Below are 57671 nucleotides of genomic sequence, written 5' to 3'. Positions count from 1 at the left end.
GTGGCGCTGTCGGGTCGCGTGTTCTTCGACGCCGACAACGACGGCGTGCAGTCGGGCGCGGCCGAAACCGGCATCGACGGCGTGACCATCACGCTGACCGGCACCGACGACACCGGCGCGAGCGTGTCGCTCACCACCACCACCGATGCCAACGGCGACTACGCGTTCGACGGCCTGCGCCCGGGCACCTACACGGTGACCGAGCCGACCCAGCCGACCGGCACCAGCAACGGCCAGACCGTCGCGGGCACCATCGGCGGCACACCGTCGGGCACCGCCACGCCGATCACCACCGTACCCAGCGCGATCAGCGCGATCGACCTGACCACGCCGGGTGCGAACTCGGTGGGCAACAACTTCGGCGAGATCCCGCTCAACAGTTCGATCAGCGGCCGCGTGTGGCGCGACAGCGACAACGATGGCGTCGTCGATCCGTCGGAAGAAGGCATCGCCAATGTCGTCGTGCGCCTGACCGGCACCGACCTGGCCGGCAACCCGATCACGCGTGAAGTGACCACGCAGCCGGACGGCACCTATGCCTTCACCGAGCTGCCGCCGGGCACGTACACCATCACCGAACCCGAGCAGCCCGCGGGCACGCTCAACGGCATCACCAATGCCGGCACCGGTGGCGGCACCGCCACACCGCCGACCAGCACCCCGTCCGTCATCAGCGGCATCACGCTGGGCGTGGGCCAGGACGTCACCGGCAACGACTTCGGCGAAGTCCCGGCCGGCACGATCAGCGGCCGCGTCTACAACGACGGCAACAACAACGGCGTCATCGACGCGGGCGAGGGCGGTTACGCGAACGTGCAGGTGGTGCTGACCGGCACCGACGACCTGGGCCAGGCGGTGAACGTCACCGTCACCACCGATGCCGATGGCCGTTACCGCTTCGACGACCTGCGCCCGGGCACCTACACGGTGACCGAACCCACGCAGCCGGCGGAGACGCTCAACGGCATCACCAGCGCGGGCACCATCGACGGCACCACCGTCGGTACCGCGACGCCGGTAACGACCACGCCGTCGGCGATCAGCGGCATCGTGCTGCCGCCGGGTGGCGAGTCGATCGACAACAACTTCGGCGAGATCGGCGATTCGCCCGACCTGGTGGTCAGCAAGACCGCCACGCCGGCCGTCTTCACCGTCAACAACGCTGCCACCTACACGCTGCGCGTGCGCAACATCGGGCAGCAGCCCAGCGCGGGCGAGTACGTGGTGGAAGACCGCCTGCCTGCCGGCCTGACGCTGGCCGCGACGCCGGTGGGCACGGGCTGGACCTGCACCGGCGCACAGGGCGACAACCGTTTCCGCTGCGCGAGCAGCATGGTGATCGCCGCCGGTGCCACCTCGGCCGACAGCATCATCGCGTCGGTGCGCGTGGCCGCGAGCGCCGCCACCGGTTCGCCGGTGAACAACGCGGTGATCGTCGAAGGCGGTGGCGAGAACGAGTTCCGCACGCCGACGCCGGACGAACGCGCCGACTTCGAGGGCAATCCGGGCGACCTGCCGGTGTGCGACCCGGCGATCACGCAGAACGCGTGCCGCCTGCCGACGCCGGTGCAGTTGTCGGCCTCGGTGTCGGGCACGGTGTGGTTCGACCAGGGCAGCGACTTCGGCCATATCGACGGTGGCGACCGCCGCCTGTCGGGCTGGATCGTCGAGGTGGTCAACGGCAGCGGCCAGGTCGTCGGTACGACGACCACCGGCGCCGATGGCACGTACTCCATCGCCGACCAGGTGCCGGGCATTCCGCTGGGTATCCGCTTCCGCGATCCGGCGACGGGCGTGGTATGGGGTCTGCCGGTGAGCGGCGAGACCGTCGCCGGTCCGCCGGTGCCCTGCGACGCCACCAGCGCGATCGCCAACGGCACGGCCAGTTCCTGCCGCAGCAACGAGGGTGGCAACACGCACCTGTCGGTGGTGCTGGCGCCGGGCGCGAACCTGCCGCAGCAGAGCCTGCCGCTGAATCCGGGTGGCGTGGTCTATGACGCGACCACGCGTACGCCGGTCCCCGGCTCGCGCGTGACGCTGACGCCGGTCGGTACCTGTGCGGGCTATTCGCCCGAGCAGCACGTGCTGAACGTCGCACTGGGCGGTTACACCGTGCAGGGCACGTCGGTGTCGATGACGGTCGGTGCGGAAGGCTTCTACCAGTTCCTGCTGGGTTCGGACGCACCGGCGTCGTGCCGCTTCCAGCTGGCGGTGACGCCGCCGGCCGGCTACACGTTCGAGTCCGGCATGATCCCGGCCGAGACCTCGCCGCTGACGCCGCCGTCCACGCCGGGCGAAGGCTATCCGGTGCAGACGAACGCGACCGCGCCGACCGGTCCGGTCGGTACGTCGACGACGTACTACCTGGAGCTGACGCTGGGTTCGGGCGTGGCGGTGCCGGTGCACAACCACATCCCGCTGGATCCGCAGGTCGCGCCGGGCCTGGTCATCACCAAGACCGGCGACCGCAAGACGGTGGAAGTGGGCGACAGCCTGGTCTACACCATCACCATCCGCCAGACCGCGGGTGCGTCGATGGGCACGGTCAACGTGATCGACCGCCTGCCGCACGGCTTCACCTTCATCGATGGCACCGCGCGCGTCGACAACGCCGGCATCGCCAATCCGCTCGGCAAGCCGGGCCCGACGCTGGTGTTCGACGTCGGTCCGCTCGCGGTCGGCCAGCAGAAGGTGCTGACGTACCGCGTGCGCGTCGGCGTCGGCAGCCAGCAGGGCGACGGCATCAACCGTGCGCGTGCCTGGGGCTGTTCGATCGATGGCGGCTGCGTGGATCCGACCACGCTGACGCCGTATCCGAACGGTGGCGTGGTGCCGTCCAACCCGGCCGAGTACCGCGTGATCATCAGCGGCGGTGTGTTCGCCGACGAAGGCTGCGTGCTGGGCAAGATCTTCGTGGACTGCAACGTCAACCACGTGCAGGACAAGGAAGAGCTGGGCATCCCCGGCGTGCGCATGTACTTCGAGGACGGCACCTGGATGGTCAGCGACTCGGAAGGCAAGTACAGCTACTGCGGCCTGCCGCCGAAGAGCCACACGCTGAAGGTCGATCCGTCGACCCTGCCCGTGGGTTCGCGCCTGACCACCAGCAGCAACCGCAACCTGGGCGATGCGGACAGCCTGTTCATCGACCTCAAGAACGGCGAGCTGCACCGCGCCGACTTCATCGAGGGCAGCTGCTCCAACCCGGTGATCGAACAGGTGAAGGCACGCCGCACGCAGGGCGAGATCCGCGCGCCGGAAACCGAGCGCAACCAGCAACCGTTGCGCTTCGAGAGCAAGCCCGCACGCGCGCCGCAGCAGGGCACCGATTCGGCCAACCAGCGGCCGATCGTGGATCCGAGGCCGACGACGACGGATGGCGCACGCAACGGGGAGGTGCAGCCATGAGCCGCTTCGCCCCGCGTCCGTCGACTTCCCTGGAATCCCGTGCCATGCGTGCTTCGCGTCCTTCGTTCCATCCCCTCGCGCTGGCGCTGGCCCTGGCGGTGACGCCGGCGCTGGTGCAGGCGCAGGCCGTGTCCGGCGACCGGCGCTTCACGCCGGCGCTGGGCCAGGCCACGCCGCTGTACCCGCAATCGCCGGAATCGCAGCGCACCGCGCCGCAGCCGCTGTACGCGCAGCCCGGCAATGTCGACTACAGCGTCAACGCCGGCGTTGATCGCGTCGTGGTCGAGGTCGACCGCGATGGCGTGCCGGCCGATGGCCAGTCGCCGGTCAAGGTGGTCGTGCAGTTGTACGGCGCCGACGGCAAGCCGATGGCGGGCGACGCGTTCGCCACCATCGAACACAGCGGCGGTCGCATCAAGCTGGCCGATGGCCGCACGGACGAATTCGGTCCGGGTCGCCTGGACGCCGACGAAGTCACGCCCGGCATCCAGCTGGCCGTGCGCGACGGCCGTGCCGAGTTCGAGCTGCTGGCGCCGCACGATCCGCAGGACGTGCTGCTGCGCGTGACCTCGGGCAGCCACAGCGCGGAAGGCGTCATCGGCTTCGTGCCGGAAATGCGCGAGCTGATCGCCACCGGCCTGATCGAAGGCGTCATCAACTTCCGCCGCAAGGGCGACAACCTGGTCAACGGCACGCAGCGTGGCGATGGCTTCGAGCGCGAGATCCGCCGCTGGGAGAAGCAGTTCAACAGCGGCAAGGCGAATGGCGCGGCGCGCGCGGCGTTCTTCGTCAAGGGCACGATCAAGGGCGAGTACCTGCTGACCGCCGCCTACGACTCCGACAAGGAGGTGCGGGCACGCCTGCTGCGCGACATCCAGCCGGAAGAGTTCTACCCGGTGTACGGCGACGCGTCGCTGCGCGGCTTCGATGCGCGCTCGGCCGAACGCCTGTACGTGCGCGTGGACAAGGACCGCAGCTACCTGCTGTACGGCGATTTCCAGACCGGCGACAACATCGCCACGCAGACCGGCGTGGATTTCGGCGCACAGGCAGGTCAGCGCGTGCTGGGCACCTACAACCGCACCGCCACCGGCCTGGGCTGGCATTTCGAGAACGCGCGCGTGCGCGGCAACGTCTTCGCCATCGAAGACTCGCTGCGCCAGGTGATCGAGGAACTGCCGGCCGCCGGCAGTGGTCCGTACGGCCTGCGCAACAATGCGGTGCTGGAAGGCAGCGAGCGCGTGGAAGTGGTCGTGCGCGACCGCAACCAGCCGTCGCGGATCGTGTCGGTGCGTCCGCTGGGCCGGCTGGTCGACTACAGCTTCGAGCCGTTCTCCGGCCGCATCCTGCTCAACAGCTTCCTGCCTTCGTTCGACAGCGACCTCAATCCGGTGTCGCTGCGCATCACCTACGAACTGGACCAGGGCACCGAGAAGTTCCTGGTGGTGGGCGCGGATGCGCAGCTGCGCGTCGGCGAGAAGGGCGAGATCGGCGGTTCCTACGTCGATGACCGCAATCCCTTCGCCGCCTTCGAGATGGGCAGCGCCAACGTCGGCTACAGGTTCGGCGCCAACACCTGGCTGGTGGCCGAAGCCGCGCGCACGCGCAGCGAGGTCAACACCAACAGCGTCAACCAGTACGGCACGCCCGGCCTGCAAGGGTTGAGCGGCCTGGTGGAAGGCGATGCCTGGCGCGTCGAACTGGGCCACGCCGGCAAGGCCGTGGACCTGAAGCTGTTCGCCGGCCAGTCCGATCCCGCGTTCAACAACCCGGCATCGCCGTTGTACGGCGGCCGCGGCGAGTACAGCGTGACCACGCGCTGGCGCCTGACCGATCGTTTCGAGCTGTATGCCGAAGGCCTGCGCAGCGAGGACCGCAATCCCGACGGCGGCGAACGCGAAGCGGCCAGCGCGGGCACGCGCGTGAAGGTCACCGACAAGCTGACGCTGGACTTCGGTTATCGCGCGATCCGCGAAACCGTCGGCGCCTACTACACGTGGGCCACCAGCACCGGCTACGGCAACATCGGCGGACTGTCGGGTGGCTACGCCACCGGTGCCGGTGGTGGTGCGCTCGGCTACGGACAGCAACCGCTGGATCCGCTGACCGGCCTGCCGATCATCAGCAGCGGCAATCCCAACGACGTGGGCAGTGGCCTGCCGGTGGGCACCGAGCTGTCGTCGGACATGCTGCGTGTCGGCGTGGGCTACCGTGCCAGCGACCGTTTCAGCATCGGCGGTGAAGTCGAGCAGGACATCCACGGCGAAGACCGCAACCGCGTGGCGCTCGGCATGGACTACCAGCTGCGCGAGCGCAGCCGGATCTATGGCCGCTACGAGAAGCAGACCGGCATCAGCGGCGTGAACGGGCTGACCCAGGACGGGCGCGAGGCCGATACGGTCGCGCTGGGCGTGGACACCAGCTTCATCAAGGACACGCAGCTGTTCTCCGAGTACCGCCTGCGCGACGCCATCGCCGGCCGCGACATCCAGGCCGCGTCGGGCATGCGCAATCGCTGGGACGTGCGCGAAGGCCTGCGCCTGGACACGACGCTCGAACACACCAACGTCATCTCCGGCAACATCGGCGATTCCACCGGCATCGGCTTCGCGCTGGACTACAGCGCCAATCCGCTGTGGCGCGGCAACGTGCGGCTGGAACACCGCATCTCCGACGACGTCGCCGGCACGCCGACCAACGAGGGCTATAACACCACGCTGCTGCAGTTCCTGGCGGCGCGCAAGCTGAGCCGCGACTGGACGTTGCTGGCGCGCAACTACCTGCTGCGTACCGAGTACGACGCGCGTGGCGATGTGCTGCAGGACCGCTTCCAGATCGGTGCGGCGTACCGCGACACGGACACCAACCGCGTCAACGCGCTGGCCCGCTACGAGTACAAGCTGGAGAAGGACGAGAGCGGCATGGACGGCACCGGCTTCGGTTCCGACACCGGCCAGGACATCCGCAGCAGCGCCCACATCGTCTCGGCGCATGCCGACTGGCACCCGTCGCGGCCGTGGTGGCTGACCGGGCGCGTGGCGGCGAAGTGGCAGCAGGACAGCTTCTTCTACGCCGACACCGGTCGCGTCGATGACGACTTCAATGCGGTGCTGTTGTCCGGCCGCATCGTCTACGACATCACCGAGAACTGGGACATCGGCGTGCTGGGCTCGACCTTCCGCGGCCAGGACGGCGCCAACCAGTACGCGTTCGGCATGGAAGTCGGCCGCCTGCTGCGGCAGAACCTGTGGCTGTCGGTGGGCTACAACGCCACCGGCTTCCGCGGCGACGACGACCTGGCCGGTTACGAGTACACGCAGCAGGGCGCGTTCATCCGCCTGCGCTTCAAGTTCGACGAAGACCTCTTCCGCAGGGAAGACGCCCGCTACCGCGATCCGGTGCGCTGAGGATTACCGACATGACCACAACGAAGACCTCCCTCCTGTGCGCCGCCGTGCTGGCCGGCCTCGCCTTCACCGCCGGTGCGCAGCAGACGCAGCTGGTGCCGGCGCGCGACCGCATCACCGACGAGGCGATCCACGCCGACCTGTCCGGCTACGAGCGCACCCAGGGCCGCATCCAGGCGTTGAACGACGGCGGTCGCCCGATCCGCGACTACCACCTGTCGAAAGCGCAGTGCTGGCTCGACGTGTCCTTCCACGAGTACTCGCGCAACGACCGCAGCGCCTTCCCGCAGGAAGCGCTGACCGAGTCGGAGAAGCTGATCGTGGGGATGGAGCAGGGCGTCACGCCGCTGCCCACCGACACGCCGCTGGTGAACAACGCCGCGCGCGTGCGCGAAGATCTGTGGAAGCGCCTCGGCGCGATCCACGGCACCCCCGGTTTCGCCTGCGCGCAGCAGGCCGTCGCCTGCGGCGAAGTGGAGCTGGTGCATGCCGGCAACGAGTTCAACCAGCAGCAGTGGCGCCATGCCAAGCCGTACATCCAGATCGCCGAAGACTGGGTGAGCGACGCCGAAGCGCTGTCGCGCCAGTGCGGCGCCGCGCCGAACCTGCCTGCCGCCCTGCCGGTGGATACGGTGCTGACCGCGAACGTGCTGTTCGAATTCGACCGTTCGGGCCGCACCGACATCCGTGCCTATTCGCTGCAGAGCCTGGACCGTGAACTCGGCCGCCTGCGCGAGGAAGGCCTGACGTTGACCGGCGTGGAACTGGTGGGCCATGCCGACCGCCTGCAGGGCCGTGGCCACGACTACAACCAGGCGCTGTCGGAGCGCCGCGCACAGACCGTGCGCGCGCTGCTGGTCGAGCGTGGCGTCGACGCCGGCAAGGTGACCTACGGCTTCAAGGGCGATACCGAACAGGTCCAGCAATGCGCCGGCGTGAAGCCGCAGGCGGCGCTGCGGGAATGCCTGATTCCGAACCGGCGTGTCGAAGTCCGCCTGCACGTCGCACGCTGACATGCCTGCTGCACGATGCGCGCCACGGCCCTGATCCGTGGCGCGTGTCGCGCGGTGATGTCGATCCGCACCATGGCGTGCGGAGTGCGCTTCCCGAACGAAGCGACGGGAGTTCGATTCCATGGAAGGACGCGCCGGGCCAGTCCCGCCAGGACCTTGATGCGCATGGATCCGCACAGACGCGCAGTGCCGTCCGTAACGGCAGGGCGCCGGGAAATTGACTCCATGTCACATTCCGACCATGCTTGCCGCTCAGCCATCCCAGCCAGCCGATCGAGGCTTGATGCTGCGCCACGTGCGGGAGGCTGAAGGAATCGAATGGCTAGGTGACCAGTGGTCGAGAAGGCTTTGGGAGACGTCGCCGGTGAAGTGACGCAGTTGCTGGCCGCCGCTCGCTCGGGGCAGACCAGCGCGTGGGGTCAGATCTATCGCCTGCTTTACCGCGACCTGCGCAATCAGGCGCGCGCGCAACTGGGAAGGTCCGCCCAGCAGACGCTTTCTCCTACCGCACTGATCAATGAAGCCTGGATCAGGCTGTCCGGGATCGACGTGGGAGCAGAGAACAGGAGGCAGTTGATCGCCCTCTGCATCACGGCCATGCGTTCCGTCATCGTCGACCAGACCCGCCGCAAGTTGAGAGAGAAGCGCGGAGGTGGCATGCAGGTCCTGTCGCTGTCCGATGGGTGGGACAGTGGTGAGGACTCGGGGCTTGAGCAACTGGTCGAACTCGATGCGGCGCTCGCCAAGCTCTCGAAAAAGATGCCGCATCTGGCAACGGTGGTCGAGTGGCGCTACTTCGGCGGGCTGTCGGAAGAGGAGATAAGTCGATTGCTGGACGTCAATGTACGCAAGGTAAGAAGGGATTGGCTTACCGCCCGGGCATTTCTCCTGCGCGCGCTGGGCTAACGCCCGCTCTCTGCCATGGCCCGCTCTGATGCCGACGACCACCTCGAACCGTTCGCGCTGAAGTGGGCGAGCCGCCTGATGGGGTTTCCCTCTCCCGCCAGGAGGGCTGTTCTGTGGGTGCTCGCGGTTGGAAACCCCGCGGGGGCGGCCATCGTGAGGGAACTCGTCTCCGGGCGGACCGTTTCAGATTCGATCCTGGATCGCCCCCTCCAGTCCGCACTCGGTAGCGCGGGCAACGAAGGCCAGGAAGACGCCAGGGTCGACGCCGGCAAGCGCATCGGCTCCCGGCTGGGCGCCTGGCGGGTCGTGTCGCTGCTTGGCATGGGAGGCATGGGGGTCGTATATCTGGCCAGGCGGGACGACGGCTCGTACCAGCGCGACGTCGCACTCAAGTGCATGCAGGGCAAGCTCACGTCGGAAGAGGCCATCTCGGCATTCCAGACCGAGAGAAACGCGCTCGCGAAGTTGAATCATCGCGACATCGTGCCGATCATCGACGGCGGCATCCACGACGACGGCACGGCATGGTTTGCCATGCCGCTGCTGGAAGGCGACCGGATCGACGAGTGGTGCGACCAGCGGTCCCTCGATGTCCGTCGACGGGTCAAGCTGCTCATCGACGTCTGCGAAGCGCTGTCTCATGCGCATGAGCGGGCCGTACTCCATCTCGATATCAAGCCATCGGCCATTCTCGTCGACGTCGAAGGGCATCCCAAGCTGCTGGATTTCGGCGTGGCGGAGATTTCGGATGCGGGCCGAGTCGCCAGCGAAGGATCGTCATCGCGGTTGGCCGCCTTCAGTCCTGGATTCTCTGCGCCCGAGCTGATGGCGGCCGGAAGAGGCTCGGCGGCATCCGATGTGTACTCCGTCGGTGCGCTGATGTACGTCCTGCTTTGCGGGCAACCGCCTGTCAGTGCGAACGCGCTCCAGGCCCAGATCGCGATTGCCTCGAGAAGTGCCGCGGCCCCGCCCAGCGCGATGGCATCCCGGTGCGCACCGTCCGTTCATGCGGCCCGTTCGTGCGGTACGGCGCGGCAACTCGGCAAGCAACTGGAGGGAGATCTGGACGCTATCGCGATGCGATGCGTGGCGTTCGAACCCGACGCCAGGTACCGCTCGATGCTGGCCTTGCGCGATGATCTGGCATGCTGGAGTGCCGGGAAGCCGATTTCGCTGAGGAAGACGTTCGGCTATGCCGCGGCCCGCTTCGTTGCGCGCAATTCGCGGCTGGTATCGCTTGCGATCCTTTTCGCGCTGGTGACCCTGACGCTCGGTGCCGTCCTGGCGTGGCAACACCATGAAGCCGTGCGGGAAGTGGAGATATCCACGCGCGCAGAACAGATATTCAGTCAATCGTTGGCTTCGGCTGCCTTGAGGCAAGCCGGCGCGCCCGTGGGTTCCGCCGCATTTCTCGGTCGCACCGAGGTCAATTTCCGACGCTATGCCGACAAGGATCCGCCGGCCGTGCTGGCAAGGGGACTGTCTGCATTGGCGCGTAGCCAGACTGAGGCGGGCAACTATGATGCCGCCCATCGCCTGGCGGCGGAGTCGGCGACGCTCGCCAGTGGAGAAGGGCTTCAATTCGCCTTCAATCAGGTGACGCTGGCGCGCCTCTACAATCTCCGCGCGCAGCATGCGGCTGCAATCACCGCCGTCGAGGTAGGCCGCAAGCGGCTAGGCTTTGTGTTCACCGACCAGGAGAAGCTCGCACGCTTGCAACTCGATACGCAGCTTGCCGTGGCCCACTATGGAGCAGGGGCCGCCGCGAAGGCGCTCAGGATTCTCGGCGACTCGATTTCCGAGTGCGAAGCCCTGGATACCTCGGCAAGCAGGTTGGCGCTGGCTCAAATGCTCATCCTTCGCGGAAGCTGGTATCGGCAGCGGCTCCTCGTGGAGGCTTCCGAGCGCGATCTCGCGCGCGCGATGTCCCTGGCCAGCACCACCGATCCCCGCATCATGGACGATGCGCGAGAAGTGCTTGTCAGGACGATACGTTCATCAAGCTCGGAGAGTAGGGAGAAGCGCGCGCTGAAGGTGGCCACCGACCTTCTCGCGAGCCGGTCCAGTACCTTGGGTGCGCAACACCCTCAAACCGGCATCGCCTGGGTGGAACTGGCGTCGATGCAGATGCTGGCGCAAGACAATGCGCGAGCACAGGAATCCGTCGGGCGCGCGGAGCGCATATTGGCGTCGACGCTGGGCAAGCACCATCCTGCGTACGCGAAAGTCCTCGTGGCCCAATCGCATCTGCGGATATTCCAGTCGAAGCTGGGGGAGGCGGTCGCACTGACGGAGGCGGCCCGCGGGATACTTGCGCGACACCATGGGGAGGCGCATGAGCTGACGCTCGACGTGCGCTTCCTGCTCGCCAACGAGTACTGGTGGATGGCTCGCCAGGACGCGGGCTACATGGACAAGGCGATGAAAGAGATGCGCGAGACGATTGCGATCTATCAGCATCGCAACGGCGAGGTTCCTGCGCTTCATCGGATGGCTTTCGCGGACATGCTGCATCAAGCCGGCGAGAACGAAAGCGCGGAAAGGGAGATTGCGCAGGCCGAGCGTGATGCCGTGCGCCAGTACGGTCCGCAAAGCGAGGAGGTGCTGTCGGCGCAGCACAGTCGCTGGGAGATGGCCACCGAGAGGACGGGCTTCACCGCCGAACGTTCCAGCGCGCTGGATGCCTTGATTGACGGCGCAGCACGCATCGACTCGCTGTATGCCCGGTCCATCCTCTTCACGCTGCTCTTGTCCAAGGCCGAGTGGCATGCGAAGGCGGGCAACAGCGATGAGGCGCGAAGCGCGGTCATGGAGGCGGAGCGTCTTGCCGGAGAAGTGAAGATTCCGGCGTGGTTGGACAAGGCAAGGCAGGTCGCAGGAGAGATCGCGGTGCCGCAGGGTGAGCCGAGTCCGGTTGGCCATTGAGATGGTCGACGTGGATGCGGGAGATCCCGCCGACCTCCGTCGCCGGCATGGCCGGCGTGCTCGCTTCCGCATGGACGGCTGTCTTGCACGCGTCCCGGTGAGTGCATCGACCAAGGGCTTCGACAGGAAGAAAGCGCCGGATTCCTCATGGTCGCTTCGATGCGGATGCTTCATCTGGCACCATCCGGCTGCACCCACTGGCTCTACGGCTTTCCCGGGATCACCATCACGCTAGAGTCCAACTTGACGCGTACGGGGTGGATCTTGCTCAACCACGAGTGGATGGGACGGCGGAAGGCGAGCATCCCTCGCGGGGTCGGTACGGCCATGGGCATCTTCATCGATCGCGCGGAGAACGCCGAGGTGTGGGATGTGGAGGGCCGGCGCTTCATCGATTTCGCCTCCGGGATCGCGGTCCTCAACGTGGGCCATCGCCATCCGCGCGTGATGGAGGCGGTCGAGCAGCAGTTGCGCCGGTGCACGCATGCCGCGTTCCAGGTGGCCGGCTACGACGCATACGTCGCACTCGCGGAACGCCTGAACGACATCGCCCCCATCGAGGGTCCGGCGAAGACCATCCTGTTCTCGACGGGCGCGGAAGCCGTGGAGAATGCGGTCAAGATCGCCCGTGCGGCCACGCGACGCCACGCCGTGATCGCTTTTTCCGGCGGCTTCCATGGCCGCAGCTTCATGGCCATGTCGCTGACCGGCAAGACCGCCCCCTACAAGCGCGGCTTCGGTCCTTTGCCCGGCGGCGTCTACCACGTTCCGTTCCCGGCCGCGCACAAGGGCATAACGGTGGCGGACAGCCTGGACGCCATCGAAGGGCTGTTCAAGGCCGATGTCGCCGCCGAGGACGTGGCGGCCATCATTCTGGAGCCGGTGCAGGGCGAAGGCGGCTTCCTGCCCGCTCCAACGGAATTGCTGCAAGCGTTGCGCCGCCTGGCCGATGCGCACGGCATCGTGTTGATCGCCGACGAAGTGCAGACCGGCTTCGCGCGCACCGGGCGCGTGTTCGGCATCGAGCCTTCGGGCGTCAAGCCCGACCTGATTACCGTGGCCAAGTCCCTGGCGGGCGGATTTCCGCTCTCCGGCGTGATCGGCCGCGCGGAGCTCATGGATGCGGTCGAGCCGGGCGGACTGGGCGGCACCTATGCCGGCTCGCCGGTGGCATGCGCGGCAGCGCTCGCGGTGCTGGACGTCATCCAGGACGAGAAGCTGTGCGAGCGCGCGGATGTGCTGGGTGCGCGTGTGGCCGACCGCTTGCGCGCGCTGGCGCAGCGCGAGGATCTGCGCCCGATCGGGCATGTGCGTGGTCCGGGTTCGATGATTGCCTTCGACCTGCTGCAGGAGCGGGGCGGCACCACGCCAGACCCGGTCGCCGCGCGTGACGTGCTGCAGCGTGCGCATGCCGACGGACTGATGCTGCTGGGCTGCGGCAGTCTGGGCGAATCCGTGCGGCTCCTCTATCCGCTGACCATCCCGGATGAGGTGCTCGATGAAGGCCTGGACCTGCTGGAAAGCGCGCTACGCTTGCCCGGTGCATAGGGCGCGGAAATGAGGCGCAACCTCTCCCGCGCGCATCGTGGCCGGCGCTGGCGCTAAAGTGCGGCGATGAAACGCGAACCCCGCGCCGCCGACAGCCTTCATCTTGTCCTGGATCCTTCCGACCCGCTGAGCCTGCAGCTCCAACTGCGGCAGAAGCTGGTCGGTGCCATCCATCGCGGTGTACTGCGGGCGGGCCAGCGCTTGCCCTCCTCGCGCCAGTTGGCGATGCGCATCGGCGTGTCGCGCAACACCGTCAGCCTGGCCTACGACGCCCTGCTGGCGGAAGGGCACTTGGCGAGTCGCTCGCGCAGCGGCATCTACGTGGCGTCGGCGGTGCCGGGCGCGCGGCTCGGCAGGGTCCAGCGCACGCTGGATCCGGAGTCGCCGCTGGCGTCGCGCCTGGTCCCGCTGGTGGACGACGGCAGCTTCCGCTGCCCGCAACACTGGCATCGCTACCCGTTTCCGTTCATTGACGGCCGCGTGGATGCCGAACTCACGCCGGTATCGGAATGGACGGAGGCGATACGCCTGGCCGGGTCGCGCCATGAGGTCATGAAGTGGCCGCTGGAGAGCAGCGAAGCCGATGATCCGATGCTGATCGACGAGATGCGGGGCAAGGTGTTGCCGATGCGCGGCATCGACGCCGGTGCCGACGAACTGCTCATGACCCTGACCAGCCGCCATGCGTTGCAGATGGCCGGCGAACTGCTGGTGCGCCGCGGTACCCCGGTGGTGCTGGAGCAACCCACGGATCCTGAATTCGAACGGCGCCTGCGCGAACGCAATGCCGATGTCCATCTTCTGGACCCGGAGTTGCGCTCACCGTTGCCACCGGGCGCCGTGGTCGTGACCAGCGGTCGCCACGGCTTCGCCGCGGAATCGGGTTATCCGCGGCAACTGCTCGCCCAGGTGGTGGCCGCGGACGGCCTGGTGGTGGAGCACGATGTGCCGGCAGGCGTGCAGGACGGTGGCCGCGTCGCGCCTGCGCTGCGTGCGTTCGACCGCGACGGACGCGTGATCTATGTCGGCGGGCTGGCGCCGACGGCATCGTGCGGCGAGCCTCCCGGCGTGCTGGTCGCTCCCGCCGTCTTCATCGAGCGTGCCCGGCAGTTGCGCCGCAGCCAGGGCACGGTATTGCCACGCATCCTCCAGCGCGCATGGGCGTACTTCATCGGCCTGGGGCACTACTCGGCGTGCCTCGTGCGTGCCGGCCGCGTACTGGCCGAACGACGCATGGCCCTGCGCGATGCGCTCAACCACTACCTGCACGACCGCATCAGCATCGAGACGTCGGCCGGCGCGAGTGCCTATTGGGTGAGCATGCCGGGGGGCATGGATGCCCGCGATCTCGCGCAGCGGGCCGCCGTGCTCGGCATCCTGGTGGAACCCACGCGCTGTGCCGATGGCCGGGAAGCGCTCTGCATGGGAGTCACCGGCATCTCCGCTGCGCGAATCCGCGAAGGCATCCGCACGCTGGCGCGCCTGGTGCGCGACGACCCGTCGCCATCTTCGCGGCGTATCCAGGACGAACGGGAGCCGCCGCTGGGTGGGCGCGCACTGCGCCGCACGATGGCGGGGGCCACGCTGCTCTACCGCACGGTCTACGGCGAGCCTTGCACCCTGGAAATCCACGCCGACGGAAACCTGGTCGGTACCGCCGGCTACGCGGGCGAAGATTGCGACCAGGGCCATTGGTGGCTGCAGGGCGACCGCTGGTACCGGCAGTGGCGCCAGTGGGCCTATGGCGAAGCGGCGGGCTACGCGGTGGTCGTGGACGGCGACCAGATCCGTTTCTACGGCGAGGATGGCGTCATGGTCGATGCCGCGGTGCTGACGCGTCCGATACCGTCGCGTCGACGCGACTGAGGCCTCTGGCACCATCGATGGGGCTGGACTGGATCTAAGCGCGGCTGCGGACAGGCACTACCGTCGCAGCTACACCGCCTTGCGAGAATCCCCTTGGAATCATCCGGCTCCCCCCGAAGCTTTGGCATCGCCGGCCTCCAGTTGGCCTATGGCCCGGGCGACAACCTGCAGCGGATCGCGGCGGAGGTCGGGATGGTGGCCAAGCGCTTTCCCTGGGTGCGCATGGTGGTGGTGGGCGAACTGTGCGGCTTCGGCGCCCATCCCGAGCATGCCCAGTGCATGCCCGGTGATGCCGAGACCTTCCTGTGCGGCGTCGCCAGGAAGCACGGTCTGTGGCTGGTTCCCGGTTCGCTGTATGAGCGATGCGGCGACGCGATCTTCAACACCACGCCCGTCATCGATCCGGCGGGCCAGGTCGTCGCGCGCTACCGCAAGCTGTTTCCGTTCGCGCCCTACGAGCGCGACATAGCCGCCGGCGACGAATGCGTGGTCTTCGACGTGCCCGGCGCCGGCCGGTTCGGCATGTCCATCTGTTACGACATGTGGTTTCCCGAAACCACCCGCTCGCTGGTCAGCCTGGGCGCGGAGGTGATCCTGCATCCCACGATGACCAATACCATCGACCGGGAGGTGGAGATCGCCATCGCGCGCGCCAGCGCGGCGACCAACCAGTGCTATTTCGTCGACATCAACGTGGCGGGCGACCTGGGCGTCGGCCAGTCCGTGATCTGCGGACCCGGTGGAGAGGTGATCCACCAGGCCAGCATCGGGCGCGAAGTCATCGCGTTCGAGGTCGACTTCGCCTACCTGCGCCGGTGTCGTGAACGCGGCTGGCACGGCCTGGGACAGCCACTGAAGAGTTTCCGGGACCACCCCATGGTGTTCCCGGCCTATGGAGCCGCCCGCGCGCCTTCTGCAGCGCTGGATGCGCTCGGTCCTCTGCAACTGCCAGACGCCTGACTTTCGCATCCATGCACCGCCAATCCATCGCCATACGCCACGGGGAGAGCAACGCCATGATTCCGCACCACGGCCACACGACGCATCGTCAACACCCACTGCCACGCCGCTCCCTGCTTGCGGGCGCCGTCATCGCGGGCCTGCTGGCCCAGGCCATGCCGGCCCTGGCGCAACAGGCGGCCGACAGCGATGCCTCGCCCACCGAACTGGACACCGTGGTCGTCACCGCGCAAGGCCGTGAGCAGGACATCGTCGCGGTGCCTTACAACATCAGCGCCGTTTCCGGCGAAACGATAGAGCAGCAGAACATCCTCGATACGGCTGAACTGATGCGCGGCGTGGCGGGCGTGGCCGTGGTCGACCGTGGCGCGCGCAATTCCAGCGTCGTCAGCGGCCTGCGCATCCGCGGCCTCAACGTCGACAGCTCGGCCCTGGGGGACTACGCCGTTTCGGCGACGTCCACGGTCGCCACCTACGTGGACAAGACTCCGCTGTTCGCCAATTTCCTGCTGTCGGACATCGATCGCGTGGAGGTGTTGCGCGGTCCGCAGGGCACGCTGTACGGCTCCGGCGCGCTGGGCGGTGCGGTGCGCTTCCTGCTGCGTCAACCGGAACTGGGCGCCTGGGACGCACGCCTGAGCGGCAGCGCCTCCAGCGTTTCCGAGTCCGGCAGCATCGGCTGGTCGGGTTCTGCGATGCTCAACGCACCGGTGTCGGACACGGTCGCCATGCGCTTCAACGTCACGGTCAACGATTTCCCCGGGACGACCGACTACCGCAACGTCTACAGGCTGGACGCGGACGGGTTGCCGACTGCGCCCGGTGGCGTGCTGGACCCGGCGGCGGAGTACGAAAAGGTCCGCGACGCCGACTTCGTGCGCCAGAACTACGGCCGCGCCTCGTTGCTGTGGAAACCCAGCGACCGCCTCGATGTCACCCTGAGCTACATGGCCCAGGCCGACCGCTTTGGCGGCCGGCGCGCCACGACCCTGGGCAGCGATGGCTGGGGCGTGCCGTACCGCGACCTGGAGGTGGGCTCGGTGCAGCGCGAGCCGGCCGCACGCCACGTCAACCTCGCCAGCCTGGAGGCCAACATCGACCTGGGCTTCGCCACCCTGACCTCCAGCACGTCCAGCTACAACCACGAGGGCGACATCACCAGCGAGAACACCGGCTTCTACGCGCAGAACGGCTGGCTGGCGTTCTACTACAACTACCCGCGACCGCTGGCCTCGGCAGTGCGCGGGTACGGGGAGAAGGCGTTCACGCAGGAATTGCGCCTGACGTCCAAGTCGGTCGGCAGTTTCGACTACGTGATGGGCGCCTACTACCAGGACCAGGACCGGTTCGCCACGCAGGTCAGCTACCTGCGCGGATTCAAGCGCTGGTGGGACGCGGCGTTTCCCGGCTTCGAAGGCGCCGTCATCAGCGACGTCGACTTCGACTATCGCCAGGACGAACGATTCAAGGAAAAGGCGCTGTACGGCGAACTGACCTGGCATGCGACCGATCGCCTGCAGTTCACCGGTGGCTTCCGCCACTTCCGGCATGACGCCGACACGACCGTGTCGCAGACCACGAGCAACTGGGCCTCGCTGGTGGACAGCTCGCGCTCGCATGGAACCGAAAGCGACACGCGCACGCTGTTCAAGGGCAACATGTCGTGGTTCTTCACCGATGCGAGCCAGCTCTACGCCACCGTTTCCGAAGGCTACCGTCGGGGCGGCACCAACGGCACGCCGACCACCGGCAACTTCGCCGAGGATCCGGCCTGGAGGACCTACCGGTCCGATACCGTGCGCAATCACGAGCTCGGCGTGAAAGGCCGTGTGGGCAAGGCCATGTACAACGCCAACCTGTTCTATGTCGACTGGAAAGATCCGCAGGTCAACAGCGCCACCACCAACTGGGGCTTCTTCGCGGTACAGAACGCACCCAAGGCAAGCACGCGCGGCGTCGAGCTGGAGCTGACCGGAACCGTGGGCGAGGGCTTCACCTACAACCTCGGCTATACCTATACGAAGGCGCAGCTGGAGGCCGACGCGCGCGCGGTCGACGGCACCTATATCTACGGCCGCAAGGGCGACACCCTGCCCGGCGTGCCGGAACACCGCTTCAATGCGGCCGGCAGCTACGGGATCCCGCTCGGCAACGGCCTGCTGACCCTGCGTGGCGACGTCTACTACCAGTCCGAGTCCGAGAACGCGCTGAGCCTGAATCCGAAGTTCCGGCGCACGCTGGACGGATTCCCCATCCTCAATGCCTCGGCGACCTACAGCATCGACGCATGGGACGTGACGCTCTGGCTGAAGAATCTCGCCAACGAGGAAGGCATCAGTGGCGTCTACACCGAGCAGTACATGGGTACCGCGCCTGCGGAGGGCTACTACGGCAACGGCTCCAAGGCGCTGGTGGCGCTGCCGCGCACGCTCGGCGTGACCGTCAGCTACCGCTTCTGACGTGCACGCGACGGCCGCGCCAGAGGGATCGTTGACGCACGCCGATGCGCTGCGGCGCATCGACGGGCACCGGCAGTCCGGCGACACCGCCGGCTGCATCGCGGCATTGGACGCATTGGCCGGGGCCGCCGACGGCCAGCCCGACCTGCTGCAGGAACTGGGCCTGCGCTACACCCAGCTCGGCCTGCACCGGCAGGCCGAGCGCTGCTACGCGCAGGCCGTCGCCTTGCGGCCAGACGATCCCGGCGGCCTGTACAACCACGCCACGGCGCTGATCGCCATGGGCGAGCTGACCACCGCCGAGCGCCTGCTCGATCGCACGATCGAACTGGCGCCGGAGGACGATGCCGCCTGGTACAACCGCGCCACGCTGCGCAGGCAACGTGCGGACGACAACCACATCGACGCACTCGAAGCGCAACTGGCCAGGCTGCCCGACGGCCATCCGGCACGGATAGGCCTGCACTACGCGCTGGCCAAGGAACGCGAGGACCTGGGCCTGCATGCCGGCGCCTTCGCGGCGCTGCGTGCGGGCGCCGATGCGCGGCGGGCGCGGCTGCGCTACCGCGTGGAAGACGACCTCGACACCCTGCGGTTGATCCGCAGCACCTTCGACGAAGGCTTCTTCGCTCGCAAGCGGAACGGGTGCGACGATGCGCGTCCGCTGTTCGTGGTCGGGCTGCCGCGCAGCGGCACCACGCTGGTCGACCGGATCCTCGGCTCGCACGGCAGCGCGTTCAGCCGCGGCGAGAGCACCGATCTGGCGCAGGCCGTGGTGCGGCTGGCCGGCCCGGTCCGCGACAAGTCCGAGCTGATCCGTCGCTGCGCCGACATGGACTTCCGCGCGCTGGGCCAGGCCTACTGCGAGACGCTGCCGGCAGAACCGGCGCTGCGGGTGATCGACAAGACGCCGGCGAACTTCCTGTACCTGGCGCTGGTCACCGCGGCCCTGCCGCAGGCGCGCATCGTCCACCTGAGGCGCCATCCGATGGATGCCTGCTATGCGATGTACAAGACGTTGTTCCGCATGGCGTATCCGTTCTCCTACGACCTTGCCGACCTGGGCCGGTACTGGCTGGGCTACGACGCATTGATGGCGCACTGGCGCCGTCTGTTGCCGGCAGACCGCTTCCTGGACGTGTCCTACGAAGCACTGGTGGCCGACCAGGAAGGCGTCAGCCGCAGGCTCGTCGCCCATGCGGGTCTGCCATGGGAAGCCGCCTGCCTGCGCTTCGAGCAGAATCCGCAGCCCACGCTGACCGCCAGCGCGGCACAGGTGAGGCAACCCATCCACCGCGATTCGGTGGGACTGTGGCGGCGCTACGAGCAGGAACTGTCTCCGTTGCGGCAGTACTTCGAGCAGGCCGGCGTGTGCCTCGACGAGAACCGGGAGCGCGCCGCATGAGCGCACCCACGCACGTCGCGGGCGGGGACGCGGCAGACCGCCTGTGGCTGTATGGCCTGCTGGCGCTCGTGGCCACCGCCGGCTTCTTCTACGTCAACATCATGGCCGCCATCGTGGATGGCCTGGTGACCGGCCTGGGTTTCAGCAATCCGCAGGCCGGCACGGTCGGCGCGGCGAACATCTACGGCGCCAGCGTCGGCAGCTTCCTGGCCGTGCTGGCGATCCGGCGCATCGCCTGGCGACCGGCACTCTTCGTGCTGCTCTCGCTGCTGCTGGTGCTGGACCTGGGCTCGATCGCGATCCGCGAACCGGGCGTGCTGATCGCGATGCGCGCGCTGCACGGGCTGGTCGGTGGCATGGCGGTCGGCGTGACCTATTCGGTCATGGCGCGCACCCGTTCTCCCGACCGCGCATTCGGCATGTTGCTGCTGGTGCAGTTCGGACTGGGAGGGCTGGGCGTGATGTTCCTGCCGACCCTGGTCCCCGACTACGGCACGCGCATCCTGTTCCTCTCCCTGGCGGCATTGACCGCTTGCGCGCTCGTCGCGCTGGCGCTCGTGCCGCGTCTCGACGGCGCGCGCCAGGCCAACGCCGCTGCGGCAGGGAAACTGCCTTCCTCGACGCGGACCACGGCGACGATCGTGCTGCTGGCGCTGTTCCTGTTCCAGGGTGGGAACATGGCGCTCGGGGCTTTCATCATCCGGCTGGGCGAGCACTTCCATCTTGGCCGCGACTTCATCGGCCACGCACTGGGCTGGGCCACGTGGATCGGTGCGGCCGGCGCGGGACTGGTCATCATGATGGGCGCACGCTTCGGTCGCGCGCGGCCCCTGTTGGTGGCGATGCTGCTCACGCTCGCCGGCACGGCCGGCTTCTACTGGAGCGGACGTCAGCCGGTGTTCTTCATCGCCAACATCGGTACCGCCATCACCTGGTCCTTCGTCGTGCCCTACCTGTTCGGCATGCTGTCGCGCCTGGATCCCTCCGGTCGACTGGCGACGCTCGGGGGCTTCCTCTCCAAGCTGGGTCTCGCGTCCGGTCCGATGCTCGCGGGACGGTTGCTGGTCGACAACGACTTTCCCCTGCTGATCACCGTGGCGATCGTCGCGCTGGCGGCGTCCGCCGTGGCGATGCTCGTGGCCGCGTGGCGCGTGGATCGATTGGATATCACTGCATGAATGCTCCCTTGTTGCCCCCGTCTCCGCTGCTGCTGTCCGATCCCGAGCTGCTGCGCATGCAGTGCTTCATCGGCGGCCGATGGAAGGACGCGGAGGGTGGAGGCACCTGCGAGGTGCACAACCCGGCCACCGGTGCGGTCCTGGGAACCGTGCCCGACATGGGCGCGACCGAAACCAGGAACGCCATCGAAGCCGCCCATGCGGCGCAACCCGCCTGGGCGGGAAAGACCGCCAGGGAGCGCGCGCAGATACTGCGGCGGCTGCATGACCTGATGCTTCGACACCAGGACGACCTGGCGCTGCTCATGACCGCGGAACAGGGCAAGCCGCTCGCCGAGGCCAGGGGTGAAGTCGCCTATTCGGCCAGCTTCATCGAATGGTTCGCCGAGGAAGCCAAGCGCCTGTATGGCGACACGGTGCCGGGCCATGCCGCCGACAAGCGGATCCTGGTGTTGCGGCAGCCGGTCGGCGTGGTCGCGGCCATCACGCCCTGGAACTTTCCCTCTGCCATGCTGGGTCGCAAGCTCGGCCCGGCGTTGGCCGCCGGCTGCACCGTGGTCTGCAAGCCGGCGCTGCAAACGCCGTACTCCGCGCTCGCCATCGCGGTCCTGGCCGAGCGTGCGGGCGTGCCTGCCGGCGTGCTGAACATCGTCACGGGCCGGGATGCCGTCGCCATCGGCGGTGAAATGACCTCGCACCCGAAGGTCCGCAAGCTGAGTTTCACCGGCTCCACCGGCGTGGGGAAAAAGCTGATGGCGCAGTGCGCCGACGGCATGAAACGCCTCTCGCTGGAGTTGGGTGGCAACGCTCCCTTCATCGTGTTCGATGACGCCGACCTGGATGCGGCGGTCGACGGTGCCATCGCCAGCAAGTTCCGCAATACCGGGCAAACCTGCGTCTGTGCCAATCGCCTTTTCGTGCAGGACGGCGTGTACGACGCGTTCGCGCGCAAGCTGGTCGAAGCCGTGGCCAAGCTGCGCGTGGGCGATGGTCTGGCCGGTCCGACCGACCAGGGGCCGCTGATCGACGCCAACGCGCTCGCCAAGGTGGAACAGCACGTCGCCGACGCACGGGCCAAGGGGGCCAAGGTGGTCGCCGGAGGCCAGCGGCACGCGCTCGGCGGCACGTTCTACGCGCCGACCGTACTGGTCGACGTCGATGCGAGCATGCAGATCGCGCGCGAGGAGACCTTCGGTCCGGTCGCGCCGCTGTTCCGCTTCCAGCGCGAAGCCGATGCGGTCGCGCTGGCCAACGATACCGAGGCCGGCCTGGCGGGCTACTTCTATACCCGCGACCTGGCGCGCGCCTTCCGTGTGGCCGAGGCGCTGGAATGCGGCATCGTCGGCGTCAACACCGGACTGATCTCCACCGAGGTGGCGCCCTTCGGCGGAGTCAAGCAATCGGGCGTGGGCCGCGAAGGCTCGCGCTACGGCCTGCACGACTACACCGAACTCAAATACGTCTGCCTGGGCGGTATCGGCTGACGCGCACGACCGAATTCCGCACGGGATCCCGTCGCGGGGGCCAGGAAGGCCGGAAGCATCTCGAACGAAGTTGCTGTTGCCCGTCAACCGTATACGCAAGAGAGAGGAGATCCGGATGAACGTGATGCACCCGTTGCTGGCGCTGGCAGCGTTGTGGGCGAGCTTCATGTGCGCCCCCGCGAAGGCACAGACCACCACGCTGTTCAGCGACAACTTCCAGAGTGGCAGCTACGCCGGCTGGACCATGAGCGGCACGGGCTACGACGCCGTCAACACCTACCAGGGCAATGTGTCGATGCGCCTGGACGGCCTGCGTCAGGGCGCCCGCGCCATGTCGTCGCTCGGGTACACCAACGTCTCGCTTTCCATGGACATGGCCGCGCTCTACCTGGTCCAGGGCGACTATTGTTACGCCGAGTATTCGACCAACGGCGGCACGAGCTGGAACACGCTGGTCCTGGTGGGCGACGGTGAAGATACCGGGGCGCTGAAGAGCGGCACCCTCTCGACGGGCCTGGACAACAACGCCAACCTCCGCGTCCGGCTGCGTGCCTATACCTTGTACGGGCACTACTGCTATGGCGACAACGTGGTGCTGACGGGCAGCCCCCTCTCGGGCGCGACGTGGCCTGCGATTGCCGTGACCGGCTCGGGGACCTTCGGCTCCGTGGCCGTCAGCAGCAGCAGCACCAACACGCTGACGATCCACAACGACGGCGATGCCAACCTCGTCATCGGCACCCTGGGTGGACTCGCCGCGCCCTTCAGCCTGGTCAACAACACCTGCTCCGGCCAGACGATCGCGCCTGCCGGTTCATGCACCGTCGGCGCGCGCTTCGCGCCAACCGCGACGGGCGCGTTCTCCGACACGCTGGACATCCCCTCCAACGATGCCGACGACCCCACCGTTGCGGTCGCCGTCAGCGGCACCGGGACCAGTGCGGGAGGCATCTACGATCCGCTCGCCGGCACCGGCAACGTCAGCCGCACGGCATTGAGCGCGAGCTTCCTGACCGGGAGCGGCACGCTCAACCTGATGAATTTCAGCCACTACGGATTGCCCGCCGGTGCGGCCAATCCGGCCAACACCTTCCAGGGCCGGCTCACCCTCTTTGGTGAAGCCAGCAATGGAAACGCCACCGAGGTGGGCGGCAACAACAACCTGCAGTACTACTCGCAGGCGCGGTATCTGCCGGAGTTCGAATTCGACTTCGTGCAGCACGGCACGCACTTCATCCCCGTCACGCGCGGCAAGGTCGCCGGCACGCATCCTTCCTGGGTCTACATCCTGGAGCCGGGTCGGGTCTGGAACGAGAACGGCGATGGTGGCTATTCACGCGTCGCGTTCCCGTTCGCGCTGCAGGAGCGCGGCAGCGACTGCCTCTGGAACGGCGTGATGACCTTCCTGTTCAAGGACGATGGCTCGGTCTCGGACCTGGCGTACCAGATCGCGAGCGAAACCTGCTACTACCTCAAGGTGAATTTCTGGGGCCGGCTGGACGCGACCTACACACCGGCGGCGATCAGCGGCGCGGCCACGATCCGCAGCCACTACGAGGCCGAGGTGTCGCGGCGCATGCCGACCAAACCCCTGTCGGCGCTGGCCACCGACTACCCGGCCAGCGGCGTGACCGTCGCCAACATCGGCAGCGACGTCACCGCCGCGCACATGAGCCTTTACGGCGTGGCCTACAACGGCGTGCACTACGTGGGTGGATGCCAGACGCGGTACGGCACCTATCCGTTCTGCGAAGTCTTGAACGTGCCGTCCTATTCCACCGCCAAGTCGGTGTCCGGAGGTTACGGCCTGATGCGGCTGGAGCAGAAGTACGCAGGCACCCAGCGCACCCTCGGCATCGACGACTGGGTCAGCGAATGCACTGGCTCGCAATGGGACGCGCCCACGTTCGAGCAGGCGCTGGACATGGCGACCGGCAACTACACGTCGGCGGGCACGACCACCGATGAAGCTTCGCAGGCGATGGCGGACGGGTTCTTCAAGGTCGGAACCCATGCGCAGAAGGTCGCCTTCGCATGCGGTTATCCCTACAAGACCACCCCGGGAACGAAGTTCGTCTACCACACCACCGACACCTACCTGCTCGGCCGGGCGATGAACCAGTACTACCGGTCGCAGGCCGGCAGCGGCGCCGACTTCTTCAACGACGTGATGGTGGAAGAGATCTATCGCCCGCTGGGCCTCAGCCCGACCAGCTACGTCAGTTCGCGCACCCAGGACGCCGCCGCACAGCCCTTCACCGGCTACGGGCTGGTGTACGTGCGCGATGACGTGGTCAAGCTGGGAGAGTTCCTCAACAAGGCGCAAGGCAAGATCCAGGGCGTGCAGACGCTCGACGCGACCATGGTCGCGGCCACGCTGAACCTGGGGAGCGGTGGGTTGCAGGCCGGATCGTCCGCCGACCGCTACAACAACGGCTTCTGGTACTACGACCTGAAACAGAACAGCCACAACTACGGATGCAGCGCGGCGAAGTGGGTGCCTTACATGTCCGGCTACGGGGGCATCAGCGTCGTGCTGCTGCCCAACGGCATGGTCTATTACCAGTTCAGCGACAACGGCCAGCTGACGTGGGGGAAGAGCGCCATCGAACTTAACAAGATCAGCCCCATGTGCCCCTGAGGCTCCTGCCCGACAATCCACTGGACGAGATACCTGCCGACGCAGGTATCTCGCGCAGGACAGTCGAGTAAATAAGGTCCGGAATAGTCGTGCCGGCCGAGCGGGCGCCGCCGGCGGTGCCGGCGCGCAGCGACCAGGAAATGAAGGCCCGCGGCTGGCGTCCGCCCGAGGCTCAGGCGGCGGCTTGCTTGGTCGCGACGCCCAGGCCGAAGGTACGCCGCAGGAACACCGCGCCATCCTCGAGCGCCTGCTGCGCGATCGACGACACCGCCACTGCTTCGATGAAGCTGTGCGGCGCGCCGCGATAGAGCTTCACGTCCACGCTCACGCCGGACGCGAGCAGCTTGCCGGCCATCGCCAGGTTCTGCTCGCTCAACACGTCGCATTCGCCCACGCCGATGAAATACGGCGGCAGGCCTTCCAGTTCTCCCAGCAGGCCGTGGGTGTAGGGCGTGTTGCGGTCGTCGGGCGTGGAGATGTAGTAGTTCCAGAACGTGTCCACTTCCTTCGCCGTCAGCATGTCCTGGTCGGTGCCGTAGCGACGGCGCGAATGCGGCGAGCAGTCGGGGGTGAAGCCGGCGTAGTAGCTCAGCACGGCGGCGACGCGATGGCCTTCGCCGATGTCGCGCAGCTGCAGCACCGCACCCGTGCTCAGGTTCCCACCCGCCGAATCGCCGCCGAGCGCCAGCCGGCTCGCATCGAGTCCGTGCGCGCTGCCGTATCGCTGCAGCCAGCGCACGACATCGATGACCTGTTCCAGCGCGACCGGATAACGCACTTCGGGCGACAGCGCATAGTCGATGCCGACCACCGCGACGCCGGCGCGTGCCGCCAGTTCGCGCATCACCCGGTCGTGCGTGTCGAGGCTGAACATCGCCCAGCCGCCGCCATGCAGGAAGCACAGCGTGGGTTTCGGTTTGCCCGGCGCAGGGTCGTAGATCCGCAGGCGTACCGGTCCGTGCCGGGTGTCGGCGTGGACTTCTTCGGTACGGCCCATGACCGGACCGCCTTCGCACCACGGCTTGCGCACCTGTTCGACGATCTCGCGTTTCGCCGGCCAGTCCAGCGTGCGGCCGGCGGTGATGCGCCGGCCTTCGGCGATGACGCTGTCGATGAAGTGGGCGATCTCCGGATCGACCGGATTCGCGCGCGGCGCGATCGACGCAATGGCGTCCGCGCCGCGGCCGCCGTCGAAGCGGCGCATCCAGGTGGCCAGTTCGTGCTGCCGCGTGTTCCACAGGCCGCGCAGGATGTCGTCGAACACATCATCGCGTTCGTCCTGGCCCAGCTTGAAGGTCGCGCGCACCTCGCGCACCCGGGCATGGAAACCGACGATGCCCTTGCGCAGGCCGAAGTAGCGCTCGCCCATGTCCTCGGTCCGCCACGCGCCGGGCCGGCCGTCTTCCATGTCGTCGACCAGGCCCTGCAGCAGGCGCTCGGCATCCTCGCCGGTATCGCGCAGTTCGATGTCCACTTCGAACACGGCGGTCGCGTAGTTCCACGTGGGCGCACGGGTGCGGTCGGCGAACCACGACGGCGAGACATAGCCATGCGGACCGATCAGCAGCACGGTGGCGCGCGGATCCTGTTCGAACGCGCGCCATTGCGGATTGCTGCGTGCGAAGTGGCCCAGCAGGCGCAACGGGCGGCCTTCCGCGTCGCACTCGAGCTGCACCGGCAGCGGCGTTGCGGACAGCGCGCTGGCGGCGCCCGACACGATCCACGCGAGCGGTTGCGCGGCGACGAGGTCGGCGATGTCGCGGGGAGAGGTGGCCTGGAACAGTGAGGGATTGGACATGGTGTCGGGATCGGAGAAGAGGGGGATGCGGTCAGGCGAGATGGGCGACCGAATGCGCGGGCCAGCGGTCGGCCCAGGGCGCCGCGGCTTCGAGTTCGTAGGCCAGTGCGAGCAGGGTCTCTTCCTGTCCGCGGTCGGCGGCGAACATGCTGCCGATCGGCAGGCCGGTGCCGCTGTGCGACAGCGGCAGCGAGATCGCCGGCGTGCCGGCCATGTTCTGCAACGGGGTGTAGTCGATCCACGCGAACATGGACTGCGCCAGTGCGTCCACGGGGACCGTGGGCGCGAACGTGCCCAGTGGCGGCGGTGGCGTAGTGGTGACCGGGGACAGCGCCACGTCGTAGCGCGCGAAGAACGACGAAAGCTGCGGCGGCAGCGCGGCGATCTGTCGATACGCGGCTTCGAGGGCCGTGGTCGGCAGCCGTCGCGCGCGCTCGGCGAGTCCCAGCGTCCACGGTTCGAAGGCGTCCTCGATGCGGCGCCCGTCCAACGTCGGCAGCATCGCGTCGACGGCATCGGCAGCGAGGTGCGACCACAGGTCCTCGAAGGCCGCCATGAACGCATGGCCATCGAGGGGCCAGCCGACGAACTCCACCGCGTGGCCCAGGCTGGCGCACAGCGACGCGGCGCGCACGAGCGCATCGCGGACATCGGGATCCGGCGCCGTGCCGCGCAGGCCACGCTCGATGACGGCGATCCGGAGACGCCGTTGCGATGGAGACCGCACCATCGCATGCGACGGCCGTGGATGCGTGGTGGCGAAGCCCCAGGCGACGTCGCGCACGCTGCGCGCATGCAGGCTGTCGGCCACGAGCAGGTCTTCGACCAGATGGCGGCCACGCACGCGGACGGTGGCATCGCGTCCCGGCTTCAGGCCGACGATGCCGCAGCACGACGACGGCAGGCGGATCGAGCCGCCGCCGTCGCTGCCCTGCGCGAGCGGCACGAGACCCGCGGCGACCGCGGCCGCGGCACCGCCACTGGAGCCGCCGGGGGAGTGCGCGAGCGACCACGGATTGCGCGTTGTCGGCCCCAGTAGCGGTTCGGTGGAAGCGAGCAGGCCGAACTCCGGCATCGCCGACTTGCCGACGGCGACGAGTCCCTGTGCGGCGAGGCGGTCGACGTAGGCATGGCCACGCGCCAGCGGCGCATCGCCGCGGCTGCGCGAACCGGCGCGCGTCGGCATGCCGGGATGATCGAGCGAATCCTTCGCCAGCCACGGCACGCCGGCCATCGCGGCACGGGTCGCACCCTCGCCGGTCGCGCGGTCGAGGTGGGCGGCCTCGCGGCGCGCCTGCTCGAAGGCGCGATGGCTCAGCGATTGCAGCGTGCCGTCGAGCCGTTCGATGCGGCGGATCGCGGCATCGACCAGACCGGCGGCGCCGAGTTCGCCGGCCTGCACCAGCGCGGCCTGGTCATGCGCGTCGAGACGGCCGATCGCGAAGGCATCCTGGTCGGTGAGGGAGCGGGTGGACATGCGGGGCGGATAGCGTCTTCGAAGGGGAGGTCAGCCGGCGCGCCGCAGTGCGCGCTCGCGGCCGTAGAAGCGGTACAGCAGGGCGCCGATCGCGGCGTAGCTCGCCAGCAGCACGATCGGCAGCAGGTCGCCGCCGAGCGCCTGCTGCACGATGTCGATCGCCACCGGCAGCGTCATCGCGAAACTCATCACGATGGCGCACACCGGCACCACGCCGAACCAGGTGCCGCGGATCCACACGCCGCCGAGCGGGACGCGGAAGCGCCCAAGCCGTTCCGGCTGCGTGCTGCGGATGCGGATCAGGCAGACCGCCACCATCGCGAACATGAAGGACACGCCGAACGAGATCAGGTCGGCCATCAGCGAGATCGGCAGCAGTGCGGCATTGATCGCGGCGAGCGCCGCCAGCAGCAGGTTCGCGACCCACAGGCTGTTGCGGGTCGGGTGCAGGCGGCGGAAGAGGTCCGGCAGCAGGCCATCGCGCGCCATCGCGTAGCAGACACGCGAGTGGCCGAAGGCATTGGCCAGCAGCACCGACGCCAGGCCGGCCAGCGCACCGATCTTGATCACCGTCGCGAACTGCGGCCAGCCGATGCGGTCGACCGCGAGCGCGATGGGATCGGGCACGTCGAGTTCGCGGAACGGCACCAGCCCGGTCAGCACGATCGCGGCCAGGACATACAACGTTGCGCACACCGCCAGCGAGCCGAGGATGCCGATCGGCACGTCGCGTTGCGGGTCGCGGGTTTCCGCGGCCGCGGTGGATACCGTCTCGAAGCCGAGGAAGGCGAAGAACAGCAGCGCGGCCGCGCGCGCCACGCCTTCCCAGCCGTAGGTGAAGCCGCCTTCGTTGGCAGGCAGGAACGGCGACCAGTTGGCGGGTTCGACCGCGGACGCGCCGATGGCGATGAAGCTGACCAGCACCAGCACCTTCACCACCACCAGCACGGTGTTGGCCAGTGACGAACGCGCGGTGCCGAGGGCGACGATGCCGCCCGCACCCAGCGCGGCGGCGGCGGCCACCAGGTTGGCGTGGCCGCTGACCGCGAGCGAGGCGCCGTCGGCATGGGACAGCCACTGGATCGCCGGCGTCGACATCGCCCGTGGCAACACGATGCCGAAGTCCGACAGCAGGCTGCCGAGATAGCCCGAGAATCCGACCGCCAGCAACGAGGCGGCGACACTGAACTCCAGGAACAGCAGCCAACCCAGCGCCCACGCCGGACCGACGCCCAGCGTGAGCTTGCAGTAGCTGTAGGCCGAGCCCGACTCGGGCACGCTCGAAGCCAGTTCGGCATAGCACAGGCCGACGAGCAGGCAGGCCAGTCCCGCGATCAGGAACGAGACCGTCACCGCCGGCCCCGCGTACAGCGAGGCCGCGGTGCCGATCAGCACATAGACGCCGGCGCCGAGGATCTGCGCGACACCCAGGATCAGCAGGGAACCCCAGCCGAGGCCGGGTTTCAGGCCTGCCGCCGCGGGAAGAGGGGTATCCGCCATCAGTCGGTCTCCATCGGGATCGTGCGCAGGCCATGCGAGTGCCGTCCGCCATGCGGATGGGGACGAGCGTCGTGGGCGGGCGGGAAACCGATCATGGCGGTTTCATGCTCGCGGCTGGGGGAGCGCGGCGCTTCGCCATCCCGCTCCCGGACTTGGCAGAACGCGCCCGCAGGGCACGTCGATGCCACCGCCTCAGCGGATCTGGAAGGCGAAGCGCATCACGTCGGTGACCGAGCGCGCGGGTACGGTGACGTGCACTTCATCCGGGTAGCGCAGCAGCCGCACGCGCAGGCCATGGCCGGACAGGCGGTCCAGCCGGTCGGCGAGCGCGCGCGCCGGCTCCGGATCGTCGTCGGTGTCCTGGTCGCCCACCACCACCATCAGCCGGCTGGTCTTGCCGATCCTGCCGCTGGCGAGTCGCGCGGTGAACGCCCGTTCCTCGGCCAGCATGCCCTGCTCGTTCCATTCCATCGATGGACTGGCCGCCACGATGGAGTGGAACGCATCGGGGCGCTCGTACAACGCGTACAGCGCGAAGAGGCCGCCGAGCGAATGCCCGAACAGCGAATGGCGGTCGGGATCCACGCGATAGCGGCGGCTGATCTCGGCGCGCAGCTTGCCGGTCAGGAAATCGAGGAACGGCTTGCGCGCACCGCTCTTGTACTGCGCCAGCGAACGCCACTGGCGCGGCGGCGGATCGAGCAGCGCCGCGGTGAAATCGTTCATGCGGCGCACGTCCCAGGCTTCGTCGCCGGGATACCCCACGCCGACCACGATCGCCTTGCCGACCGGCAGGTACTCGGCGACCCAGCGCGCCTGTGCGAACGAACCGAAGTAGGCGTTGCCGTCGAGCACGTACAGCACGGGGTAACCATCCTCCGGCGCGTCGCTGTCGTTCGCCGGCTTCGACACGAAGATGCGGTACACCTCGCCACCGTCCGAGGTGATGTCCCAGGTCTCGGTGGACGGCATGGTGTAGCCCGGTGCGGCCGGCGTCGTCGCGGCGAGGGCGCGCGCGCCCGGCAGTATCAGCAGCAGGGCGACGGCGGCGCACGCCAGGGTCTTGATCGTCATGCGGGGCTCCGAAAGCATCCCGGTCCGGGACAGGGCATTGAAACAGGGATCGGGGACGCGACGCGACGGGCGCGTCGCCCGGTCAGAACATCACCAGCACCTGCGCCCGCCAGCGGCCGTCGCTCTCGTGCCGGGTCAACAGGCCGGAGGTGGCGGGATCGATGTCGGTATCGCCGTAGCCCACCGAGTAGAACCACGTGTCGCGCCTGGCGGTGACGCGCAGGTCGACGTTGCGGTAGTCGCCGATGGCGCGGTTGCTGAAGTCGTAGTCGCCCACGGTGAGCGTGGCGGTGACCGGGATGCCGCGCGGCTTGCCCAGCGGGACGCGCACGTTGGCGGCGGTGTAGCGCGAATGCCCGCCCTGGAAGTAATCCCAGGCATAGGCACCGCTCATGCCGGCCACCGCGCCACCGAAGTCGTACGACGCGGATACCGTGAGTTCGTCGAAGTCGAGGTCCATGGTGTCCGACGGGCGTTGCCGGTACAGGTAGCCCGCGTTGACGTAGGTCTTGCCCATCTTCTTCGCCCAGCCGGCGAAGTAGTCGAACTCGACATGCGTGTCGGTCCCCGGGCCGAGGTCGATGTTACCGCCCCAGGCGCCGGCATAGGCGCCGTTGCGATGTTCCAGCTTGATTTCGCCGACGACCGCCGTCCCGCCGGCCGTCAGCGATTGGCCGCGCCAGACCGTTTCGGTGGCGAGCGAGGCGCCGTTCGCCCAGCGGAAGGCCTTGTCCGATTCAACGGCGGACGCGAGGGAGGGCGCGGCGAAGGCGACAAGGCAGGCGAGGGCGGACACGCGGGTCTTCATCACGGCAGTCTATGCACGAACGTCGCGCGCCGACTTGGCCAAAGCAGTGCGGGGCTTTGCCGGAACGGCTACGCCGGCGTTACCGATACGCAAGCCCGGCGTCCGTTTCTGCTAAGCCATCGTCCTGAACGGCATGTCCGATCCACGGGCGTGCCGTTAGGCTCGGGGCATCCCGTCATTGCAGGGCAGCCCTTGGCCACCACGTTCTCCGCCGATCCGACTAGCGCACGCGACTGGCTCGCGCGCCTCGTCGCCTTCGATACCACGTCGCGCAATTCCAACCTCGTCCTGATCGAGGCCATCGAAACGTGGCTGCGCGGGCTGGGCGTGCGGTCCAGGCGCGTGTCGGGCGCGGGTGGCGCGAAGGCAAACCTGCTGTTTTCCATCGGTCCCGAGGTCGCCGGTGGCGTCGTGCTGTCCGGCCACACCGACGTGGTGCCGATCGATGGACAGGCCTGGAGTACCGATCCCTGGACGCTGAGCGAGCGCGACGGGCGCCTGTACGGGCGCGGCACCGCGGACATGAAGGGGTTCATCGCCGCCGGGTTGTCGCGCGTGCCGGCGATGCTCGCGGCCGGCCTCGTGCGGCCGGTGCATTTCGCACTGTCGTACGACGAGGAAGTCGGCCTGCTGGGTGTGCCGTCGCTGATCGAGACGCTGATGGCCACCGTGCCGACGCCGGCCGTCGTCGTGGTCGGCGAACCGACCGGCATGCGGATCGTCGACCGGCACAAGGGCATCATGGGCATCCGCACCACCGTGCGGGGCCACGAGGCGCATTCCAGCCAGACCCACCTGGGTGTCAGCGCGAACATCGTCGCGACGCGCCTCATGGCGCGCATCGTCGGGATCGCCGATCGCCTCGCCGCCGCACCGGTGGCCGCCTCGGGCTTCGAACCGCCGCACGCCACCGTCACCATCGGCCTGGTGCAGGGCGGCACCGCACCGAACATCCTCGCCCGCGAATGCAGCTTCGTCTGGGACATCCGCTCGACCTCGCCGGTGGAAGCGCGAGCGGTCTACGACGAGGTCGATGCCTACGCAAGGCAACTGGATGGCGAGATCCGCGCGCGGTTCGCCGAGTGCGGCATCACCACCGAGATCCTCTCCGACGTGCCGCCGCTGACCGGCGCCGGCAATGCGCCGGCGATCGACCTGGTGTCGCAGCTCTTGCCGACCCCGCAGTGCGAAGTGGCCTCGTACGTGTCGGAGGCCGGCCTGTTCGAACGTGCCGGGCTGCCGACGGTGATCTGCGGGCCGGGCTGGATCGCGCAGGCGCACCAGCCCGACGAGTACATCGCGGTCGACCAGTTGGCTGCCGGCGAAGCCTTCATGGACCGGCTGGTGGAAATGCTGCGCGCATGACCGGCGACCGTCCCGCGATTCCCGAGCGCGGCGTCGGCGGCCGCAACTGGATCCTCGGCATCCTCACGTCGATCTACCTGGTCAACTTCATCGACCGCCAGATCCTGTCGATCCTGCTGCCGCAGGTGAAGGCGGAGTTCGACCTGTCGGATACCTTCCTGGGCCTGCTGGTCGGGCCGACGTTCGCGTTCTTCTACGCCACGCTGGGCCTGCCACTGGCGTTGCTGGCCGATCGCGTCAATCGCCGCAAGCTGATCGCGGCGTCGCTGGCGCTGTTCTCGGCGATGACGATCACGTGCGGGCTGGTGGTGCAGGTCTGGCAACTGGCGGTCGCGCGCGTGCTGACCGGCGTGGGCGAAGCAGGCACCGGCCCCGCGTCGCAGACGATGATCACCGACCTGTTCCCGCCGGAACGTCGCGGTCGAGCGCAGGCGATCTACGCCACCGGCGCCAACCTCGGCGTGCTGGTGGCGTTCGCCGCCGGCGGCGTGATCGCCCAGGCATGGGGCTGGCGCGCCGCCTTCATCGCGGCGGGACTGCCGGGCCTGCTGTTGACGGTCCTGTTGCTGGCCACCGTGCGCGACCCGCAGCGCGGCGCACACGACCGGGTCAAGCCGCACGACGACGCGCCGTCGCTCGGTGCGGTGCTCTCGCAGCTGTGGCAGAGCCGTGCGTTCCGGTACACCGCGCTCGGTGCGTGTTCGACCTGTTTCACCTCGTACGCGCTGGGCAGCTTCTTCCCGTCGTTCCTGGCGCGAAGCCATGGCATGTCGACGGCCGACATCGGCATCACGATGGCGCTGATCATGGGCGCGTGCGGCGGCCTGGCGACTTACGCGGCCGGCCATTTCGCAGACCGCTTCGGGCGCAACGACCCGCGCTGGTACTCCTACGTGCCCGCCATCGCGGCCCTTGCGCCCTTGCCGGTGGCGCCGATCTGTTTCCTGGCGCAGGACACGGGCATCGCACTGGCCGCCGCGATCATCCCGCTGTCGCTGACGGCCGCGTTCATCGGCCCGACCATCACCATCATCCAGCGGCTGGTGCCGGTGCGCAGCCGCGCGACCGCGGTCGCGACGCTGATCCTGATCGACAACATCGTCGGCCTCGGCCTTGGGCCGCAGTTCGTCGGCATCGCCAGCGACTTGTGGAAGCCCGCGTTCGGCGAGGATTCGCTGCGCTACGCCCTGCTCGCGGCGATGGCGGGTTCGGCCGTGTCGGTGTTCGGTTTCGTCATGGCGGCGCGGCATCTGCGCGCCGATATCGCCACGCGCGAAGCCGCGTCGCAGGCGTCGGCATCGAATGGCTAAGGCCCTGCTCTGATCCGTCAAGCAACCCGCGCCGGGTTGCGGCAAGTTCACCGTGAGGCAGGCAGCACGACCCGCGCCACCAGGGGATCTCGGTGGCGCGCGGCACGCACGCGCAGTCTGCCCGCTTGATGGTTACCGCCGCGATCCCGCTCGCGCACCGAATACCCGCAGCTCCGGAACGGAATCCGCCCCGACACCGCATGGAGAACGACTAACCGCCTCGTCTGGAACAGGCCCTGCCCGTCGTCCCGTTCCGGACATTCCCGCCACGCCAGCCAGTCAGTTCGCCCAGGAATTTCCATGACCACTTCCCGTCAAAGCGCCATAGCGCTGCCTTCCCTCTCCCTGCTGACGGCAGGCCTGCTGGCCGCCATGAGCGCGCATGCGCAGACCGCCGACGGCACCGACGCCGTGCAGGCCACCGACCTCGACAAGGTGCTGGTGATCGGCCAGCGCGCCAACCGCATCAGCAACGGTGCGACCAACCTCGACCTGGACATCAAGGAAACGCCGCAGTCGATCAGCGTGGTCTCCAAGGAGCAGATGGACGCGTTCGGCGCCGACAGCCTCAACGATGCGCTGCGTCTCGCCACCGGCATCCAGGTCGAACAGACATCGACCAACTCGACCCAGTTCCTCTCGCGCGGCTTCGAAATCAAGAACACGCAGATCGACGGCGTCGGCCTGCCGAACGGCTGGGGCGTGGTGACCAATGCGATGGACGCCTTCGGCTTCGAGAAGCTGGAAGTGATCCGCGGCGCCAACGGCCTGCTGACCGGCGTGGGCAACGCGTCGGGCACGGTCAACTACGTGCGCAAGCGTCCGACCAACGAGTCGCAGGGACAGGTCGGCATCACGGTTGGGTCCGAGAACCGCCGCCGCCTGCAGGCCGATTACTCGACGCCCTTCACCGAGAACGGCAGCTGGGCCGGCCGTGTCGTGGCCGCGCGCGAGGAGAGCGACTCCTACCTGCGCGACTTCGAGAGCGAGCGCAGCTACTTCTACGGCGTGGTGGACGGCCAGATCGGCGAGAACGGCGCGCTGGCGTTCGGCTATTCCTGGCAGAAGGCCGATACCAGCAACAACATGTGGGGCGCATTGAGCTTCCTCGATACCAACGGCAACCAGATCGAATGGGACCGGAGCGCATCGCCGACGCAGGACTGGACGTACTGGAATTCGACCACCGAGGCCGGCTTCATCGAGTACACGCACCGCCTCGGCGACACCTGGCAGCTGCGCGCCTCGTACAACCACCGCAGCTACGAGCACGATGCCAAGATCTTCATGGCCTATTCCTTCGCCGGCCTGGATCCGGTGACCCACGAGGGGCTGTACGGCTGGGCCTACAAGAGCCCGTACGAAACGAAGGCGGACATCTGGGACGTGAGCCTCAATGGCCGCTTCACCCTGTTCGGACGCGAGCATGAAGCGATGTTCGGTGCGAGCACGGGACGCAGCGAGGGCATCGACTGGTACAACCCCACCGATACCAGCGGCCCGCAGTTCGGCGCGCTGCCGGGCTTTCCGTTCGGCGGCGACGTGATCCCCGAACCGGTCTGGGGCGAGAAAACCGTCTACACCACGTTGAACCAGCGTCTGACCCGCGTGTTCGGCGCCACCAGGCTGGCATTCACGGACCGCTTCAAGACCATCCTCGGCTTCAACTGGGCCGAGTACCAGCGCGACAGCGTCGACAACGCGGGCGCCGCGTCGGACAAGACCGATCGCAATTTCGCACCCTACGCGGGCGCGACCTTCGACTTCACCGATCGCGTCACCGGCTACGTCAACTATTCCTACATCTACCAGCCGCAGGACGCGGTCGACTACGACCGGGTGTACATCGAGCCCAGCAAGGGCACCAACTACGAAGTGGGTGTCAAGGCGGAGTGGTTCGACAAGCGCCTGCTGACAACGCTGGCCTGGTTCACCGCCAAGCAGGATGGGCTTGCCACGTACGTGGCGACCCGCTTCATGGAGGGCTATGCGTATGGCTACTACCGGCCCGACGATGTCGAATCCAAGGGCTTCGAGTTCGAAGCCACCGGCAGGCTGAGCGAGCACACCGACCTGCAGTTCGGCTACACGCACCTGAGCCTCGACGGCGGGCCGCCGCTGCCCGCGGCGGATCCGGACCAGACCGGGCCGACCTACGGCTGGGTGCCGCGCCGTACCGCGAACCTGATGCTCAGCACGCGCCTGCAGAGCGTGCCGGCACTGTCGTTCGGCATCGGCGGGCGCTGGCAGAGCGACATCGTCAACTACGAGGACTACGTCAAGTACGCACGCGTGCGCCAGGACGGGTACGCCATCCTCAATGCGTATGCGGCATGGAACATCACCCCCGCCCTGACCCTGCGCGCCAACGTCAACAACATCACCGACGAGAAGTACATCCAGAGCCTGTACTCGGTCAGCTACTACGGCCCGCCGCGGCAGTACGCACTGAGCCTGGACTGGCGCTTCTGACATGGCCGGCGATCAGCGGATTTCTCCGGTAGTGGCCAGGCAGCGGACACGCTGCGTGGCCGGCCCGTTCGCACTGGCGCTGTTCCTCGGCGCCGGCCCGGTGCAGGCCGGCGACCGCGAGGACGTGCTGGCCCGCATCGCCGAGTACATGGCGTACGAGGAGAGCGGGAACCTGGTCGCGCAGGGCGGGCTGATGCTGGACGAACGCAGCATGGTGTATCCGGGTGGGCGTACGCAGGGAAACAACCGCGCGGGCATGGCGCAGCAGCAGGCGGCGCAGGATGCCTTCACGGCGGAATTCCCCGGCGTGAAGTACGCATTCGAACAGCGCGACGTCAACGTGCAGGTGTGGAACGGCGACAGCGCACTGGTCGTCTTCGACTCGTTGCCGACGCGCATCGTGCCGCCGTCGCTGCCGCCGGAAACGGTCGCGAAGCTGGGCGCGCCGAAGGTTCCGCTGATCGTCGCGGCCATGCTGGTCAAACAGCACGGTGCGTGGAAGATCGCGCACACCACGTTCGTTCCGCGCGACAAGGACTAGGTCCTGCGCCCGACGGTGGGGACCACCGTCGGGCGATTTCAGCGTCCGCTGCGATGCCGCTGCTCGCGTGTCGCCGCGTTCTCGCCGGCCCAGCGTTGCATGCGGGTCGGTACATGGCGCTTCAGCGCGGGATGGCCATCGATCGCGTGCCCGATGCCGGCGGCATCGCCGTCGCGCAGGTAGGTATCGAGGAACGCGAGGACCACGTCGCCGATCGTGTCCAGGGCCTCGCCGCCCTCGATATCGCCCACGCGCTCCTGCCGCTTCGGACCATCGAGCAGGGCGACGAGGTCGGTGAAGCCCAGGTGGCGGATGCCGTCCAGGCGCACGCGCAGCACGTCGTCGTTCCTGCCGGCCGACGGCCAGGGTTCGTAGGCGAGGTCGTTGGGACTGAAGTCCGCATCGCGCGGCTGTCCTTCGAGCAGGCCATAGCGCGGCCAGTCGCTCAGCATGAGCAGCAAGGGCCGCCCGACGGCACCGTCGAACAATGCGGGATCGAAATTCTGCCCGTCGAGATTGACCGCCGCGCGGCATGCAGCCACGCGCCGGCAGGTGGTGGCGGACGTGGCGCCGCCGAACGACATGCCGGCGAACGCCAGTCGCGTACGATCCGCGGTAGCGAGCACCTCGCGCAATGCCGCAGGTTCCGTGCGCGCGACGATGGCGTCCGCGACGGCAAGTGTGTCGTCACGCCAGGCGGCGAACGAGCGGCCGATGCGCGTGGCGGGAAACGCCTCCGCATAGGTCGCCAGGGCGTCACGGCGAACAGCCAGGTCGGCGCCGCCGACGACCACGTTCCAGGCCTCGGCGAAGCGCGGGTCGTCCGGCGTCCCGCCGAACTGCGTCGCCACCAGCGTCCCGTCCTGCAAGCGCACGTCGGTGCTGTCGCCGGGATGCGCGATGGACACGACGATGTAGCCGTGGCTGGCCAGGCGCGCGGCGAGCACGGTGTTCTGCTCGGGATACAGGAACAGACCGTGGCTGTAGACCACGATGGGGAATCCACCCGTCGCGTTCGCCGGCCGTGCACCGGGATGCACGGCGACGCGGGCGGCGGCCACCGCATGCAGGTCCCCGTCCGCATAGCGGAAGTTGCGCGTGATGGCCGGCAGCGTGGTGGCGGCGACGGCGTCCTCAAGGTAGGGAACGCCAGCGACCGAAGCCTGTGCTTCGGCGGGATACCAGACCACCGCAGGCAGCCGGCGCGGACCACTGTCGGGCTTGCCCGTTTCCAGGGTGCGCGTCGCATCGGTGAACTCGGCGCGGATCATGCCGACTGCGTACGCGCCATCGGGCGCCGGCAGCGTGGCGGCGGACGCACCCGGCATGCCGATGCAGGCAGCCAGCGCAGCGGCGATGATGGAGTACCTCAGGGTCATGCGACGTCCTCGGCCATGTGCATGGCGGTCGATGCTTCGACCGGCGGAATACCGGATGGCATGCGTGCTCAGTTCACCCGCGTTCCGCGACCGGACTCCGGCGCGGCGTCCGCATGTTCGCGCAGCCGCTCCGCCAGCGCGCCGCGCACGGCCGTGGTGCGGACGACGGTGGGGCAGGTGCCGAAGGCCAGCTTGAACGCACGGGTGAAGCTGCCGGGACATTCGTAGCCGCACTCCATCGCGATATCGATCATCGGCTTGTCGCTCTTGTTGACCAGCACCATCGCCCGCGACAGCCGGACCTGCTTGTAGACCTGGCCCACGCTGCCGCGGTACAGCGCCTGGAACCCGTACTGCAGCTTCTTGATCGTCATGCCGACCGCGGAAGCGAGCTCGGACACGCTCAGCGGATCGTCCAGGTTCTCTTCGATCACCTGCTTGGCCTGCTTGATCTTCTCGATGTCGGCGCGCCGCAGCACCGGGCCGTCGGCATCGTCGTCCTCCGCGTACGACTGGACGACCGCGCACACGATCTCCATCGCCTTGGCGGTCAGGTACAGCCGCCGCAACTCGCCCTCGTAGGGGCATTCGAAGGCCTGGCTCGCGGCCACGCTGGCCACGTTGCCCAGCGGCACGTGGCGCAGTCCGGTCGGCACGCGATCGACGATGTAGTCGCGGAAGACCGGTGGCAGCGCCTGCGCGTCGAGCCCCAGTACGTCCTTGATGCGGTCGCGCCGCAGGAAGATCGACACCCACCGCAAGGGACGGTTCGGCTCGTACACGGTGCGCACCGCCTCGCCGCTCGGCAGGCCGTAGAACGTGCAGAAGCCGTGTGCGAGGTCCTCGTCGGCGAGGTCGCCGCCGGCGGAGATCGTGCTGCGTCCTTCGATCCAGGCGCAGAACACCAGATGGTCGTCGTGGCGATGCTGGCGGGAAAGGGCGCGCGCGGCCCGGAAATCGACGATCGCCATCGACAGGGCATCGTTGAGCTGGTGGAACACCCAGCCGCCGTCGCCGACCGATTCGTCGTAGCGGTGCCGGAAACCGTGTCCCGACACGAGCGGCTCGCGCCAGCCCTCGTGGACCTGCTGGCTGCGCCAATCGGTCGCTTCCGCGGGGCGACCCGCGCAGACCAGCATTTCTTCGATCGTGCGATCGTCGAGGATCATCGATGGTGTCTCCCGTTACGTGTCCGTCGCAGCTTTCCTGCGGGCGACGAACGCATGGCTGCCCGCGTCCTGCGTCGGCGTTCTCCGTGGTCCGTCCCGGCCGCGGTATTCGGGCACCGATGGCGATCGCGTGCGTCCTTCCACCGCATGCGCGAGTGGCGAGCCGTTTCGGCTAAGTCGTCGACCTGTTCGGCAATTCCGCCGTGAAGCACGGCCGCTACCCTCAAACGACTTTCCACCGGCACGTCAGACGTTGGCAACCACCCCTCTGCTCCGTTCCTCCATCAAAAGCCCGGGCCGGTTCGCTGTCCAGTGTCGAGCCGCGCAAAGTCCCTCCGGCTATGTCGCTGTTTTTGAAGGGGAACCCCGTTCGCTGGCGCAACAACGCGGCGTCGCGGCGGGCGCAAACGCGCGCGCAGGACGTTCCGGCCCGTGAATACGCCACGTCCTTCGAACGCCACGCCGCCCTTCCGCCCGGCGGCCTGCGTGTTGTGGCATGCCGGCGCAGCGGCGACACTCAAGGGAGACGTTGCGCCCGGTGTACGACATGTCCCACAAGGATTCGCTCGATCGGATCGACCTGAAGATCCTGCAGGCCCTGCAGGAAGATGCGCAGATCAAGAACCGCGACCTGGCCGACCAGGTGGCGCTCTCGCCGAGCGCCTGCCTGCGCCGGGTGCGCGACCTCGAGGAGCGGGGCCTGATCACGGGCTATCGCGCCCACGTCGCGATCGACCGGATCCGTGCCGCCACCATCGTGATCGCGCAGGTTTCGTTCGACCGGCACTCGGTGGGGCGGTTCATGGACTTCGACACCTGGGCCACCCACACGCCCGAGATCGTGGAATCGCTGCGGGTCAGCGGGCACTACGACTACCTGTTGCGGGTGGTGGTCAGCGACATCCACGACTGGAAGCGCATCATGCGGGAGATGACCGAGCGCGATTTCGGCGTGGAGAAGATCGTCTCCAACTTCCTGATGGAAGACATGAAGCCGTTCGCCGGCTATCCGCTGACGCAGAACAGTCCGGCGCGCTGATCTCCCCGGTTCCGCGACGGGACCGGAACCGCGCGCCGCGCACCACCGATCGACGCCCCTTTCGTTCGCGCCCCATCGCCGGACGCGCCGTGCGCGTGCGCGCCCATCGCCAGGTTCGACGATGCCGGCGTCCGGGGCAGGTGCCGTGACGACGCGGGCGAAACGTTCGAATCCGTCCCTGGGAGGGGATCACCATGAACACACTTGACGCAGGCGACGGCCCCGCCGCGGTCCGCCGCGGTCCGCTGCAGGGCCTGCTGGTACTCGACATCACGCGGGTGGTGGCCGGCCCCTACTGCGCGATGATCCTGGCCGACCTTGGCGCGCGGGTCATCAAGATCGAGCACCCGGAAGACCCCGACTACGTCCGCGACTTCCCGCCCTTCGTCGGCAGCGGCGACCAGCGCTTCAGCGCGTTCTTCGCGCAGTACAACCGGCACAAGGAGGGCATCACGCTGAACCTCAAGCACGAGGCCGGCCGCGCACTGCTGAAGCGGCTGGTCGCGCGTGCCGACGTGCTGGTGGAGAACTTCCGGCCCGGCACGATGGAGCGCTTCGGCGTGGGCTACGACACCCTGCGCGCGGAGAATCCGAAGCTGGTGTATGCGGCCATCAGCGGCTTCGGGCAGACCGGTCCCAATGCGCTCAAGCCGGGCTTCGACAACAGTGGCCAGGCCACCGGCGGGTTGTGGTCGATGAACGGGTACGCCGACCGCCCGCCGGTGCGCGTCGGCACCATCGTCGGCGATGTCTCCGCCACCCTGTTCGCGACCATCGGCGTGCTCGCTGCGGTGCGCGAGGCCGAACGCACCGGCCAGGGCCAGATGATCGATGTCTCGCAGCAGGATTCGGTGCTGGCGCTGACCGAGAACGCGGTGGTCAAGTACACCGTCGACGGCGACATCGCCGGCCCGCTGGGCAACGATCATCCGTTCGTGCGTCCTTACGGGCAGTTCCCGTGCAAGGACGGCCATGTGTTCTTCGGTGGCTACAACGACAAGCTGTGGGCGCTGTCGTGCCGGAAGTTCGGCACGCCGGAGCTGATCGCCGATCCCGAGATCGACACCATGGCCAAGCGCTTCGACCTCGACGTGTACGAGCGTCGCGTCAGGCCGGTGGTGGAAGCGTGGTTCCGCGACCACGGCAAGCAGGAACTCGAAGCGATCGCCGGCGACGACATCCCGCTGTGCGCGGTGAAGAACATCAAGGAAGTCGTCGAGGATCCGCATATCGCCGCGCGCGACATGATCGTGGACGTGGCCTACCCGCAGGGGAACGTCGGCATGTTCGGCACGCCGATCAAGCTGTCCGCCACGCCCGCGCAGGCGCGCGGGCACGCGCCGCGGCTGGGGCAGCACAACGCCCAGGTCTACGCGGACCTGCTCGGCATCGACGCGGCCACCTTGCAGGAACTCAAATCGACGGGAGCGATGTGATGGGGATTGCCTACGACGTATCCGACGGCATTGCGATGATCCGTTTCGACCGGCCGGACAAGCTCAACGCATTGACGCTGGCGATGTACCGAGAACTCGGCGATGCCTTCATCGCCGCGCGCGACGATGCGCGCGTGCGCGTGGTGATCCTGACCGCCAGTGGCCAGCGCGCGTTCTGCGTGGGCGCGGACCTGGGCGAGTCGATCCCCGCGCTGATGGAAGACGCGTTCGACATCTCGCAATGGGACGACGCGCACCTGAAGAACCTGCGGCTCTACAAGCCGGTGTTGTGCGCGATCAACGGCCTGTGCCTCGGCGGCGGCTTCGAGATCATGCTCGGCACGGACATCCGCATCGCCTCCGAAAACGCCAGGTTCGCGTTGCCGGAGCCGTCGCTCGGCATCGTGCCGGCCGGCGGCACGCTGGTGCGCCTGGTCAGGCAGATTCCCTATGCGCACGCGATGGAGCTGCTGCTGACGGCCAACGGGTTCACCGCGCACGAGCTGCTGGCCAAGGGGCTGATCAACCGCGTGGTGCCGCCGGCCGAGCTGATGCCGCAGACGCTGGCACTCGCCGAAAGGATCAAGGCCATGAGTCCCGGCGCGCTCGCCGTGATCAAGGAGTCGGTGCATCGCCTCGTCGACATGACCGAGGCGGACGCCTTCGCCGAAGAGGCGCGGCTGGGCCAGCGCGCCTTCACCAGTGCGGACGCGCGCAAGGGCCTGGCCGCCTTTGCGAAGAAGCAGACGCCCGTTTTCGACTGACCCATCTCTCTTCCAGGAACACCATGAACGCCAGCAGCCGCATCCCGGGCTTCTACAAGCTCGATCCGGAAAGCCGTTTCAACAAGCTCGTCGAGTTCAGTGGACTGCCGGCCGAACAACTGCGGCCGCTGCAGGCGGTCGATGCCGGGATGGCCTCCATCGCCGACCGCATGATCGAGAACGCGGTCGGCACCATCGCCATCCCGCTCGGCATCGCGGCCAACTTCCTGGTCAATGGCGTCGACTACCTGGTGCCGATGGCGACCGAGGAGCCGTCGGTGGTCGCCGCTGCGAGCAATGCGGCGCTGGTCGCCCGCGAGCGAGGCGGGTTCCATACCTCCGGCACCGCGCCGGTGATGATCGCGCAGGTGCAGGTGCTCGACGTGGCCGATCCGCAGGCGGCCCGCCTGCGCCTGCTGGAAGCGCGCGATGAACTGCTCGCGCTGGCCAACGCGCAGGATCCGCTGCTGGTGAGCCTCGGCGGGGGAGCGCGCGACATCGAGGTGCGCTTGCTGACGTCGGCGGACTTCCGCGCGCTGGTCGTGCACCTGCACGTCGACGTGCGCGATGCGATGGGCGCGAACGCGGTCAACACCATGGCCGAAGCGCTGGCGCCACGGATCGCGGCGATCGCGCGCGGACGCAGCCTGCTGAGGATCCTGTCGAACAAGGCCGACCTGCGCCTGGTCCGCGCACGCGCCGTCTTCGATGCCGGCAAGCTCGGGGGCGCGGCGGTCGTTGACGGCATCGTCGATGCGTACCGGTTCGCCGCCGCCGATCCGTACCGCGCCGCGACCCACAACAAGGGCATCATGAACGGCATCTCCGCCGTGGTGCTGGCGACCGGCAACGATACGCGCGCGATCGAAGCCGGCGCGCACTGCCACGCCTGCCGTGACGGTCGCTATACCTCGCTGTCGCACTATGAAAAGGATGCCGATGGCCACCTGGTGGGCAGCATCGAACTGCCGCTGGCACTGGGCCTGGTCGGCGGTGCCACCAGGACGCATCCGGTGGCGCAGGCCGCGGTGAAGTTGCTGGCGGTGAAGAGCGCCGTCCAGCTGGCGGAAATCACGGCCGCAGTCGGCCTGGCCCAGAACATGGCCGCACTGCGTGCGCTGGCGACCGAAGGCATCCAGCGCGGACACATGTCGCTGCATGCGCGCAACGTCGCGGCCAATGCAGGGGCAACGGAGGCGGAGATCGGCATGCTGGTCGAACGCCTGGCTGCCGACGGGCACGTGCGCCTGGACCGTGCGCAGGCATTGCTGGCCGAGATGAGGGCGGGCAAGGCATGAGCACCGTGCATCGCTTGCCGGAGACGGAAGCACGGCGCGGCACCGCGATGGCGGCGGCCTTCCTGTCCGCTTCCACCGCGTGCGGTACCGCGTTCGCCGGACCCTTCGACGTGGGCGACACGGAAACCGAGGATGGCTGGTCGCTGGAGGTGGAGTCGGTGCGGTTCCACAATGGCGACCACCTGTCGAGCAGGCATGCCGTCGGCGGGTTGACGTGGGGATTCGGCGACCGCTTCGAACTGGCGTTCGGCAGCGGGTATGGCATCTCCGTCTTCGGCGAGGGGCGCCGCCGCCATGGCGGGCACGACCTGGATCTGGCGCTCAAGTGGGTGCTGCGGGAATCGTCGGATACAGCGGCTGGCATCGCCATCGAACCCACGCTGAGCCTTCCCACCGGCGACCGTGGCGCAGGCATGAGCGAAGGTGAAGCCGTCCTGGAGGTGCCTGTTCGGCTCAGTCGCACGGTCGGGCGGGGACGTTGGACAGGCCAGGCCGCCTGGTCAAGGGCGATACGTTCGCGCGAAGCCGCCGGAAGCGTGGGCGTGTTGTACGAATGGCCGTTGACCCGGACGTTCACGCTGGGCGCCGAAGCGATCCACGAGCAGGTCGCGGATGGCGCGGCCAGCGCCATCCAGCGCGGCAACGTGGGCGTAAGCTGGAATCCTCACCACCGATTGGACGTGTTCGGCCGCGTCGGAAAGAGCTGGCGCCATGCGGCCGGCGAAGGCCAGGCCTCGATCCGGTTCGGTATCGCGTACCACTTCGAATGAACCCACCGATCATCTGAAGCGTGCGTCGGCACGCATCCATCCACAGGAAAACCAAGCCATGAGCACCACCTCAAGCCAGGGTTACCACCGCTGGTCGATCATCCTGCATTGGGCCATGCTGGCGCTGTTCGTCATCGTCTACGCCTCCATCGAGCTGCGCACCGTGTTCGAGAAGGGCACCGATGCGCGCGCGACCATGAAAGACCTGCACTTCATGTTCGGCCTGTCGATCTTCGTGCTGGTATGGGTGCGCCTGCTGCTGCGCGCGCTGACCGTGCGTCCGCCGATCGTGCCGCCACCGCCGGCCTGGCAGCGCGTGGCGTCCACCGCCATGCACGTGCTGTTGTATGTGTTCATGATCGGCATGCCGCTGGCGGGCTGGCTGACCCTGAGCGCGGCCGGCGAACCCATTCCCTTCTTCGGCCTGCAGGTGCCGCCGCTGACCGGGCCGGACATGCCGTTCGCCCTGAAGGTGCACGAGATCCATGAAACCGTCGGTACTGTCGGTTACTGGCTGATCGGCCTGCATGCGCTGGCGGCGCTGGCGCACCATTACCTGTGGAAGGACAACACCCTGCGGCGCATGCTCGCCTCCGGCGCGCGCAGCGGTTGAGTCTTGCGCCGATGCTGCCGGCACGGCGCCTTGCCGGGTGGTTCACGCACGGGCGGCGGTCATCAGCTCCACGTCGCCGCCCGCCGCCGCCGTATTGATGCTGACCGACGATTCCGCGCAGAAGCGCGCCAGGTACAGCGGGCCACCGGCCTTGGGCCCGGTGCCCGACAGTCCTTCGCCGCCGAACGGCTGCACACCCACCACCGCGCTGACCATGTTGCGGTTGACGTAGACGTTCCCCACGCGCGCGGTCGCGGCGATGGCCGCAGCGCGGCCGTCGATGCGCGTCTGCACGCCCAGGGTCAGGCCGTAGCCGAGCGCGTCGATCCGGTCGACCAGCGCCGCGACATCGCCACGCCAGCGCACGACCTGCAGCACCGGTCCGAAGATTTCCTCGCCGGCCTCTTCCAGTGCGGCGATCTCGAACGCGACGGGCGCAACGTAGAGGGCGGGCGTCGCATCGTCGGGCCACGGCGCACGGGCGATCAGGCGCGCGCGGCCTTCCAGGCCTGCGATCTGCCGATGCAATCGTGCATGGGCCTCGGCATCGATGACGGGACCGATATCCGTCGACAGCGCGGATGCCGGGCCGAGGCGGAGCAGCGCGATGGCGCCGCTCAGCATCTCCATCACCTCGTCGGCGATCTCGTCCTGCACGCATAGCACGCGCAGGGCGGAACACCGCTGGCCGGCGCTGCGGAACGTGCTCTGCACCACCGCATCCACGACCTGTTCCGGCAGTGCCGTGGCATCGACGATCATCGCATTGATGCCGCCGGTCTCCGCGATCAGCGGCACGATCGGCCCGTCCTTGTCGGCCAGCGTGCGCGCGATCACCTTGGCGACGGTGGTCGACCCGGTGAAGGCGACGCCGGCGATGCCCGGTTGCGCGACCAGCGCCGCCCCCGTGCGGCCGTCGCCGTACACGCCGGCCAACGCATCGTGCGGAACGCCGCACTCGTGCAGCAGCGCGATCATGCGGGCAGCGATGCCCGGCGTCTGTTCGGCCGGCTTGGCGATGACGGCATTGCCGGTGACTAGGGCGGCCACCACCTGGCCGGTGAAAATCGCCAGCGGGAAATTCCATGGCGAGATGCAGGCCCACACGCCGCGTCCACGCAGACGATAGATGTTGCTCTCGCCCGTGATGCCGCACAGCGTGCGCGCCACCATCAATCCGCGCGCCTGCTGTGCGTAATAGCGGCAGAAATCGGCGGTCTCGCGTACTTCGGGGATGGCATCGGTCCAGGTGCGATGGCCCTCGCGCACGATCAGCGCGCACCACTGCGCCAGGTCGCGTTCCAGCGTATCCGCGGCGCGTTCCAGGATGACGGCGCGTTCTTCGACGCTCCGTGCGTTCCACGCTTTCTGGCCGGACGCCAGGGCATCGACCGTGGCCTTGATCGCATTTCCGTCGGTTTCCGGTGGCGCCTGGAGCTGTACCTCGTGCCACACCGTGAACAGTTGCCCGGCCATCGCCACGCAGCCGGGATCGAGTCCGGCGGTGTTGCGCCGCTCCGCCAGCAGGTGACGGGGCAACGTCACGCCACTGCATGGTTCCCGCCACAGCGGCGAAACGACGAGGTCTTCCGGTGGAATCGCGGCGTCGGTCAGCTGGTTCACGAACGACGAGTTCGCGCCATTTTCCAACAGCCGCCGGACCAGATAGGCGAGCAGACTCGCGTGGGCGCCGACGGGCGCGTACACACGCAGCCCGATCTGCGGATACTGCCGGTGCACTTCCGCATGCACGGGTTCGCCCATGCCATGCAGGCGCTGCAGTTCGAAGGGTGCGCCGCTCGATGTCGCCAGGCGCAGCACGGCGGCGATGGTGCCCGCGTTGTGCCCCGCGAACTGGGGATAGATCACGTCCGGCATCGCCAGCATCGCCTTGGCGCAGGCGAGATAGGCGATGTCGGTATGGTGGCGATGCGTGAAGACGGGAAAGGCCGGCAGGCCGAGTTCCTGCGCGCGCTTGATCTCATGGTCCCAGTACGCGCCCTTCACCAGCCTGACCATGAAGCGCTGGTCGTGGGCGCGGGCGATACGGGCGATCTCGTCGATCACGTCCAGTGCCCGTGTCTGGTAGGCCTGCACTGCCAGTCCGAAGCCGCGCCACTGCGGATACTCTTCGGCGACGCGCCGGGCCACCGCCTCGAACACGTCCAGCGAGATCTCCAGCCGTTCGCTCTCTTCCGCATCGATCGTCAGGTGGATGTCGGCGGACGCTGCCGCGCGGGCCAGTGCCAGCACTCGCGGCACCAGTACCGACATGACATGGTCGCGCTGCAGCGGTTCGAAGCGGGCATCGATCGCCGACAGCTTGATCGATACGCCGTCCGCCTGTTCCACCGGCGTGTCGCGGTCCCGCTGCGCGGCCAGGGTGGCGATGGCATCGCCGTATTTCTTCAGATAGCGCAGTGCGTCCGCATCGGTGCGGGCGCCTTCGCCCAGCATGTCGAAGGAAAAGCGCAGGTCGCCACGCGCTTTGCGCTGGCGGCGGGCATCGTCCAGCGCGTCGGCGAGCGACTGGCCCATCACGAACTGCTTTCCCATCAGCTGTACCGCGCGGACGGCGACGGCCACCACGGCCTTGCTCCCCATCCTTGCGAGGAATCCCGGTCGCGCGCCCTCCTGCCCGAGGATCTTCTTCGACAGGCCGACCGCCTGGCTGGACAGCGCGGCCAGCCAGGAGTGGGATGCGCCCGAGAAGTCGGCTCGCGAAAGCTGGTCCGCGGTCAGTAGCATCGCCGTGTCGGCATCCGGCACGCGCAGCAGCGCTTCCGCCAGCCGCATGAGCGCCATGCCTTCGGCGGACGAGAGGGGATACTCCTGCAGGAGTGTTTCCAGTGCCAGGCCCGACGCGGGCCGTGCCCTGACCTGCGTGATCCATGGCAACGCCGTCTGGCGGGCGACGTCCCAGTCGAAGCCTTCCATGCAGGTGAGAAGGTCGGTGACCACGTCGGATTCGGGGCGATACGGATTCGGAAGTCGCATGGCGGCTGCTTTGGCGAAGAAGGGGCGTGTGTCCGCCATTTTCCGGGCCATGCGATGGAATTAGTCTCCGTTTGCGGGGGGCGATCCCGCTGGAAAGCGAGAGATCGATGGCGCTCGACAGGATTGACCGCAGGATTCTCATGCTGCTGCAGCAGGACGGCCGCATGACCAACCTGAAGCTCGCCGAGGCGATACCGCTGTCGCCGACAGCGACCCTGGAACGCGTCCGCCGACTGACCGCCGGCGGCTACGTGCTCGGCTATCGCGCGGTGCTTGATCCCCAGAAGCTCGGCGCCGGCCTGCTCGTGTTCGTGGAAGTGCTGCTCGACCGCACCACGCCGAACATCCTGGAGGATTTCAAGCGCGCGGTGAGCGATCAGCCCGAAGTGATGGAATGCCACCTGGTGGCGGGCGGTTTCGATTACCTGATGAAACTGCGAGCCGCGGACATGTCGGACTACCGGGACATGGCCGGGCGCGTCCTGTGGAGGCTGCCGGGCGTCCGTGAAACCCGGACCTATGCCGTCATGGAAGAGGTCAAGAACAGCGCAGCGATTCACCTGGATATCTGACGCTGCCGGGATTCCGGGAATCCCGCTGCCGCATCCGGTTCGATCGACTCTTCCACCCACGGCGTGGCGGGGGCGTTGCGGTGGCTTCTGGCCAGGGAGGCTGGCGTCGTCCCCTGGCGTCCGCATCCCGGGGTGCGAAGCGAGTTGGACTGGATCGATTTAATGCGATGATCTGCCGGCATTTCCAGTTTCGTGCCGGAGGGTCACAGGTGAGTGCCGTGCCAAGCAACACCAGCGCCTGTCTCGTCGCCGATGTGGGTGGCGGCAGCGCTGGCTGGATGGCAGCGGCCGCGCTGGCCACCTACCTTGGCAGGCAGGCATCGATCCGTCTCGTCGAATCCGGGGAGATCGGGATCGTCGGCGACGACGAAGCCGCGGCGACGTTGCTGGCGAATCTCGATGGCGAGGCGCTCGCCGATCCGCGCCCGCTGCGCTTCACCACCGGCATGCGCAGGAAGCTGTGGAACAAGAACGTCGTTGCATTGGGTCTCGCGAGCGGCTTCATGGAGCCACTGGAGTCGACCAGCATCTATCTGGTGCAGTCGGGAATCCAGCGCCTCCTTGGCCTGTTTCCCGATCGCGGCTTCGATCCGCTGCTCGAGCGGCAGTTCAACGAGGAGTCTGCTTTCGAGTACGAGAGCACGCGCGATTTCCTGATCCTGCACTATTGCGCCACCCAGCGCAGCGATAGCGCGTTCTGGGACTATTGCCGCAGAATGCCGATCCCCGAAACCCTGCAGCGGAAGATCGACATGTTCCGGAACGGCGGCCGCTACTTCCGCACGGGCGACGAGTTCTTCGCGCTCCCGAGTTGGGTGCAGGTGATGCTGGGCCAGGGCGTTGTTCCCAGCGGCTACCACCCCATCGTCGACGACATGCCCGAGCAGGCCCTGCTCGAACATGTCGTGCGCGTGCGCCGGGCCATCGCGAATGGCGTAGAGGCGATGCCGCTGCACCAGGACTTCATCGACCGTCACTGCAAGTCGCCGGCGGCCTGACGCGATGTCGGTGTCGAACTGCCGGACCACGCCATCGGCCATGGGCCATCGATCGGGTCCGGCGTTGCAGTGCGCCTGGAGGAGGCTCAATGCCTGCCGCTGAGTTGTCCGTGTACTTCTTCTTGCAGGCGGCCGTGATCCTGTCGGTATGCCGCTTGATCGGAGGGCTTGCGAAGCGGATCGGCCAGCCGCAGGTGGTCGGCGAGATGATCGCCGGCGTGACACTTGGCCCGTCGCTGCTGGGCTGGGCGTTTCCGGGTCTGCAGGCGGCGCTGTTCCCCGCGCAGACCCTGGATACGCTGTACGTATTCGCGCAGTTCGGCGTGGGGCTGTACATGTTTCTGGTCGGCACTGAATTCCGCAGCGACCATTTCCGCTCGTGTTTCCGCGGCGCGTTCTCGGTGTCGATCGCCGGCATTGCCGTGCCGTTCGCACTGGCATTCCTGATCGCGCCATGGCTGGTCGGTATCCCGGGCCTGTTCGCCGACAGCGTGCGAGTTGCCGATGCTTCGCTGTTCCTGGGCGCGGCCATTGCGATCACGGCATTCCCCATGCTGGCACGGATAATCCACGAGCGCGGCCTCGCAGGCAGCAAGTTGGGCACGCTCGCGCTCACCGCTGGCGCGGTCGACGACGCCGCGGCCTGGTGCATCCTGGCCGTGGTGCTGGCGAGCTTTGGAGGCAATTGGGACCGCGCGTGGTGGGCGATCGGTGGCGGCATCGCCTATGCGGCGTTCGTGCTGCTTGTAGGGCGCCGGTTGCTGCGTCGCCTGGCCGCAGCGGCTGGGCCGGATGCTCCACTCAGCGGTACCATGCTGGCCGTGTTGCTGATCCTGTTTTGCCTCAGCGCGTGGGCGATGGACGCGATCGGCATTCATGCCGTATTCGGTGGCTTCCTGTTGGGCGCCAGCATGCCCAAGGGCGTACTGGTCGAGAAGTTCCGCGCGATGCTGCAGCCCTTCGTCGTGGTGTTCTTCTTGCCGATGTTCTTCACCTACTCGGGGGTGAAAACCGACCTCGGCATGGTGCTTGAGCCGCAACTGCTGTTTGCGGCGATCGCGATTCTGGTTGCCTCGTTCGCCGGCAAAGGCGTGGCCTGCTATGTAGCGGCGCGCCTGGCGGGAGAGAGCCCGCGTGATGCGAAAGCGATTGGTGTGCTGATGAACGCGCGCGGCCTGATGGAACTTATCCTGATCAACATCGGCCTGCAGGCTGGGGTGATCAAACAGGGCCTGTTCTCGATCCTGGTGCTGATGGCCATTGCTACCACCCTCATGGCAACGCCGCTGTTCAACTGGATCATGCGACGCGAAAACGCCAAAGCGACCGCCATCAACCGACACTAGGATGCTGGAGCGGCCAGGTTTCCGTAGACACTCCGCAGACGAGTCGCCAACTCTGGCCGCAGACTGGATTCGTCGCAGCTGAAACGTTTGACCTGATTTTGCAACCACGTCACAATTCGCGCTGAAAGCCAGCAACAGGAATCGTCAGTTTCCGAGCGCCAGCGGATCTGCCCTACGGGGCACCACTCCCGCTTAGAGAACCTGATGAAACTGCTGAGCCTGGCCATCCTGTCGGCGCTGTCCGCCGGCGCCCACGCGGCTGAAGAGCCCGCGACATCCCAGCCACCCTCCGACGTGCCGGCACCTGTCGCGACGGCTGACTACATGAAGATTCCCACGTTCGACACCCTCAAGGTGATCGGCCAGCGCCTGTTCCCGTACCAGGAAGGCCTGATGCTGGACGAGCGCTACATTGACGAGCAGGTCAAGGGAAATGGCGACATCGGCACCCTGCTGCGGATCAACCCCAACGTGCAGTTCGATGACTCCGCTTTCACCTCGTCCAACCGGATGGGCGAGATCCGCCCGGCCAACATCAGCATCAACGGTGGTCAGTACTATCAGAACCTCTTCCAGCTTGACGGCGCAAGCTTCAACAACGACCTTGATCCGCAGGCCACGAACCCGCACGTCGTGGGCGACGTGCCCAGCGCCACGCAAGGCATCGCTCTGGACACCGAGCTGATAGGCCAGTTGACCGTCTACGACAGCAACGTGCCGGCGTCGTTCGGTGGTTTCAGTGGCGGCGTGATCGATGCACAGAGCCGCAAGGCGAAGGATGCGCTGGGCGGCAAGGCGTCGTTCCGCATGTCGCGTTCGGCATGGAACGAGATGATCTTGCCGGAAGGCAACGACCTGTCACTGTCTTCCACGTATGCGAACCAGCCCGTGTACGACAAGTATCGGTTGTCGGCGATGCTGGAGGGTCGCACGGACGGGGGACTGGGCTGGATTGCCAACGTCATTCGCACGCGCTCCGACATTCCTCTGCGTGGTTACTCGGCAGGCAACGTCAGCGCCAGCGACGAGCTGATCAAGGAGCAGCGCCGCGAAAACACCAGTGCCAGCGTCAGGCTCGACTGGGCCGGCGACGGCATCGAATTGGCGGGCAGCTTTACGTATGCACCGACCGATGAGCGCTACTTCACCCAGAACGCCAAGAACTCCTACTTCGACCTGAAGCAGGGTGGTCCGGTAGGCAGTCTGCGCATGGGTCTGGAACTCGCCGCGTGGGACCTGGACCAGGTACTGAGCTACAGTGACCTAGATAGCTCACGACGGGTGCAGGAGGGCGTTGACTACTGGAAAGCGTGGGCGCGGTCGCATGACTACGACTGGGGTGTCAACAACAGCAGCTTCGAGGGCAACTGGGGCAACATCGACCAGCGCAACCGTGCCATCGGCTACTCCGCCACGTTCAAGCGCGACGCGCGGCAGTGGGGTGACAGCCTGCATGCACTGCAGGTCGGCCTGCACTACCGGGACCGCCTGGGTACCTACCATCGCCTGAACGACCACTACAGCTTCCTGAGTCCCGGGCGGACGAGGTCATGCACGGATGCCAATGGGGTGGTCGACACCGAGGCCTGCTCGCTGTCCCCTGTCTATACCACGGTCAGTGGCACGGGTGCCGTGGTGGCGGGGCAGGGCCAGTTCTTTCGCACGCGCAACATCTACAGGGCAGGCTACTTCGAGGTGAAGCTCAAGGAATGGAGCGTGTTCGCCGAGGATGACATCCGCTTGGGGCGCTGGAGCTTCCGGCCCGGCGTGCGCGTGGACGGCGACGATCTGATGGATAAGACCACAGTGGCACCGCGCTTTGCGCTGTCGTGGGATGTGCTGGGCAACCAGCACACGCTGCTGACGGCGGGTGCCAACCGCTACTATGGCCGCAGCTTCTTCACCTACAAGCTGCGCGAAGGGCGCGACAACCTGCAGACGACCTACGTCCGAACCGCGCCTTCGCTGCTCTGGTCCACCAGTCGACAGTACACCGCGAACAACCGCTTCGGGACGCTTGACATCCCATACAGCGATGAACTCAACCTCGGACTCAACCAGCGTTGGGCGGGACTGGACTTCAACCTGAAGCACGTGCGCCGCGAAGGGCGCGACGAGGTGCTACGGCAGCGCGTGCTGAGCAACGATGGTAGCGGGTATTACTCCGCGAACGTGTACGAGTACGTCAATGCCGGCCGCAGTCGCAGCGACACCAGCACGCTGAGCATCGGTCTCCAGCGCCCGTGGGCCTGGTGGCGCACGGAGACACACGCACAGTTCGCCTTCGACCATACCGATGTCAAGCGCAATTACACCGACTACGAGAGCAGCTACAACGACGGAAGCTACAATGCACTGGTGAGGTATGAAGGAAACATCATCCATGCATACGATCTTCCTCAGTCCAGCTACAACCGTCCGTGGTCGGCGAGACTGTCGACGCAGACGCGCATTCCGTCGCTGGGCCTGCTCTGGAGCAACTTCCTGCGCTACCGCGCCGGCTTCACTGGCTTCACGCAGGTCGGTTCCGAGCCCCACCAGGATCAGGTGATCGACGTGATTGAAAGCTTCGAGGCACCACGAACCTTCACCTGGGACACGACGGTCGAATACGCTTTGTCACTTCCGAAAGAGCAGGAGGCCTATGTCCGTGTAGAGGCGCAGAACGTGTTCAACCGCCGCAATCCGCTGACAGGATCGATCAGCACCGTCACTTACTACGAACCCGGCCGCAGCTATTGGCTGGAAGTCGGCTACCGGTTCTGATGGCGTCCGCGCACATGCCAGCGCGTTTGATGGCACTTCGGCTCTGGTTGGCCTGGAGTCTGCCCGCTGTGCTTGCGGTGCAACTCCTGCTGATGCTGGTCGCGTCCGGCCCCGACAGTCACTGGCGCGGCGGCGGCTATGTCGCGGCATCCTCAGTTGCGTCGTTGCTGGCGACGGTGGCGGCGCTCTGGGCGTTATGGGGCCTGCACGGCTGGCCAGTCGCGCTGCGCGTGTCCGTCATGGTGCTGCATGCGCCGTTGCTGGCCGGAGCACTGCTGATGTCGGGGGGCTGAATGATGCAGTTCCTGCAACGCGTCGCGCTGTGGATGCTGTTCGTGCTGCCGGCCGGACTGCTGGTCTGCACCACGTCTGCGCAGTCTCAAGCGGAAGTCGAAGGCGGAGATGGCACGGCGACGCTGGCCGAGTGCCGTCAGCGCATCGCGGTGAGTGTGCCGCGCATCGACATGGCGTGCCTGCGCCGTGTCTATGCATTGCCGATCGGCGAGTGGCCGGCACCGGTCGTCGACGAAGATGCGGTGTGGCAGGAACTGGCGCCGCTACCCGACATGCCTCCGATCCCTCCGGACAACCCGCAGACACCGCAGAAGATCGCGCTGGGCAGGGCGTTGTTCGAGGATCCCCGGCTGTCGCGTAGCGGCCAGATCGCGTGCGCCAGCTGCCATGATCGCCAACTCGGCTGGGGCGATGGGCGTAGCGTGTCGTTCGGTCACGACCGCAGGGCCGGCAAACGCAATGCGATGAACATCTCGATGGCGGCCTACTCCGGCCCGCTGTTCTGGGACGGACGCGCGGCCACCTTGGAGGAGCAGGCGCTGCATCCCATCCAGGATTCATCCGAGATGGCCTTTACCCCGGGCGAGCTGGAAAGGCGGCTCAATCGCGAGGCGGGCTATCGCCTGCAGTTCCTGCAGGTGTTCGGCGAGAAGAAGATCACCATGCATCGCGTAGCCCAGGCGCTGGCGAGCTACCAGCGCAGCCTGACGCCGCGATTCAACCGCTTCGACCGTTTCCTGGAAGGCAGGCGCGACGTGCTGACGGATGCGCAATTATGGGGCCTGCACCTGTTCCGCACGCAGGCGCGCTGCATGAACTGCCACAGCGGCCCGGCGCTGACCGACAACCGCTTCCATAACCTCGGCCTCCATTTCTACGGACGCTCCAAGGAGGACCTTGGGCGCTACCGGATCACCGGCGACGTGGCGGACAGTGGCAAGTTCCGTACGCCGACGCTGCGTGGCGTCGGCAAGACCGGGCCCTACATGCACAACGGCGGCTTCATGGAGCTGCGTGGCGTCGTGAACATGTACAACGTGGGTATGCCGCGCCCACAGCCTGAACCGGGTGAGGATGGTGATCCGTCCTTTCCGCGGGTGGATCCCTTGCTCAAGCCATTGGACCTGCACAAGACGGAACTCGAGGCCATCACCGAGTTTCTGGAGACGCTTTAGGCGTCTCGCAGCACACGTGGGGTTTAGCAATCGCGTCCCCTTTCCTGGCTACGTCCTCATGCGGCCAGGAAGCCCGGCGGTGATCGGAAGGCCTAGAAATTCAGCAGGAAGAACAAGCGGATGCGGTCGAGCCAATCGCCGGGCGCATTGCTGCCGGCATAAGCCGGATCGTTGGGCTTGTAGTGGTACCAGATGGCACTGACCATCGTCCTCGGCATCGGCGTGTAGTCCACCGTGAAGGCGTGCAGCCTGTAGTTGGTGGCGATGCCGATGTTGTCTTGCGAGAAGGCGGACAGCACGGCATCCACATCGGTCTGCGAGTAGCCGTAGGTGAAGCGCCAGTCGCCCGGTTTGCTGGCCCGGCCCAGGCTGACGTCCACGCCGTAGCCGGTGTCCTGGTCATCGACCGCGCCCAGGTTCTTCACGTAGTCGCCGACCACGCGGACCGGCCACTTCTCGCTGGCGCCCTGCCAGGTGGCGCCCACCAGCAGGTTGGCCAGGTGGTAGTCGGAGAGGAAGCTGCCGTCGGGATTGCGCCGGTTGGTGCGCCAGTCGCCTGCATCGGCCCCGACCAGGCTGCCCAGGCTGTAACGGTAGTACGCACCGGAGAGGTCGTACTTGAAACCGCCATGGGCCGGTGAGTCATAGCCCAGTTGGATGCCGCCCATGGTGCTGTCCGGTCCACCGGCATCCTCGTCGATGAGGAAGAACAGCGCATTGGTGCGCAGGGCGCCGCCATTACCGAGCGCGTGCTTGTAAGTCGCGCCCAGGCCCTGCGGATTGACGTCGCCGTCCCAGACCAGATCGGTACGCGCGAAGGGTTGCGGGAACTTGCCGCCATAGACCTTCAGGTCGCCGAAGTTCAGCTGTGCATAGGCCAGGTCCAGGCTGACGGTGAAGTCGTCGTCCCAGTTGGAGAGCTGCACGTCGGAGCTGTTGGGATCGTCGTTGTCGCCGGTGACCACGCGCCCACCGACGGTGACGCGGTCGTTGACGGCGTAGGTGGCGCCCAGTCGCGCACGGACCTGTCCGCTGGTGCGGTCGCGAGCATTCTCGTTGGAGCGGTCGTGCTGGCCGCGCAGGCGGAAATCGCCGGTGACCTTGAGGCGGTCCAACGCACTGGGTCCGGCGGCCGCAGCCATGGCGGGCGCAGCGGCCTGAACGGGTGTCGCTGCCGGAGCCGGCGCAGTGACGCCGAGCGTGGCCTCCAGCGCACGCAGCGCGGCTTCGTTCTCGCGCTGCAGCTGCGCGATCTGCGCCTGCTGCTCGCGCAGCGCTGCAATCTGCTTCAGGACTTCGCTGTTGTCGGCAGAGGCCTGCGCGAAGGCGGGAGCGGCATTCGCCCAGCCGACTGCCAGCGCGAGGATGGCGACGCGGGAGTGGCGAAGGGGGAGGGATGCAGTCATGGGATTCCTCGTAAAGAGAAGTATCGAAACTTGAGTGAACGAAAAACGCTCAGCACTCGATGACGTTCACCGCCAGCCCGCCCCGGCTGGTTTCCTTGTACTTG

General features: G+C 67.5%; 37 protein-coding genes and 2 pseudogenes (1 of these 39 running past the window's edge). 30 read left to right on the top strand and 9 right to left on the bottom strand.

Translation table 11 applies throughout. The features are described from left to right. The 13 genes from V7060_RS09110 to V7060_RS09050 all read left to right on the top strand — a co-directional run. Positions 1-3408: the 3' portion of an SdrD B-like domain-containing protein gene (locus V7060_RS09110; protein ID WP_334178926.1), read on the top strand. The gene continues 6153 nt to the left of window position 1, outside the view; 3408 of the gene's 9561 nt are visible here — the last part of the coding sequence; its start codon lies off the left edge, out of view; it ends in the stop codon at positions 3406-3408. Beyond that, on the top strand, positions 3405-6815 hold the full coding sequence (locus V7060_RS09105) for a hypothetical protein (RefSeq protein WP_334178925.1): 3411 nt from the start codon (positions 3405-3407) through the stop codon (positions 6813-6815). The genes V7060_RS09110 and V7060_RS09105 overlap by 4 nt, the downstream gene beginning before the upstream one ends. 11 nt (positions 6816-6826) lie before the next feature. Beyond that, positions 6827-7828: an OmpA family protein gene (locus tag V7060_RS09100; protein WP_334178924.1), complete on the top strand. Its 1002-nt coding sequence runs from the start codon at positions 6827-6829 to the stop codon at positions 7826-7828. A gap of 333 nt (positions 7829-8161) precedes the next feature. Beyond that, entirely contained in the window at positions 8162-8734 is a 573-nt protein-coding gene (locus V7060_RS09095; RefSeq protein ID WP_334178923.1) for an ECF-type sigma factor, read from the top strand. 15 nt (positions 8735-8749) lie between these two features. Continuing rightward, positions 8750-11659, top strand: a complete 2910-nt coding sequence (locus V7060_RS09090; protein WP_334178922.1) for a serine/threonine-protein kinase — start codon at positions 8750-8752, stop codon at positions 11657-11659. Between the two features lie 282 nt (positions 11660-11941). Beyond that, positions 11942-13207 (top strand): 4-aminobutyrate--2-oxoglutarate transaminase, encoded by a 1266-nt coding sequence (gene gabT, locus V7060_RS09085; protein WP_334179116.1) that lies wholly within the window; start codon positions 11942-11944, stop codon positions 13205-13207. 66 nt (positions 13208-13273) lie between these two features. Next, positions 13274-15073 (top strand): PLP-dependent aminotransferase family protein, encoded by a 1800-nt coding sequence (locus V7060_RS09080; RefSeq protein WP_334178921.1) that lies wholly within the window; start codon positions 13274-13276, stop codon positions 15071-15073. Between the two features lie 93 nt (positions 15074-15166). Continuing rightward, positions 15167-16033, top strand: coding sequence for a carbon-nitrogen hydrolase family protein (locus tag V7060_RS09075; RefSeq protein ID WP_334178920.1), 867 nt, complete (start codon positions 15167-15169; stop codon positions 16031-16033). Between the two features lie 56 nt (positions 16034-16089). After that, entirely contained in the window at positions 16090-18492 is a 2403-nt protein-coding gene (locus V7060_RS09070) for a TonB-dependent receptor (protein WP_334178919.1), read from the top strand. A gap of 31 nt (positions 18493-18523) precedes the next feature. Further along, positions 18524-19897, top strand: coding sequence for a sulfotransferase (locus V7060_RS09065; protein WP_334178918.1), 1374 nt, complete (start codon positions 18524-18526; stop codon positions 19895-19897). Continuing rightward, positions 19894-21075, top strand: a complete 1182-nt coding sequence (locus V7060_RS09060; RefSeq protein ID WP_334178917.1) for a hypothetical protein — start codon at positions 19894-19896, stop codon at positions 21073-21075. Before V7060_RS09065 ends, V7060_RS09060 begins: the two co-directional genes overlap by 4 nt. A 56-nt stretch (positions 21076-21131) precedes the next feature. Continuing rightward, positions 21132-22559: an NAD-dependent succinate-semialdehyde dehydrogenase gene (locus V7060_RS09055; RefSeq protein ID WP_345786316.1), complete on the top strand. Its 1428-nt coding sequence runs from the start codon at positions 21132-21134 to the stop codon at positions 22557-22559. A 115-nt stretch (positions 22560-22674) separates the two neighbouring features. Then, positions 22675-25200: a choice-of-anchor D domain-containing protein gene (locus V7060_RS09050; RefSeq protein ID WP_334178915.1), complete on the top strand. Its 2526-nt coding sequence runs from the start codon at positions 22675-22677 to the stop codon at positions 25198-25200. A 172-nt stretch (positions 25201-25372) separates the two neighbouring features. Here the strand turns inward: V7060_RS09050 and V7060_RS09045 are convergent, their stop codons facing one another. The 5 genes from V7060_RS09045 to V7060_RS09025 form a co-directional block, all read right to left on the bottom strand. Continuing rightward, entirely contained in the window at positions 25373-26998 is a 1626-nt protein-coding gene (locus V7060_RS09045; protein ID WP_334178914.1) for an alpha/beta hydrolase fold domain-containing protein, read from the bottom strand. A gap of 31 nt (positions 26999-27029) precedes the next feature. Further along, positions 27030-28475, bottom strand: a complete 1446-nt coding sequence (locus V7060_RS09040) for an amidase family protein (RefSeq protein WP_334178913.1) — start codon at positions 28473-28475, stop codon at positions 27030-27032. 30 nt (positions 28476-28505) lie between these two features. Beyond that, positions 28506-29975: an amino acid permease gene (locus V7060_RS09035; RefSeq protein WP_334178912.1), complete on the bottom strand. Its 1470-nt coding sequence runs from the start codon at positions 29973-29975 to the stop codon at positions 28506-28508. Between the two features lie 192 nt (positions 29976-30167). Further along, positions 30168-31049 (bottom strand): alpha/beta hydrolase-fold protein, encoded by an 882-nt coding sequence (locus tag V7060_RS09030; protein WP_334178911.1) that lies wholly within the window; start codon positions 31047-31049, stop codon positions 30168-30170. A gap of 82 nt (positions 31050-31131) precedes the next feature. After that, a complete protein-coding gene (locus V7060_RS09025; protein ID WP_334179115.1) occupies positions 31132-31857 on the bottom strand; it encodes a TorF family putative porin in 726 nt (241 codons plus the stop codon). Between the two features lie 192 nt (positions 31858-32049). Here V7060_RS09025 and argE point away from each other — a divergent pair, with 192 nt between their 5' ends. From argE to V7060_RS09005, 4 genes are all read left to right on the top strand, one after another. After that, positions 32050-33222, top strand: coding sequence for an acetylornithine deacetylase (argE, locus tag V7060_RS09020; RefSeq protein WP_334178910.1), 1173 nt, complete (start codon positions 32050-32052; stop codon positions 33220-33222). Then, positions 33219-34532, top strand: a complete 1314-nt coding sequence (locus V7060_RS09015; protein ID WP_334178909.1) for an MFS transporter — start codon at positions 33219-33221, stop codon at positions 34530-34532. The genes argE and V7060_RS09015 overlap by 4 nt, the downstream gene beginning before the upstream one ends. A gap of 300 nt (positions 34533-34832) precedes the next feature. Next, positions 34833-37004, top strand: a complete 2172-nt coding sequence (locus tag V7060_RS09010) for a TonB-dependent siderophore receptor (RefSeq protein WP_334178908.1) — start codon at positions 34833-34835, stop codon at positions 37002-37004. 55 nt (positions 37005-37059) lie between these two features. Then, complete coding sequence (locus V7060_RS09005) at positions 37060-37545, top strand: hypothetical protein (RefSeq protein WP_334178907.1); 486 nt, start codon at positions 37060-37062, stop codon at positions 37543-37545. A gap of 38 nt (positions 37546-37583) precedes the next feature. Here V7060_RS09005 and V7060_RS09000 read toward each other — a convergent pair whose 3' ends face one another. Together V7060_RS09000 and V7060_RS08995 are read right to left on the bottom strand one after the other, a co-directional pair. Next, on the bottom strand, positions 37584-38924 hold the full coding sequence (locus V7060_RS09000) for a hypothetical protein (protein WP_334178906.1): 1341 nt from the start codon (positions 38922-38924) through the stop codon (positions 37584-37586). A 68-nt stretch (positions 38925-38992) separates the two neighbouring features. Beyond that, positions 38993-40093, bottom strand: a complete 1101-nt coding sequence (locus V7060_RS08995; protein WP_334178905.1) for an AraC family transcriptional regulator — start codon at positions 40091-40093, stop codon at positions 38993-38995. 547 nt (positions 40094-40640) lie between these two features. Between V7060_RS08995 and V7060_RS08990 the strand changes: the two genes are divergently transcribed. From V7060_RS08990 to V7060_RS08965, 6 genes are all read left to right on the top strand, one after another. Beyond that, entirely contained in the window at positions 40641-41132 is a 492-nt protein-coding gene (locus tag V7060_RS08990; protein WP_334178904.1) for an Lrp/AsnC family transcriptional regulator, read from the top strand. A 194-nt stretch (positions 41133-41326) separates the two neighbouring features. Further along, complete coding sequence (locus V7060_RS08985) at positions 41327-42568, top strand: CoA transferase (RefSeq protein ID WP_334178903.1); 1242 nt, start codon at positions 41327-41329, stop codon at positions 42566-42568. Continuing rightward, positions 42568-43332, top strand: coding sequence for an enoyl-CoA hydratase/isomerase family protein (locus tag V7060_RS08980; protein WP_334178902.1), 765 nt, complete (start codon positions 42568-42570; stop codon positions 43330-43332). Before V7060_RS08985 ends, V7060_RS08980 begins: the two co-directional genes overlap by 1 nt. Beyond that, entirely contained in the window at positions 43329-44630 is a 1302-nt protein-coding gene (locus V7060_RS08975) for a hydroxymethylglutaryl-CoA reductase, degradative (protein WP_334179114.1), read from the top strand. The genes V7060_RS08980 and V7060_RS08975 overlap by 4 nt, the downstream gene beginning before the upstream one ends. Beyond that, entirely contained in the window at positions 44627-45400 is a 774-nt protein-coding gene (locus V7060_RS08970; protein WP_334178901.1) for a hypothetical protein, read from the top strand. Before V7060_RS08975 ends, V7060_RS08970 begins: the two co-directional genes overlap by 4 nt. 58 nt (positions 45401-45458) lie before the next feature. Next, on the top strand, positions 45459-46013 hold the full coding sequence (locus V7060_RS08965) for a cytochrome b (protein ID WP_334178900.1): 555 nt from the start codon (positions 45459-45461) through the stop codon (positions 46011-46013). Positions 46014-46055: 42 nt separating this feature from the next. Here V7060_RS08965 and V7060_RS08960 read toward each other — a convergent pair whose 3' ends face one another. After that, entirely contained in the window at positions 46056-49010 is a 2955-nt protein-coding gene (locus tag V7060_RS08960) for an L-glutamate gamma-semialdehyde dehydrogenase (protein ID WP_334178899.1), read from the bottom strand. Between the two features lie 107 nt (positions 49011-49117). On the opposite strand from V7060_RS08960, the gene V7060_RS08955 reads away from it, so the two are divergent. The 7 genes and pseudogenes from V7060_RS08955 to V7060_RS08925 all read left to right on the top strand — a co-directional run bounded on the left by V7060_RS08955 (position 49118) and on the right by V7060_RS08925 (position 56161). Beyond that, positions 49118-49582 (top strand): Lrp/AsnC ligand binding domain-containing protein, encoded by a 465-nt coding sequence (locus V7060_RS08955; RefSeq protein ID WP_334178898.1) that lies wholly within the window; start codon positions 49118-49120, stop codon positions 49580-49582. Positions 49583-49749: 167 nt separating this feature from the next. Next, positions 49750-49932: pseudogene (locus V7060_RS08950) on the top strand (tryptophan 7-halogenase); the annotation flags it as partial. Positions 49933-49944: 12 nt separating this feature from the next. Beyond that, positions 49945-50580, top strand: a pseudogene (locus V7060_RS08945) (tryptophan 7-halogenase); the annotation flags it as partial. Positions 50581-50669: 89 nt separating this feature from the next. After that, positions 50670-51926, top strand: coding sequence for a cation:proton antiporter (locus tag V7060_RS08940; protein ID WP_334178897.1), 1257 nt, complete (start codon positions 50670-50672; stop codon positions 51924-51926). 204 nt (positions 51927-52130) lie between these two features. Continuing rightward, complete coding sequence (locus V7060_RS08935) at positions 52131-54692, top strand: hypothetical protein (protein ID WP_334178896.1); 2562 nt, start codon at positions 52131-52133, stop codon at positions 54690-54692. 29 nt (positions 54693-54721) lie between these two features. Beyond that, positions 54722-54985, top strand: a complete 264-nt coding sequence (locus V7060_RS08930) for a hypothetical protein (protein WP_334178895.1) — start codon at positions 54722-54724, stop codon at positions 54983-54985. Beyond that, positions 54986-56161, top strand: coding sequence for a cytochrome c peroxidase (locus V7060_RS08925; RefSeq protein ID WP_334178894.1), 1176 nt, complete (start codon positions 54986-54988; stop codon positions 56159-56161). A 92-nt stretch (positions 56162-56253) separates the two neighbouring features. Here V7060_RS08925 and V7060_RS08920 read toward each other — a convergent pair whose 3' ends face one another. Beyond that, positions 56254-57567 carry a putative porin gene (locus V7060_RS08920; protein ID WP_334178893.1) on the bottom strand — a complete coding sequence of 438 codons (1314 nt, stop codon included), beginning with the start codon at positions 57565-57567 and terminating at the stop codon, positions 56254-56256. Positions 57568-57671 lie beyond the last annotated feature (104 nt).

The organism is Pseudoxanthomonas sp. (assembly GCF_036845285.1).
Classification (GTDB): Bacteria; Pseudomonadota; Gammaproteobacteria; order Xanthomonadales; family Xanthomonadaceae; genus Pseudoxanthomonas_A.
Note: the sequence above shows the minus strand (reverse complement) of the source record. Positions and strands in the feature narration are given on the sequence as shown.

Coding starts and splice junctions, on each gene's coding strand:
- V7060_RS08925 (WP_334178894.1), top strand. CDS start 54,986: ATGATGCAGTTCCTGCAACGCGTCGCGCTGTGGATGCTGTTCGTGCTG.
- V7060_RS09090 (WP_334178922.1), top strand. CDS start 8,750: ATGGCCCGCTCTGATGCCGACGACCACCTCGAACCGTTCGCGCTGAAG.
- V7060_RS09025 (WP_334179115.1), bottom strand. CDS start 31,857: ATGAAGACCCGCGTGTCCGCCCTCGCCTGCCTTGTCGCCTTCGCCGCG.
- V7060_RS09050 (WP_334178915.1), top strand. CDS start 22,675: ATGAACGTGATGCACCCGTTGCTGGCGCTGGCAGCGTTGTGGGCGAGC.
- V7060_RS08985 (WP_334178903.1), top strand. CDS start 41,327: ATGAACACACTTGACGCAGGCGACGGCCCCGCCGCGGTCCGCCGCGGT.
- V7060_RS09000 (WP_334178906.1), bottom strand. CDS start 38,924: ATGACCCTGAGGTACTCCATCATCGCCGCTGCGCTGGCTGCCTGCATC.
- V7060_RS09060 (WP_334178917.1), top strand. CDS start 19,894: ATGAGCGCACCCACGCACGTCGCGGGCGGGGACGCGGCAGACCGCCTG.
- V7060_RS08990 (WP_334178904.1), top strand. CDS start 40,641: ATGTCCCACAAGGATTCGCTCGATCGGATCGACCTGAAGATCCTGCAG.
- V7060_RS08970 (WP_334178901.1), top strand. CDS start 44,627: ATGAGCACCGTGCATCGCTTGCCGGAGACGGAAGCACGGCGCGGCACC.
- V7060_RS09100 (WP_334178924.1), top strand. CDS start 6,827: ATGACCACAACGAAGACCTCCCTCCTGTGCGCCGCCGTGCTGGCCGGC.
- V7060_RS08980 (WP_334178902.1), top strand. CDS start 42,568: ATGGGGATTGCCTACGACGTATCCGACGGCATTGCGATGATCCGTTTC.
- V7060_RS08930 (WP_334178895.1), top strand. CDS start 54,722: ATGGCACTTCGGCTCTGGTTGGCCTGGAGTCTGCCCGCTGTGCTTGCG.
- V7060_RS09015 (WP_334178909.1), top strand. CDS start 33,219: ATGACCGGCGACCGTCCCGCGATTCCCGAGCGCGGCGTCGGCGGCCGC.
- V7060_RS08955 (WP_334178898.1), top strand. CDS start 49,118: ATGGCGCTCGACAGGATTGACCGCAGGATTCTCATGCTGCTGCAGCAG.
- V7060_RS09105 (WP_334178925.1), top strand. CDS start 3,405: ATGAGCCGCTTCGCCCCGCGTCCGTCGACTTCCCTGGAATCCCGTGCC.
- V7060_RS09070 (WP_334178919.1), top strand. CDS start 16,090: ATGATTCCGCACCACGGCCACACGACGCATCGTCAACACCCACTGCCA.
- V7060_RS08965 (WP_334178900.1), top strand. CDS start 45,459: ATGAGCACCACCTCAAGCCAGGGTTACCACCGCTGGTCGATCATCCTG.
- V7060_RS09080 (WP_334178921.1), top strand. CDS start 13,274: ATGAAACGCGAACCCCGCGCCGCCGACAGCCTTCATCTTGTCCTGGAT.
- V7060_RS08940 (WP_334178897.1), top strand. CDS start 50,670: ATGCCTGCCGCTGAGTTGTCCGTGTACTTCTTCTTGCAGGCGGCCGTG.
- V7060_RS09055 (WP_345786316.1), top strand. CDS start 21,132: ATGCAGTGCTTCATCGGCGGCCGATGGAAGGACGCGGAGGGTGGAGGC.
- V7060_RS09010 (WP_334178908.1), top strand. CDS start 34,833: ATGACCACTTCCCGTCAAAGCGCCATAGCGCTGCCTTCCCTCTCCCTG.
- V7060_RS09040 (WP_334178913.1), bottom strand. CDS start 28,475: ATGTCCACCCGCTCCCTCACCGACCAGGATGCCTTCGCGATCGGCCGT.
- V7060_RS08960 (WP_334178899.1), bottom strand. CDS start 49,010: ATGCGACTTCCGAATCCGTATCGCCCCGAATCCGACGTGGTCACCGAC.
- V7060_RS08935 (WP_334178896.1), top strand. CDS start 52,131: ATGAAACTGCTGAGCCTGGCCATCCTGTCGGCGCTGTCCGCCGGCGCC.
- V7060_RS08920 (WP_334178893.1), bottom strand. CDS start 57,567: ATGACTGCATCCCTCCCCCTTCGCCACTCCCGCGTCGCCATCCTCGCG.
- V7060_RS09030 (WP_334178911.1), bottom strand. CDS start 31,049: ATGACGATCAAGACCCTGGCGTGCGCCGCCGTCGCCCTGCTGCTGATA.
- V7060_RS08995 (WP_334178905.1), bottom strand. CDS start 40,093: ATGATCCTCGACGATCGCACGATCGAAGAAATGCTGGTCTGCGCGGGT.
- gabT (WP_334179116.1), top strand. CDS start 11,942: ATGGGACGGCGGAAGGCGAGCATCCCTCGCGGGGTCGGTACGGCCATG.
- V7060_RS09035 (WP_334178912.1), bottom strand. CDS start 29,975: ATGGCGGATACCCCTCTTCCCGCGGCGGCAGGCCTGAAACCCGGCCTC.
- V7060_RS09045 (WP_334178914.1), bottom strand. CDS start 26,998: ATGTCCAATCCCTCACTGTTCCAGGCCACCTCTCCCCGCGACATCGCC.